The organism is Mesorhizobium sp. M1342 (genome assembly GCF_040317955.1).
In the GTDB taxonomy this organism is placed as follows: Bacteria; Pseudomonadota; Alphaproteobacteria; order Rhizobiales; family Rhizobiaceae; genus Mesorhizobium.
In genome coordinates, this window is the sequence record NZ_JAMYLI010000021.1 from 1 (window position 1) to 55,899 (window position 55,899).

Annotated in this window: 54 protein-coding genes and 1 pseudogene (1 of these 55 only partly in view); 31 read left to right on the forward strand and 24 right to left on the reverse strand. The window is 61.5% G+C overall.

From position 1 onward, the window contains the following. Positions 1-138 precede the first annotated feature (138 nt). From NKH06_RS21435 to rpsF, 4 genes are all read right to left on the reverse strand, one after another. Positions 139-1,443, reverse strand: coding sequence for a cyclopropane fatty acid synthase (locus NKH06_RS21435; protein WP_128305695.1), 1,305 nt, complete (start codon positions 1,441-1,443; stop codon positions 139-141). A gap of 301 nt (positions 1,444-1,744) precedes the next feature. Then, positions 1,745-2,329, reverse strand: coding sequence for a 50S ribosomal protein L9 (gene rplI, locus NKH06_RS21440; RefSeq protein WP_127289263.1), 585 nt, complete (start codon positions 2,327-2,329; stop codon positions 1,745-1,747). Positions 2,330-2,549: 220 nt separating this feature from the next. After that, positions 2,550-2,798, reverse strand: coding sequence for a 30S ribosomal protein S18 (rpsR, locus tag NKH06_RS21445; RefSeq protein ID WP_006203718.1), 249 nt, complete (start codon positions 2,796-2,798; stop codon positions 2,550-2,552). Then, entirely contained in the window at positions 2,798-3,298 is a 501-nt protein-coding gene (rpsF, locus tag NKH06_RS21450) for a 30S ribosomal protein S6 (RefSeq protein WP_013532520.1), read from the reverse strand. Before rpsF ends, rpsR begins: the two co-directional genes overlap by 1 nt. Before the next feature lie 455 nt (positions 3,299-3,753). Here rpsF and NKH06_RS21455 point away from each other — a divergent pair, with 455 nt between their 5' ends. Then, positions 3,754-5,412, forward strand: a complete 1,659-nt coding sequence (locus NKH06_RS21455; RefSeq protein ID WP_352442173.1) for a pilus assembly protein TadG-related protein — start codon at positions 3,754-3,756, stop codon at positions 5,410-5,412. A gap of 8 nt (positions 5,413-5,420) precedes the next feature. Here the strand turns inward: NKH06_RS21455 and NKH06_RS21460 are convergent, their stop codons facing one another. Continuing rightward, positions 5,421-7,352: an LTA synthase family protein gene (locus tag NKH06_RS21460; RefSeq protein ID WP_352893903.1), complete on the reverse strand. Its 1,932-nt coding sequence runs from the start codon at positions 7,350-7,352 to the stop codon at positions 5,421-5,423. 276 nt (positions 7,353-7,628) lie between these two features. Between NKH06_RS21460 and fabD the strand changes: the two genes are divergently transcribed. The 8 genes from fabD (at position 7,629) to gmk (ending at position 14,391) form a co-directional block, all read left to right on the forward strand. After that, positions 7,629-8,570 (forward strand): ACP S-malonyltransferase, encoded by a 942-nt coding sequence (gene fabD / locus NKH06_RS21465; RefSeq protein ID WP_352442175.1) that lies wholly within the window; start codon positions 7,629-7,631, stop codon positions 8,568-8,570. Positions 8,571-8,635: 65 nt separating this feature from the next. Beyond that, the gene (relB, locus tag NKH06_RS21470) at positions 8,636-8,860 is read left to right on the forward strand and encodes a type II toxin-antitoxin system RelB family antitoxin (RefSeq protein ID WP_023813761.1); all 225 of its coding nucleotides are present in this window, start codon (positions 8,636-8,638) and stop codon (positions 8,858-8,860) included. 30 nt (positions 8,861-8,890) lie between these two features. After that, a complete protein-coding gene (gene fabG / locus NKH06_RS21475) occupies positions 8,891-9,628 on the forward strand; it encodes a 3-oxoacyl-[acyl-carrier-protein] reductase (protein WP_023813762.1) in 738 nt (245 codons plus the stop codon). 210 nt (positions 9,629-9,838) lie between these two features. Continuing rightward, positions 9,839-10,075 (forward strand): acyl carrier protein, encoded by a 237-nt coding sequence (locus tag NKH06_RS21480; RefSeq protein WP_006203723.1) that lies wholly within the window; start codon positions 9,839-9,841, stop codon positions 10,073-10,075. A gap of 34 nt (positions 10,076-10,109) precedes the next feature. Beyond that, on the forward strand, positions 10,110-11,372 hold the full coding sequence (gene fabF, locus NKH06_RS21485) for a beta-ketoacyl-ACP synthase II (RefSeq protein ID WP_127273339.1): 1,263 nt from the start codon (positions 10,110-10,112) through the stop codon (positions 11,370-11,372). 102 nt (positions 11,373-11,474) lie between these two features. After that, a complete protein-coding gene (gene mltG / locus NKH06_RS21490) occupies positions 11,475-12,683 on the forward strand; it encodes an endolytic transglycosylase MltG (RefSeq protein WP_352609742.1) in 1,209 nt (402 codons plus the stop codon). A gap of 157 nt (positions 12,684-12,840) precedes the next feature. Continuing rightward, on the forward strand, positions 12,841-13,731 hold the full coding sequence (locus NKH06_RS21495; RefSeq protein WP_023813765.1) for a YicC/YloC family endoribonuclease: 891 nt from the start codon (positions 12,841-12,843) through the stop codon (positions 13,729-13,731). Positions 13,732-13,734: 3 nt separating this feature from the next. Further along, positions 13,735-14,391 (forward strand): guanylate kinase, encoded by a 657-nt coding sequence (gene gmk, locus NKH06_RS21500; protein ID WP_013532512.1) that lies wholly within the window; start codon positions 13,735-13,737, stop codon positions 14,389-14,391. Positions 14,392-14,438: 47 nt separating this feature from the next. On the opposite strand, the gene rsmA is transcribed toward gmk, so the two are convergent. The 7 genes from rsmA to NKH06_RS21535 all read right to left on the reverse strand — a co-directional run bounded on the left by rsmA (position 14,439) and on the right by NKH06_RS21535 (position 22,364). Continuing rightward, entirely contained in the window at positions 14,439-15,272 is an 834-nt protein-coding gene (rsmA, locus tag NKH06_RS21505) for a 16S rRNA (adenine(1518)-N(6)/adenine(1519)-N(6))-dimethyltransferase RsmA (protein ID WP_352893907.1), read from the reverse strand. 10 nt (positions 15,273-15,282) lie between these two features. Beyond that, a complete protein-coding gene (gene pdxA / locus NKH06_RS21510) occupies positions 15,283-16,311 on the reverse strand; it encodes a 4-hydroxythreonine-4-phosphate dehydrogenase PdxA (RefSeq protein WP_352893908.1) in 1,029 nt (342 codons plus the stop codon). Between the two features lies 1 nt (position 16,312). Then, positions 16,313-17,242 (reverse strand): peptidylprolyl isomerase, encoded by a 930-nt coding sequence (locus NKH06_RS21515; protein ID WP_128305687.1) that lies wholly within the window; start codon positions 17,240-17,242, stop codon positions 16,313-16,315. A gap of 99 nt (positions 17,243-17,341) precedes the next feature. Then, positions 17,342-19,780: an LPS-assembly protein LptD gene (locus NKH06_RS21520; RefSeq protein ID WP_352893910.1), complete on the reverse strand. Its 2,439-nt coding sequence runs from the start codon at positions 19,778-19,780 to the stop codon at positions 17,342-17,344. Further along, positions 19,780-20,865 carry an LPS export ABC transporter permease LptG gene (gene lptG, locus NKH06_RS21525; protein ID WP_352893987.1) on the reverse strand — a complete coding sequence of 362 codons (1,086 nt, stop codon included), beginning with the start codon at positions 20,863-20,865 and terminating at the stop codon, positions 19,780-19,782. Before lptG ends, NKH06_RS21520 begins: the two co-directional genes overlap by 1 nt. Continuing rightward, positions 20,862-22,064 carry an LPS export ABC transporter permease LptF gene (gene lptF, locus NKH06_RS21530; RefSeq protein ID WP_352893912.1) on the reverse strand — a complete coding sequence of 401 codons (1,203 nt, stop codon included), beginning with the start codon at positions 22,062-22,064 and terminating at the stop codon, positions 20,862-20,864. The genes lptG and lptF overlap by 4 nt, the downstream gene beginning before the upstream one ends. A gap of 111 nt (positions 22,065-22,175) precedes the next feature. Beyond that, positions 22,176-22,364: a hypothetical protein gene (locus NKH06_RS21535; protein WP_127289235.1), complete on the reverse strand. Its 189-nt coding sequence runs from the start codon at positions 22,362-22,364 to the stop codon at positions 22,176-22,178. A 51-nt stretch (positions 22,365-22,415) separates the two neighbouring features. Between NKH06_RS21535 and NKH06_RS21540 the strand changes: the two genes are divergently transcribed. Next, a complete protein-coding gene (locus NKH06_RS21540; RefSeq protein ID WP_352893988.1) occupies positions 22,416-23,927 on the forward strand; it encodes a leucyl aminopeptidase in 1,512 nt (503 codons plus the stop codon). Positions 23,928-23,955: 28 nt separating this feature from the next. Further along, complete coding sequence (locus tag NKH06_RS21545) at positions 23,956-24,405, forward strand: DNA polymerase III subunit chi (RefSeq protein ID WP_127412341.1); 450 nt, start codon at positions 23,956-23,958, stop codon at positions 24,403-24,405. 91 nt (positions 24,406-24,496) lie between these two features. Here NKH06_RS21545 and NKH06_RS21550 read toward each other — a convergent pair whose 3' ends face one another. Both NKH06_RS21550 and NKH06_RS21555 read right to left on the reverse strand, forming a co-directional pair. Next, a complete protein-coding gene (locus NKH06_RS21550; protein ID WP_031213743.1) occupies positions 24,497-25,015 on the reverse strand; it encodes a DUF995 domain-containing protein in 519 nt (172 codons plus the stop codon). A gap of 174 nt (positions 25,016-25,189) precedes the next feature. Then, on the reverse strand, positions 25,190-26,113 hold the full coding sequence (locus NKH06_RS21555; RefSeq protein WP_128305696.1) for a glycoside hydrolase family 26 protein: 924 nt from the start codon (positions 26,111-26,113) through the stop codon (positions 25,190-25,192). Between the two features lie 625 nt (positions 26,114-26,738). Here NKH06_RS21555 and NKH06_RS21560 point away from each other — a divergent pair. From NKH06_RS21560 to NKH06_RS21570, 3 genes are all read left to right on the forward strand, one after another. Next, positions 26,739-28,625, forward strand: coding sequence for a glycosyltransferase family 2 protein (locus NKH06_RS21560; protein ID WP_128305681.1), 1,887 nt, complete (start codon positions 26,739-26,741; stop codon positions 28,623-28,625). Positions 28,626-28,852: 227 nt separating this feature from the next. Beyond that, on the forward strand, positions 28,853-31,294 hold the full coding sequence (locus NKH06_RS21565) for a sulfatase-like hydrolase/transferase (RefSeq protein ID WP_352893913.1): 2,442 nt from the start codon (positions 28,853-28,855) through the stop codon (positions 31,292-31,294). 351 nt (positions 31,295-31,645) lie between these two features. Next, positions 31,646-32,152 (forward strand): hypothetical protein, encoded by a 507-nt coding sequence (locus NKH06_RS21570; RefSeq protein ID WP_352893915.1) that lies wholly within the window; start codon positions 31,646-31,648, stop codon positions 32,150-32,152. 258 nt (positions 32,153-32,410) lie between these two features. Here the strand turns inward: NKH06_RS21570 and NKH06_RS21575 are convergent, their stop codons facing one another. Both NKH06_RS21575 and NKH06_RS21580 read right to left on the reverse strand, forming a co-directional pair. Beyond that, on the reverse strand, positions 32,411-33,412 hold the full coding sequence (locus NKH06_RS21575) for a glycosyltransferase family 2 protein (protein ID WP_352442209.1): 1,002 nt from the start codon (positions 33,410-33,412) through the stop codon (positions 32,411-32,413). 44 nt (positions 33,413-33,456) lie between these two features. After that, a complete protein-coding gene (locus NKH06_RS21580) occupies positions 33,457-34,386 on the reverse strand; it encodes a lysylphosphatidylglycerol synthase domain-containing protein (RefSeq protein WP_502897937.1) in 930 nt (309 codons plus the stop codon). 544 nt (positions 34,387-34,930) lie between these two features. Here NKH06_RS21580 and NKH06_RS21585 point away from each other — a divergent pair. Beyond that, positions 34,931-35,407 carry a DUF995 domain-containing protein gene (locus NKH06_RS21585; RefSeq protein ID WP_352442186.1) on the forward strand — a complete coding sequence of 159 codons (477 nt, stop codon included), beginning with the start codon at positions 34,931-34,933 and terminating at the stop codon, positions 35,405-35,407. A 690-nt stretch (positions 35,408-36,097) separates the two neighbouring features. On the opposite strand, the gene galE is transcribed toward NKH06_RS21585, so the two are convergent. Together galE and NKH06_RS21595 are read right to left on the reverse strand one after the other, a co-directional pair. Further along, positions 36,098-37,177, reverse strand: coding sequence for a UDP-glucose 4-epimerase GalE (galE, locus tag NKH06_RS21590; protein WP_352442187.1), 1,080 nt, complete (start codon positions 37,175-37,177; stop codon positions 36,098-36,100). After that, complete coding sequence (locus tag NKH06_RS21595; RefSeq protein ID WP_352442188.1) at positions 37,174-38,211, reverse strand: UDP-glucuronic acid decarboxylase family protein; 1,038 nt, start codon at positions 38,209-38,211, stop codon at positions 37,174-37,176. Before NKH06_RS21595 ends, galE begins: the two co-directional genes overlap by 4 nt. A gap of 1,052 nt (positions 38,212-39,263) precedes the next feature. Here NKH06_RS21595 and NKH06_RS21600 point away from each other — a divergent pair. The 5 genes from NKH06_RS21600 to NKH06_RS21620 all read left to right on the forward strand — a co-directional run bounded on the left by NKH06_RS21600 (position 39,264) and on the right by NKH06_RS21620 (position 42,979). Further along, positions 39,264-39,869 (forward strand): hypothetical protein, encoded by a 606-nt coding sequence (locus tag NKH06_RS21600; RefSeq protein ID WP_352442189.1) that lies wholly within the window; start codon positions 39,264-39,266, stop codon positions 39,867-39,869. A 61-nt stretch (positions 39,870-39,930) separates the two neighbouring features. After that, entirely contained in the window at positions 39,931-40,785 is an 855-nt protein-coding gene (locus NKH06_RS21605) for a 23S rRNA (adenine(2030)-N(6))-methyltransferase RlmJ (RefSeq protein ID WP_128305672.1), read from the forward strand. A gap of 193 nt (positions 40,786-40,978) precedes the next feature. Continuing rightward, complete coding sequence (locus NKH06_RS21610; protein ID WP_023813788.1) at positions 40,979-41,431, forward strand: hypothetical protein; 453 nt, start codon at positions 40,979-40,981, stop codon at positions 41,429-41,431. Between the two features lie 133 nt (positions 41,432-41,564). Then, complete coding sequence (locus tag NKH06_RS21615; protein WP_352442190.1) at positions 41,565-42,146, forward strand: TetR/AcrR family transcriptional regulator; 582 nt, start codon at positions 41,565-41,567, stop codon at positions 42,144-42,146. Next, positions 42,143-42,979, forward strand: a complete 837-nt coding sequence (locus tag NKH06_RS21620) for an EamA family transporter (RefSeq protein WP_023813790.1) — start codon at positions 42,143-42,145, stop codon at positions 42,977-42,979. Before NKH06_RS21615 ends, NKH06_RS21620 begins: the two co-directional genes overlap by 4 nt. Before the next feature lie 38 nt (positions 42,980-43,017). Here NKH06_RS21620 and NKH06_RS21625 read toward each other — a convergent pair whose 3' ends face one another. After that, positions 43,018-43,329 (reverse strand): transcriptional regulator, encoded by a 312-nt coding sequence (locus NKH06_RS21625; protein ID WP_023813791.1) that lies wholly within the window; start codon positions 43,327-43,329, stop codon positions 43,018-43,020. A 573-nt stretch (positions 43,330-43,902) separates the two neighbouring features. Between NKH06_RS21625 and NKH06_RS21630 the strand changes: the two genes are divergently transcribed. Together NKH06_RS21630 and NKH06_RS21635 are read left to right on the forward strand one after the other, a co-directional pair. Then, positions 43,903-44,382 carry a histone gene (locus NKH06_RS21630; RefSeq protein ID WP_081734982.1) on the forward strand — a complete coding sequence of 160 codons (480 nt, stop codon included), beginning with the start codon at positions 43,903-43,905 and terminating at the stop codon, positions 44,380-44,382. Positions 44,383-44,794: 412 nt separating this feature from the next. Beyond that, on the forward strand, positions 44,795-45,391 hold the full coding sequence (locus NKH06_RS21635; RefSeq protein ID WP_031213750.1) for a glutathione S-transferase family protein: 597 nt from the start codon (positions 44,795-44,797) through the stop codon (positions 45,389-45,391). 106 nt (positions 45,392-45,497) lie between these two features. Here NKH06_RS21635 and NKH06_RS21640 read toward each other — a convergent pair whose 3' ends face one another. Then, entirely contained in the window at positions 45,498-46,154 is a 657-nt protein-coding gene (locus NKH06_RS21640; RefSeq protein WP_023812630.1) for an outer membrane protein, read from the reverse strand. Between the two features lie 413 nt (positions 46,155-46,567). Between NKH06_RS21640 and NKH06_RS21645 the strand changes: the two are divergent. From NKH06_RS21645 to NKH06_RS21670, 6 genes and pseudogenes are all read left to right on the forward strand, one after another. Beyond that, a pseudogene (locus NKH06_RS21645) lies at positions 46,568-47,331 on the forward strand (SDR family oxidoreductase). Further along, positions 47,328-49,391, forward strand: coding sequence for an excinuclease ABC subunit UvrC (gene uvrC, locus NKH06_RS21650; RefSeq protein WP_023812628.1), 2,064 nt, complete (start codon positions 47,328-47,330; stop codon positions 49,389-49,391). The pseudogene NKH06_RS21645 and the gene uvrC overlap by 4 nt, the downstream one beginning before the upstream one ends. A gap of 100 nt (positions 49,392-49,491) precedes the next feature. After that, positions 49,492-50,088 (forward strand): CDP-diacylglycerol--glycerol-3-phosphate 3-phosphatidyltransferase, encoded by a 597-nt coding sequence (gene pgsA / locus NKH06_RS21655; protein ID WP_023673449.1) that lies wholly within the window; start codon positions 49,492-49,494, stop codon positions 50,086-50,088. A 1-nt stretch (position 50,089) separates the two neighbouring features. After that, positions 50,090-50,347: a molybdopterin converting factor subunit 1 gene (gene moaD, locus NKH06_RS21660; protein WP_023812627.1), complete on the forward strand. Its 258-nt coding sequence runs from the start codon at positions 50,090-50,092 to the stop codon at positions 50,345-50,347. 1 nt (position 50,348) lies between these two features. Further along, positions 50,349-50,825 carry a molybdenum cofactor biosynthesis protein MoaE gene (locus NKH06_RS21665; RefSeq protein ID WP_023812626.1) on the forward strand — a complete coding sequence of 159 codons (477 nt, stop codon included), beginning with the start codon at positions 50,349-50,351 and terminating at the stop codon, positions 50,823-50,825. A 111-nt stretch (positions 50,826-50,936) separates the two neighbouring features. Then, entirely contained in the window at positions 50,937-51,701 is a 765-nt protein-coding gene (locus tag NKH06_RS21670) for a YbaY family lipoprotein (RefSeq protein ID WP_023812625.1), read from the forward strand. Between the two features lie 69 nt (positions 51,702-51,770). On the opposite strand, the gene ndk is transcribed toward NKH06_RS21670, so the two are convergent. Then, positions 51,771-52,193 (reverse strand): nucleoside-diphosphate kinase, encoded by a 423-nt coding sequence (ndk, locus tag NKH06_RS21675; RefSeq protein ID WP_013532476.1) that lies wholly within the window; start codon positions 52,191-52,193, stop codon positions 51,771-51,773. Between the two features lie 345 nt (positions 52,194-52,538). On the opposite strand from ndk, the gene NKH06_RS21680 reads away from it, so the two are divergent. Continuing rightward, the gene (locus NKH06_RS21680; protein WP_352893918.1) at positions 52,539-52,796 is read left to right on the forward strand and encodes a DUF2934 domain-containing protein; all 258 of its coding nucleotides are present in this window, start codon (positions 52,539-52,541) and stop codon (positions 52,794-52,796) included. A gap of 17 nt (positions 52,797-52,813) precedes the next feature. Here the strand turns inward: NKH06_RS21680 and NKH06_RS21685 are convergent, their stop codons facing one another. After that, positions 52,814-53,506 (reverse strand): glutathione S-transferase family protein, encoded by a 693-nt coding sequence (locus tag NKH06_RS21685; RefSeq protein ID WP_128305352.1) that lies wholly within the window; start codon positions 53,504-53,506, stop codon positions 52,814-52,816. A gap of 60 nt (positions 53,507-53,566) precedes the next feature. On the opposite strand from NKH06_RS21685, the gene NKH06_RS21690 reads away from it, so the two are divergent. Then, the gene (locus NKH06_RS21690; protein ID WP_023812622.1) at positions 53,567-54,079 is read left to right on the forward strand and encodes a DinB family protein; all 513 of its coding nucleotides are present in this window, start codon (positions 53,567-53,569) and stop codon (positions 54,077-54,079) included. Between the two features lie 48 nt (positions 54,080-54,127). On the opposite strand, the gene NKH06_RS21695 is transcribed toward NKH06_RS21690, so the two are convergent. Both NKH06_RS21695 and NKH06_RS21700 read right to left on the reverse strand, forming a co-directional pair. Then, positions 54,128-54,718: a GNAT family N-acetyltransferase gene (locus NKH06_RS21695; protein ID WP_206535255.1), complete on the reverse strand. Its 591-nt coding sequence runs from the start codon at positions 54,716-54,718 to the stop codon at positions 54,128-54,130. Position 54,719: 1 nt separating this feature from the next. Continuing rightward, the gene (locus NKH06_RS21700) at positions 54,720-55,679 is read right to left on the reverse strand and encodes a LysR substrate-binding domain-containing protein (RefSeq protein ID WP_023812620.1); all 960 of its coding nucleotides are present in this window, start codon (positions 55,677-55,679) and stop codon (positions 54,720-54,722) included. Between the two features lie 110 nt (positions 55,680-55,789). On the opposite strand from NKH06_RS21700, the gene NKH06_RS21705 reads away from it, so the two are divergent. After that, on the forward strand, positions 55,790-55,899 hold the 5' portion of the coding sequence (locus tag NKH06_RS21705) for a hypothetical protein (protein ID WP_352893920.1). Its footprint extends 46 nt past the window's final position; 110 of the gene's 156 nt are visible here — the first part of the coding sequence; its start codon is at positions 55,790-55,792; its stop codon lies beyond the right edge, outside the window.

A 55,899-nucleotide genomic window follows, 5' to 3' on the forward strand; every position in this document is an offset into this window, starting at 1 on the left:
TATCGACAACCGAGCGCTTGAAACTCTCGCTGTATTTGGACATGCAAAACCCCCGAAGGTTGTGTCCAACTTTCGGGGGTCAGTTAACGGTCACGGGACCTTTTTCAGTGCAGGCGCCGGCAATGGCAAGCGGCAATGCTATTCCTGGTCCGCAACCTTGCGGCGACGAGCTGGCTTGGCGGTCGGGCTCTTTTTGACGGGAGCCGTTTCACGATGCCCCATATCGCGTATCTCGAGCGCCTTTTCGCATTTGGCCATGTAGTCGCGCGACATAGGCAGCGTATCGTTCTTCTTGGTGATCTGGATCTGGAAGATGACCAGGTCCTGCCAGCGGAAGGCGGCTTCCGAGGCCGCCAGATAGAATTCCCACATGCGGCAGAAGCGCTCGTCATAGATCGCCTTGGCCTTGTCGCGGTTGGCAGCGAAGCGCTCGCCCCAGTGCTTCAGCGTATCGGCATAGTGGAGCCGCAGGATCTCGACGTCGGTGACGACCAGGCCCGACTTTTCGATCGCCGGCATGACTTCCGAGAGCGAAGGGATATAGCCGCCCGGGAAGATGTATTTGCGGATGAATGCGCTGGTCGCCCACGGCACGCCGGAACGACCGATCGTGTGCAACAGCATCACGCCATCGGGCTTGAGCAGCGTCGCGCTCTTGTCGAAGAACGTACGGTAGTGGTTGACGCCGACATGCTCGAACATGCCGACCGAGACGATGCGATCGAAACGCTCGTTGAGTTCGCGGTAGTCCTTGAGCTCGAAATGCACGCGGCTTTCCAGCCCTTGCGCGTGCGCCCGGTCGGTGGCGACGCCATGCTGCTCGGTCGACAGCGTCACGCCCTGCACGTCGACGTCGAACGCCTTGGCGAGGTAGAGGCCAAGCCCGCCCCAGCCGGAGCCGATGTCGAGCACCGTCTGGCCGGCTTTCAGCCGGAGCTTGGCGGCGATGTGGCGCTTCTTGGCGGCCTGCGCTTCGTCCAGCGTCATGTCCGGCTGCTCGAAATAGGCGCAGGAATACTGCATGTCCTGGTCGAGGAAGAGCCGGTAGAGGTCGCCCGACAAATCGTAGTGGCGCTGCACGTTGCGGCGCGAGCGCGAGGCGGTGTTGATCTGCTGCAGGCGGCGGAAGGCGTGGCGCAGCCCTTCGATGGCCTTCGACCAGGTGGCGTCGATGCCGCCGCTGCCCATGTTCTGGAAAGCGATGCGCATCACGCCCAGCACCCCGCCTTCGAGGATGTCGAGTTCGCCGTCCATGTAGGATTCCGGAACCGCCAACATTGGATCGAAGGTGATGGCGCGCTCGGCATGCGCCGTCTTGATATGCATGTGCACCGGTTCGCCGCTGCCGTCGCCGAAAACCACAGCCGAGCCCTTGGGGCCGGTCACCTTGAGATTGCCGGTGCGCACCAGGCGGTCGAGAACGCGCTTCAACAGAATATTCATGACCAAATGTCCCCTCTCGGCCAGACAGGCTGCCTTGGCGCGTGACCGCGAAAATCGGGATCGATTTCGCCGGGGGTCTTGCGCCGAACCAAAGTTGCACAGCGTGCTTTGCGCGGCCAAAGGACGCGCTACGCCATAGTCTGCAACAATATATAGGGGTTCGAAAAGTTCCATTTGGCACAAAAATGCCCGGGCGAGAGACCCGGGCATTGGTCCAGCATGGCTGGATGACGGCAAAGTGATCGGAGCTTGGCTTTAAGTCGTGATCAGCCCATGGCTCCAATCGTCTTGCGAAGTGTGATCAGGCGTTGTCTTCGCCGCCCTCGAACTCGGTGTTCGGATCGAAGAAGTTCTCCGGCCGGGCGTTGTCGTTGATGTCGTCGCCATAGATGGCTTCGGCGGTGGTCAGTGTCTCGCCTTTGGCCTGGCGCTCGGCTTCGTCGGCCGTGCGGGCGATGTTGAGCGTGACGGTGACCTCGACTTCCGGATGCAGCGCGATCGCCACATTGGTGACACCGATGGTCTTGATCGGCTGGTTGAGCAGGATCTGGTTGCGGTTGATCGAGAAACCTTCCGCCGTCAGCAGATCGGCGATGTCGCGGGTCGAAACGGAACCGTAAAGCTGCCCGGTTTCGCCGGCGGAGCGGACGGCGATGAAGCTCTTGCCGTCGAGCTTTTCGGCGATCTGGGCCGCTTCCGACTTGCGCTCGAGGTTACGGGCTTCGAGTTGGGCGCGCTGGCCTTCGAACTTCTTCTTGTTGGCTTCGTTGGCGCGCAGCGCCTTGCCCTGCGGCAGCAGGAAGTTACGGGCAAAGCCGTCCTTGACCTTGACGGTGTCGCCCATCTGGCCGAGGCGGGAAACGCGTTCGAGAAGAATGACGTCCATGGTTTTGTTCCTTCGGTTGGGCGCCAATCGATCGATGAGATCGACGCCGAATGTCTTGGAACAGGTCAGGAAGCTTGAGCGCCCGGGGGCGCTGGTGACGCTGTCCTGCCTGTCGCGGCAGTTAGAGGTCTTTGACCTCAACCCGGGATTTGATGTTCGACCCTGCGGCGCCCGTCGCCGTGGGAGAAGAGCGGGCGGCGAGCCGCCCGCATTGGCGCTATTAACGAACCACGTAGGGCAGCAGGCCGAGGAAGCGGGCGCGCTTGATCGCCTTGGCGAGTTCGCGCTGCTTCTTCTGGCTGACGGCGGTGATGCGCGACGGCACGATCTTGCCGCGCTCCGAAATGTAGCGCTGCAGCAGACGCACGTCCTTGTAGTCGATCTTGGGCGCGTTGGCGCCGGAGAACGGGCAGGTCTTGCGGCGGCGATGGAACGGGCGCCGGGTCGGGATCTGATTGATGTCGACCATTATTCTGCACCCCCTTCAAAGCCTTCGCGCGGACGGCGCGGGCCACGATCGGCACCAGCGTCGCCGAACGAGCGCGGCGGACGATCGCCACGGTCGCCGCGATCACGATCGCCGAACGAGCGCGGACCACGATCGCCACGGTCGCGGTCGCCGAAGCCGCCGCGTTCCGAGCGCTCTTCGCGCTTCTGCATCATGGCCGACGGGCCTTCCTCATGCGCCTCGACCTTGATGGTCAGGAAACGCAGCACGTCTTCGGACAGGCCCATCTGGCGCTCCATCTCGTTGAGCGCGGCCGCCGGGCAATTCAGGTCCATCAGCGTGTAGTAAGCCTTCCGGTTCTTGTTGACCCGGTAGGTGAGGGACTTCAGTCCCCAGTTCTCGACCCGGCCGACGGACCCGCCATTCGCGGAGATGACACCCTTGTACTGTTCGACAAGCGCATCGACCTGCTGCTGCGAGAGGTCCTGCCGGGCAAGAAACACATGTTCGTAAAGAGCCATTATGTCTTATGCCTTTCTTCGTTTCTCTCCCGGTTCCCGGCGGCAAAAGCCTCTGCAACTTCTCGGACCCGCAAACCCTCGAAGGGGCAGGGGGAAGAAAGGAGCATGACGAGACGGTCGAGAGCGGAGACACGGGAGGCGGAAGCACTTCCGGCTTCACACGAAGGTTTTCGAAAAGACCTCCGGCCCTCCGTTCAGCCCCCAGCAAGGACCGGCAGATTGCGGGCGTCTATACAGCAATCCGACCGTAAAGCAAGGGCAAGCGGCATTCCCGTGTGTCCCACGTGACGATCGGGGAGCAGCAACGGCGGAAGTTGTGGTTTCCGGGAACCACGTCTTAACCACACTAGAAGGTTGTGTGGAGTTGAAGCCCAGCCGTCAACGGTCGATTCATCATGGAAGGCGCAAAAGCCCGGACGACCGCACAAAAGCGGCAAGCATTTCCGGGGGTAAGGATGCTTCTCGACAAATTCTGGCGCTCGAAGAGCGGCAATTTCACGCTTGTGCTGGCACTGGGTTTGCCGGTCATCCTGACAGCAGTCGCTTTCGCAACCGATGTTTCGACCCTTATGCGGGCCAAGAGCAATTTGCAAAACGCTCTCGATTCGGCAAACCTTGCTTCCTCGCACCTTGGCGATCTCGACATCACCCGCAATGACGCTTTCAACCGCTATTTCCAGGCCAACATCGTCGGTCATGGCGAGCTCGGCAATGCGCAGGCGACGTTGACTGTCGACAAGGGCGTCAACTTCGTCAAGACAAAGGCGGTTGCCTCGGCGGACGTCAATCTCAACTTCGCCTTCCTGTTCGGCGACAGCAAGCGCATCGTCGTCGATGCCTCGGCGGTCGAATCGAACAACCAGCTCGAAGTCGTGCTGGTGCTGGACAACACCGGCTCGATGGCCGGCGCGCGCATGACGGCGTTGAGGACGGCGACAAAATCGTTGCTCGACACGCTCGAAGCGGCGAAATCGCCGACGCGCAAGATCCGCGCCTCGCTGGTTCCTTTCGTAACCGCTGTCAACGTCAATGGCGACGGCTTCGATCCGTCCTGGATCGACATGGACGGCAAGTCCTCGACCAACGGCGTCAATTTTCCCGTCATCGACGGCAAGCGACCGAACCACATGGCGCTTTTCAAACAGCTCAAGAAGACCGGATGGACCGATGCCGGATGGAATGGCACCGGATGGAAGGGTTGTGTCGAGGCGCGGCCAGGCGCTTACAATATCTCCGACACGCCACCCGACACGGCCAAGCCCGACACGCTGTTCGTGCCGTACTTTGCGCCGGACGATCCCGAAGACGCCCAAAAGCCGTCTGGCGCCTATGGCAATTCGGACAAATACTACAACAACTCCTACCTCAACGATGTCAGCGACAAAACCAGGCTTGCCCAGTCGGGCATCAACATTCTGGGCATCGATCTCAGCAACCTGCTCGGCAACCTCATCGACCTTTTGTCACCCGATGACAGGGCTGCCAGGGAAAAGATCGCCAAATATGTTGCGCCCGCCAAGGAACTCATCACCGAGACCGGCTCTCCCATCACTATCGGCCCGAACCGTGCGTGTCCGACCCCGGTGGTCGCCCTGACCGACGATTTCGACAAGCTGCGCAAGGCAGCCAGTCAGATGACCGAGTGGAACGGTTCGGGCACCAATGTCTCCGAGGGCCTGTCATGGGGTATGCGGGTGCTGTCGCCCGCCGCGCCCTACACCGATGGAGCGCCGTGGAAGACGCCCGGCATCAGCAAGATCGTGCTGTTGCTCACCGACGGTGAGAACGTCGTCTATGGCGCCAGCCAACAGCCGACGAAGTCTGACTACACATCATATGGCTATCTGGCCGGCGGTCGTTTCGGATCGGATAACCAGACGACGGCGGCACGCAACGTCGATGGCTGGACCAAAAGCGTCTGCACCCAATTGAAGGACCAGGGCGTGCAGATCTACACCATGGTGCTGCAGTCCGACACCGCAGCCAACCGTGCGCTTTACAGCGCCTGCGCCTCTGATCCGAGCGGCTATTATGCAGTCAACGATCCGACCAAATTGCCGGACGTCTTCCAGCAGATTGCCAACAAGTTCTCAAAGCTGCAATTGACGAACTAAAGGCGGTCTCAACTCGTATGGGCGGCGACAATCTTGTCGACCGTTTCGGGGAAGAAGTCGGGTGCCGCGTGGCGTTTGCCGAACATCATATCGTACTGCAGCAGGCGGAAATCGCGGATCGCCGGATCGATCTCCTTTTGTCGCGCCCAATCGGGCGTGGCCTCGCCAGCCGGCGTCAGCAGCAGATTGCGGTCGACGACACGGTAGCGTTCGCTCATCGCACCCAGGAAACCGGTGTAGTAGGGATGAGTGATGCCCGCCGTCTTCAGGATATGATAGGGTAGGAAGGCCGGGCTGACGGCGCCCACGTCTTCAACCGGCCCGGTGCGGTTCGACCAGATGACCAGCGGCGTCTCGTGGTGTTCGAGGGCGGCCTCGGGCGACGCTTCCTTGCGCGGCGCGACATTGTCCTTGAGGAAGCCGGTTTCGACGTAGACCGGCCCCAGCGGCGGCAGATGATCGCCGAAGAAGGCGATCACGGTGGGACGGGAGCGTTTCTTCGCCCATTCGACCAGGCGTTCAAGGCCGCGATCCGCATCGGCTGAACCCTCGGCATAGCTAAGCAGCGATTCGCGCGCCCATTGGCTGATCGGCGCCTTCACCGTGTGCGTCGGATTGTAATAGCGGTTCGGCTCGTAAGGACCGTGGTTTTGCAGGCTGACGGCAAAGAAGAACACTGGCTCGTCGCTGGCGTCGGCCTCGCTGATGATCTCGTCGGTCATCGCCGCGTCCGATGCCAGCGGCCCGCGCTTTTGCATGGGCGGCAGCGTCTCTTCCGACTTGAAGTCGTTGAAGCCGAAATCGGCGTAGACCGCGCCACGGTTCCAGAACCAGTTGGTGCCGGGATGGATGGCGCGCGCCCGGTAACCCTGGCTCTTGAGGAAGGTTGCCAGCGAAGGCGTCGGCGTGCGCACATATTGCTGATAGGGGATGCTGCCGGCCGGCAGGAAGGCGTTGGAAAAGCCGGTCAGGGCCTCGAACTCGATGTTGGCGGTCATGCCGCCGAATTCCGGCGAGAACATCGAGCCCGAGCGCAGCGCCCGCACGTTGGGGATCGGATCGGGCGTGATGGTGACGCCGGGCAGCTTGGTCGGATCCCAGAAGGATTCGCTCATGACGATGATGATGTCGGGCTTCTCGGCCGGCACCGAGGCGGTTACATCAGGTCTGCCGATCGCCGCGATCGCTTTGTCGGTATAGCCTGGCGGCGCCGAGACATGCGCCATCGGCACATTGAGAGCGAAGGCCAGCGCAAAACCGTTGGAGGCATAGTTTTCCTTCTGGTCCCACATGATCGGGATGATCTGCAGCCGGTCCCTGGTCCAGGAGAAGGTGGCGTAGTCCATGATCGAAACGAAGAAGGCGAGCAGCGGCACGGCCAGCGTCAGCCGGGCAAGGCGGCCCTTGCGGCTGAGCGCGGGAACCTTGCGGCGCCACAGCCGCCAGCCGTAGACGAGCAGTGACAGGCCGGCGACGATGCCGACGACCATGGCGAGCGCGGTCATCGGCCGGTCGCGCACCAAAAGCGGCAGCAGCGCGAAGATCTGGCGGGCATAGAGGAAATCGGTGGGATAGAGCGGATCGCCGAGATAATGCGACTTCTGGTGGCCGACGAAGGCAAGGGATAGCGTCAGCGGCGCGACGATCATCAGGCTCTGATGGCTGCGGCCGAGCACCGCATCGAGGCCGATCAGGATCAGCGCGAAGACGACGATGGTGGTCCAGCCGGGCTTCAGCGGCTGCAGGAAGAAGGAGACGGTGCCAGCAAAATCGCCGCGCACGATCAGTTCGATCGCAAACACCAGGACGGCCGCGATCGCCAGGCTGACAAGCCCATAGCGCACGACCGGCCATCTCCTGCCCGGCAGATAGCCGGTGGAGGGGTCGTCTTCCAGGAACTGTGGCGCGGGCTTGCCGGCGCGTTTGTAACTCTTTGCCACTTAAACTTCCCCACCCAGCGACAAACACGTCACTCGATTGTCATGGAATTGTCACGCAAAGCTAGCGCCTGTGGCCAAAATAAGAAGAGCCAGCAAACGAATCGTGAGCGGTTTTCATCAGGAGTGATCGCCAAAAAGCCTTTCGGAACAGGCACTCGGCGGATGAGGCGGCCGTCGGGCAGGGTCGAACCGGGCTTGACTTGGCGCCCCGCCATGCCTCACAGGCAAGAAAAACCCGTCTTCAGGCAAGCAAAACCAGCCCTTGGGAGCCCTCGCATGGCCGTCGCATTCACCTTTCCCGGACAAGGCAGCCAGGCGGTCGGCATGGGCAAGGATCTCGCCGACGCCTTCCCCGAAGCGCGCAGGGTCTTCCAGGAAGTCGACGACGCACTTGGTGAGAACTTGTCGAAGCTGATCTGGGAAGGGCCGGAAGAGGCGTTGACGCTGACCGCAAACGCGCAGCCGGCACTGATGGCGGTGTCCCTGGCCGTGGTCCGGGCGCTGGAATCGCGCGGCTTCTCGCTGAAAGGCAAGGTCACCTATGTCGCCGGTCATTCGCTGGGCGAATATTCGGCGTTGGCCGCTGCTGGCTTCGTTTCGGTTGCCGATGCCGCCCGGTTGCTGCGCATACGCGGCAATGCCATGCAGGCGGCGGTGCCGGCCGGCGAGGGCGCCATGGCGGCGATCATCGGATTGGAACAGGCCGATGTCGAAGCAGCCTGCACCGAGGCATCCAAAGGGTCGGTCTGTCAGATCGCCAACGACAATGGCGGCGGTCAGCTGGTTATTTCCGGAACCAAGGCTGCGGTCGAACTGGCGGCGAAACTGTGCACGGAAAAGGGCGCCAAGCGAGCGCTGATGCTGCAGGTTTCCGCGCCTTTCCACTCCGCGCTGATGGCGCCCGCGGCCGACGTCATGCGGGAAGCCCTGGCCGGCGTGACAAAGAATTCGCCGGTGGTTCCCGTCCTATCCAATGTCACGGTTAGCCCGACCAGCGATCCGGACGAGATCGCCCGCCGCCTGGTCGAACAGATAACCGGCCGCGTGCGTTGGCGCGAGACGGTGGAGTGGTTCGGCGCGAACGGCATCACCACGCTTTACGAAATCGGCGCCGGCAAGGTGCTTTCAGGATTGGCGCGGCGCATCAACCGCGACATTGCCACCGCGTCGGTCGGCTCCGCGGCTGAGGTCGAGGCGGCGTTGGCGGCGCTTGGTTGAACGGCTTGACTTGAATTCGCTGATGCGCGGCCACATGAATACGTGCATCGCAACTAAGGTGCGGCATGTCCACATCGATCCGTCTTTCTCCTGAGATCAGGCTGCGCCTGGATGTTCTCGCGTCCAAGACTGGGCGCAGCAAAGCCTATCATATGCGTGAGTTCATTGAGCGCGGCCTTGAGGACGTAGAAGACTACTACCTTGCCGCCGAGGTGCTGGCACGGATCAGGAGCGGCGAGGAAGGTATTATGAAAGGCGACGACTTCTGGGGCTGTGATGTCTACAGATAACCGTTATCCGGTTTGAGAGAAGGAAAAGACATGTTCGAATTGACTGGCCGCAAGGCGCTCGTCACCGGCGCATCGGGAGGCATCGGTGAGGCGATCGCCAGGATGCTGCATGCGCAGGGCGCGATCGTCGGCCTGCATGGCACCCGCGTCGAGAAACTGGAAGCGCTGGCTAGCGAGCTTGGCGACCGGGTCAAGCTGTTCCCGGCCAACCTGTCGAACCGTGACGAGGTCAAGGCGCTCGGCCAGAAAGCCGAGGCCGATCTCGAAGGCGTCGACATCCTGGTCAACAATGCCGGCATCACCAAGGACGGGCTGTTCGTGCGCATGTCGGATGCCGACTGGGACACCGTGCTCGAAGTCAACCTGACCGCCGTGTTCAGGCTGACCCGCGAACTCACCCATCCGATGATGCGCCGCCGCCATGGCCGCATCATCAACATCACCTCGGTGGTCGGCGTCACCGGCAATCCCGGCCAGACCAATTATTGCGCCTCAAAGGCCGGCATGATCGGCTTTTCCAAATCGCTGGCACAGGAGATCGCCACCCGCAACATCACCGTCAACTGCGTCGCCCCGGGCTTCATCGAATCGGCGATGACCGACAAGCTCAACGACAAGCAGAAAGAGGCGATCATGGCGGCGATCCCCACGCGGCGCATGGGCACCAGCGTTGAAGTCGCGTCCGCCGTCGCTTATCTCGCCTCCAACGAAGCCGCCTACGTCACCGGCCAGACCATCCACGTGAATGGCGGCATGGCGATGATCTAACGAGGTTCGGCAGCAACGCCGGCGGGTTGTGAAAAGAGACCATTTCGGCTTGGACCTCAGCTATTTTTCGTGTAATGCGGCCCGCAACCCGGCGGTTCGGGCAAAAACCGGTCCGTAGTCGTTGCGTTTCCGGCAGGACCATCTTTCAGCTTGATTAGCGGCATTCTGCCCGCTAACGAAGACAGACAAACAAAAGACGAGGATGCCCAAATGAGTGACACCGCAGAGCGCGTCAAGAAGATCGTCATCGAGCACCTTGGCGTCGATGCCGACAAAGTGACGGAGCAGGCGAGCTTCATCGATGATCTGGGCGCCGACAGCCTCGACACGGTCGAACTCGTCATGGCGTTCGAAGAAGAATTCGGCGTCGAGATTCCCGACGATGCGGCTGAGACCATCCTGACCGTTGGCGATGCCGTGAAGTACATCGACAAGGCTTCGGCCTGACGCTTTCCGCAGTCATCACCGGGGAGGACCTGCGATGAGGCGTGTCGTCGTCACGGGCCTTGGGTTGCTGTCGCCGTTCGGCATGGGCTTCGAGCACAGCTGGAAGGAACTTCTGACCGGCCGCAGCGCTGCCAAGCGCATCACTGAGTTCGAGGTGGAGGATCTTGCCTGCAAGATCGCCCACGTCATTCCGCGTGGTGACGGCAGCAATGCCACCTTCAATCCGGAGGCCGTGCTCGAGCCGAAGGAACTGCGCAAGATCGGCGACTTCATCCTGTATGGGATTGCCGCCGCCGACGAGGCGCTGAAGGATTCCGGCTGGGAACCCAAGACGCATGAAGAGCGGTGTGCCACCGGCGTCCTGATCGGCTCCGGCATCGGCGGCATCGAGGGCATCGCCGAGAACGCGATGATCCTCAAGGAGCGCGGCCCTCGCCGCATCAGCCCTTTCTTCATCCCGGGCCAGATCATCAATCTCGTCTCCGGGCAGGTTTCGATCCGGCACGGGCTGAAAGGCCCGAACCATGCCGTCGTCACGGCCTGTTCGACCGGCGCGCACGCTATTGGCGATGCTGCCCGGTTGATCATGTGGGGCGATGCCGACGTGATGGTCGCCGGTGGCGCCGAAGCGCCGGTGACGCGGCTGTCGATCGCCGGCTTTGCCGCATGCCGGGCACTGTCGACGGAACGCAATGATTCGCCGCAAACGGCGTCGCGACCCTATGATCGCGACCGCGACGGCTTCGTCATGGGCGAGGGCGCCGGCGTTGTCGTGCTCGAGGAGCTCGAACATGCCAGGGCGCGCGGCGCCAAGATCTATGCCGAGGTGACGGGTTATGGTCTCACCGGCGATGCGCATCACATCACCGCGCCCGCCGAGGATGGCGATGGCGCCTTCCGTTGCATGACGGCGGCACTGAACCGGGCCAAGTTGACGCCGGCCGATGTCGACTACATCAACGCGCACGGCACCTCGACCATGGCCGACACGATTGAGCTCGGTGCCGTCGAGCGGCTTGTCGGCAATGCCGCATCGAAGATTTCGATGTCGTCAACCAAGTCGTCGATCGGCCATCTGCTTGGAGCGGCGGGTGCCGCCGAAGCGATCTTCTCTATCCTTGCCATCAGAGACAATGTCGCGCCGCCGACCATCAACCTCGATAACCCGGAACGCGAAACCGCGATCGATCTGGTGCCGAACAAGCCGCGTGCCCGCCAGATCGACGTGGCGCTGTCCAATTCCTTCGGCTTTGGCGGGACCAACGCGTCGCTGGTCTTCCAGCGCTACAATGGCTGATCGTCAGGCTGCCGGGCGGCGCTTTGGCGTGCCGTCAATTTTGCCATATTCGCCCCTACTCTGCCGCTGGGGATTCGTTGGGCGATCAAACGGTAGGGCGAAATGAACACAAATCCGGCAGGCAACGGAGAATTCGGGCAACGGCCGCCGACATCCGGCCCGATCGTGCCGAAAACGGCCAGCGAGGCGTTGCGGCCGGAGGCTGGCACGCCGCCGCCGAAGCGCTCGCGTGCGTCACGCAGCCAGGTCGTCGTGTTCATGAACTTCGTCATCTCCTCGGTGATGCTGGTGGTTCTGGCGGCTGGCGTCGCGGTCTATTTCGGCAAGCAGGAATTCACCGAACCCGGACCTTCGGCTAATGGCGACACCTTCCTGGTCAAGCCGAACACCGGCGTCCAGGATATCGCCGACCAGCTCGAACGCCGCGGACTGATCAGCGACGCCCGGGTATTCCGTCTTGGCGTGCGGGCCTTCGGCAATGATTCCGCGCTGAAAGCCGGCGAGTACGAGATCAAGCCCAGGGCTTCCATGCGCGATATCATGGAGCTTTTGAAGAGCGGCAAGTCGGTGATGTATTCGCTGACCATTCCTGAGGGACTGACGGTCGACCAGGCATTGCAGCGCATCGCCGAGGAGACTGCGTTGAGCGGCGACATGCCGGCAACCACGCCGCCGGAGGGCAGCCTCGCCACCGACACGCTGCGCTTCACGCGCGGCGCGACACGCCAGCAGATGGTCGACAAGCTGCTGGCGGATCAGAAGAAGCTGGTCGACGATGTCTGGGAGCGGCGCGCGCCTGACCTGCCGCTGGCCAACGTCGAGGAGTTCGTCACGCTGGCCTCGATCGTCGAGAAGGAGACGGGCAAGGGTGACGAGCGTTCGCGAGTTGCCGCCGTCTTCCTGAACCGGCTTGCCAAGGGCATGCGCCTGCAATCCGATCCGACCATCATCTATGGGCTGTTCGGCGGCAAGGGAAAGCCGGCGGACCGGCCGATCTACCAGTCGGATATCCAGAAACAGACTCCCTACAACACCTATGTGATCAATGGCTTGCCGCCGACGCCGATCGCCAATCCGGGTCGTGCAGCGCTGGAGGCGGTGGCCAATCCGTCGAAGACCGCCGACCTCTATTTCGTTGCCGACGGCACCGGCGGGCACGTCTTTGCCGCGACGCTGGACGAGCACAACGAGAATGTCGCCCGCTATCGCGCGTTGCTGAAGAAGCAGGCCGATGATGCCGCCAAAGCCGCCAAGACGACTGGCACCGGCGACAGCGATGCCAGCGGCGGTGACGCGGGCGCTGCCCAGTAAATGAAGAAAGGCGTTGCCCGACAGGCAGCGCCCTGACATTTGGAAGAGCGCCGCGCGTCCGATTTCGACGCCTGCGGCGCAGTCTTTTTTTCAAGCCGCACTCGTTCCTGTCCGGAAAGCCGGTTCAGGGGCGATGTGCCAGGGACGTGTGGGCGATATGAATTTGCAGAGCATGACCGGTTTTGCACGTGCCGTCGCCGAGCACGAAGGCACCTCGATCGCCTGGGAGGTCAAGTCCGTCAACGGCAAGAGCGTCGAGGTACGGCTGCGGCTGCCGCAAGGCTTCGAACGGTTGGAACCTGCTGTCCGGCAGATACTTCAGAAACGTTTTGCACGCGGCAATTTCCAGGCGACGCTGACCATCGGCCGTGCCGTTGGCGCGCAGGCGCAGCCGGTCGTCAACGAAGCCTTCCTGAAGGACCTTGCTGGGCTCGCCAAACGGCTGCAGGAGCAATTCGGCGTTGCTGCGGCGACGTCAGATGGATTGCTTTCGCTGCGCGGCGTGCTCGACATTCCTGAAACCGTCGAAACCGAGGAGGCGAGGGCCGCGCTCGATGCCGCGATCATGGTCGCGCTCGAAGTGGCCTTGAACGGGCTCGAACAGGCACGTCAGGGCGAAGGAGCCGCGCTGGCTTTGCTGTTGTCGGGTCATATCGACACGATCGAGGTGCTGACGCTGCGGGCAGAAGTGGATCCATCCCGCGAGACGACGGTGATTCGCGAACGCATCGCCGAGCAGGTCAGGCTGCTGATGGACGCTTCCGCCAATCTGGATGCCACCCGACTGCACATGGAGGCGGCGTTCCTGGCCACCAAAGCCGATATTCGCGAAGAGATCGACCGGCTGAAAACGCATGTCGCGTCCGGCCGGGCTCTGCTGCTGGGCGGCGGTGCGGTCGGTCGCAAGCTCGATTTTCTGGCACAGGAATTTAACCGCGAATCGAATACGCTGTGTTCCAAATCGAATGCCGCAGCCGTCACCGCGATCGGCCTGGACCTGAAGGCGGTGGTCGACCAATTTCGTGAACAGATCCAGAATCTGGAGTAGCCGATGGTTGCCAAGGATTTGGGGTCCCGCATTCGCCGCCGGGGCCTGATGCTCGTCCTGTCGTCGCCATCCGGCGCCGGCAAGTCGACGATCGCGCGCAATCTTCTGGAAAGCGATTCCAGCCTCGAACTGTCGGTCTCGGTCACCACCAGGCCGCGCCGCGGAAGCGAGATCGAAGGCGTCCACTATCATTTTCGGACGATGCGCGAATTCGAGCGGCTTCGTGATTCCGACGCACTGCTGGAGTGGGCCGAGGTGCATGGCAATTGCTATGCGACACCGCGCGAACCGGCCGAACTGGCGCTGTCCGAGGGGCGCGACATGCTGTTCGACATCGACTGGCAAGGTGCCCAGCAGCTCAAGGAGAAGATGCGCGCCGACATTGTCTCGATCTTCATCCTGCCGCCATCGATGAAGGAGTTGAAGGCGCGGCTGAAACGTCGCGCTGAAGACCAGGAGGCGGTGATCGAGACGCGGCTGAAAAACGCCCGCAACGAGATCGAGCACTGGAAGGAATATGATTTCGTCATCGTCAATGACGACCTTGACCGCGCCTTCGCCGAAGTGCGCGGTATTGTCGTCGCCGAGCGGCTAAGACGCGACCGCCGGCCAGGCCTGTTCGATTTCGTCTCTGGACTGTTGGACGAGAAGACTGGCTGAGGCGGTGAAGCGCCAATCTCCCCCACGAGGGGGAGATCGGCAGCTTCTTACACCGCATTGGTCAGCCGCACGAACTCCTCGACGCTGAGCGTTTCGGCGCGGCGTGTCGGATCGATGCCGGCGCGTTCGAGCAGGGTCTCGCCGCCGAGGCTTTTCACGCTCTGCCGCAGCATCTTGCGACGTTGGCCGAAGGCGGCTTCTGTGACGCGGCCGAGTTTCTTCACCTCGGCGGACAGAGGAGTCGGGCGCGGCACCAGATGCACCACCGAGGAGGTGACCTTTGGCGGCGGCGTGAATGCCTGTGGCGGTACGTCGAAGGCGATCCTCGCCTCCGTCCGCCAGCCGGCAAGAACCCCCAGCCGGCCATAGCTGTCGCTGCCGGCGGGCGCGACGATGCGCTCGGCCACCTCGCGCTGGAACATCAAAGTCATCGAGGTGTAGAAAGGCGGCCAGTCGCTGACCGTCAGCCAGCGCACCAGCAGCTCCGTGCCGATGTTGTAGGGCAGGTTGGCCACGATCTTTACCGAGCCCCCGGTCGCTCGACGGGCAAGGCCTGCGAAATCCGTCTTCAGCGCGTCGCCGGAAACAACCTCCAGCCGGCCGGGATAATGATCGGACACTTCGGCAAGAGCAGCCAGGCAACGTTCGTCGCGCTCTATGGCGATCACATGGCGCGCTCCATTGGCAAGCAAGGCGCGGGTCAGCCCGCCGGGGCCAGGACCGACCTCGATCACTGTTGCATCGGACAAGTCGCCGGCGGTGCGCGCGATCTTGCCGGTGAGGTTGAGGTCGAGCAGAAAATTCTGGCCGAGCGCCTTCTTCGCCTGCAACCCATGACGCTCGATCACCTCGCGAAGCGGCGGCAGCCCGTCGATGCTCATGCCCGAGGTCTCATACGGCGATTGCCTTCGTGTTCGTGTCGGCCAGCCGCCGGGCAAGCTTCAGCGCCGCTATCAAGCTGTCGGGCCGCGCCACACCCTTGCCGGAGATGTCGAAGGCCGTGCCGTGGTCGGGCGAGGTGCGGATGAAGGGCAGGCCGAGCGTGACATTGACCGCCTCGTCGAAAGCCAGCGCCTTGGCCGGGATCAGCGCCTGGTCGTGATACATGCAAAGGGCCGCGTCGTAGCCCGCCCGCGCCCGGACATGGAACAACGTGTCGGCCGGCAAAGGGCCGAAAGCGTCGATGCCTTCGGCACGCAGGATGTCGACCGCCGGGCGCACGATCAGCTCGTCCTCGAGGCCCATGGCGCCGCCTTCGCCGGCATGCGGGTTGAGCCCGGCAATGGCCAGCCTCGGCTTGGCGATGCCGAAGCGGCCGGTGAGGTCGGCAGCGGTGATGCGCGCGGTGGCGACGATCAGTTCGGTGGTCAGTGCCTTCGGCACCTCGGCCAGCGCGATGTGGATGGTGACGGGAACGGTGCGCAGGTCGGGTCCTGCCAGCATCATCACAGGCATCGCCTCGACGCCGCTGTGCCGGGCCGCCAGATGCGCCAGATATTCGGTGTGGCCGGGAAAGCGAAAGCCCGCATCGTAGAGCGGCTTCTTGGCGATGGGGCAGGTGACCACGGCCGAGGCTTCGCCGGCAAGGCAATCGGCGACGGCGCGGTCGATGGCCTCGATGGTGGCGGCCGCATTGGCCGGATCCGGCCGGCCGGGGCTGTCGATGCAGCCGGCGGCTAGCGGAACGATCGGCAAGGCGCGGGCAAAGACCTGCGCCGCTTGCGCTGATGTCGTTTCGACGACCGGCAGCGAAATGCCGAGCAGGCGCGCCCGGGAGGCGATCAGCGCCGGATCGGCGAGCAGGTAGAAGGGGGGCAGGGCGGCAGCTTCGCGCGCCATAAAGGCGGCGATGGCGATCTCCGGCCCAATGCCGGACGGATCGCCGGCGCTCAACGCGAGCGCAGTCACTGCGTTGCTCACGTCAGCGCTTAACGATGCGGGCTTTTGCCTTCAGCTCGTCGACATATTTTTTGCTGAGCGCGTCGGCATCCTTGTCGCCGCCGGAGCCTTCGGCCTGGAACGCCATCTGCGCGACCTTGTCGTCGGACACTTCGCGCGACGAGCAGATGCCGATGAATTCGACGCCGCGCTCGGTTTCGCGCGTGGCGGTGGCACCGCCGACTTTGGTAGCCTTGATCTGCTCGGCCCAGTCCGGCGGCAGCTGCGGCGCGAGCACCCGGCCCAGATCGCGAACGGTGACGTCGATCAAGCCCTTGGCGAATTCGCGCGTCGTTTTGCAGCCGTTGAAGCGGGCGCGCATGGCGTCGGCCTCGCGCTTGCGTTTGCCCAGCGTCGCGCTGCGTTCAGTCGCCGGCACCACGAAGATGACCTGCTGCAGCATGTATTCGGTGGCGCTCGGTTTGGCGCCGCCTTTTTCGAGCATCTTCCTTACCAGATCCTGCTCGCTGACGGCACCTGTGCCGTCGCCGGAACGGTAGCGCGCGCTCAAGGCCTGGTTCCAAGCCATCTGGGCGCGGATGAATTCCTTGAAGTGGCTCTTGGTGACGCCTGACTTCTCCATGACGCCGTCAAGCTGGCTGAGCTGCATCTTGTTGCTTGAGGCAAAGCGCTGATACGCCGCCTCGACCTGTGCGTCGCTGATGCGGATGCCAAGCCGCTTGGCCTCGGCCATACGCAGCGTCTGGTCGATCATTTCCTGGCCGGCATCGCCCTTCTTGCGCTGCAGCTTCAGGAAGGCGGCGCGATGGGCGATGTCGCCGCTGGTGACCGGAACGTCGTTGACGACGTATTTGATCTCGCTGGCGAAAGCCGGCGGCGTCATTGCGGTGATCGACACGGACGTCGCCGCCACGAGCAACGCTAAACCTGCTGAAAAGAGGTATTTCCTCATCGTTGGTATCCCAATTCTATCCCGGTCCCGCCCAATTTCATCTTTCCAGGTGCGCGAAATCCGTGCCAGCCCTATGCGGCGAAACGATGTCGCCGATTGTTACTGGATCGTGTCGATGGCACTGGTCGACGAGCCGAATTCGCCGAGGGTGCGGAACGACAGATTGAAGCCGATGGTCTGCGACACCTCCCTGGTGTTCAGATCGCGCGACTGCGAGTAGGTCATCAGATAAGTGAAGCAGGAATCGTTGTAGGCGAAGCCGACGCCGTCCTTGACCAGCAGGCTTTGCTGCAGGTCGTAGGTTCCTGTGCCGAAGACGCGCCAGTTTTCGGCCAGATGCGTGGATGCACCAAGTGTGACTTCGTGACGGTCTTCCGTGAAACCGTACAGCGGCTGGGCCTGGATGAAGGCGTATTTGGCGCTCAGCGACACAGGCAGGCCGGAATAGGCGGCCTTCACCTCGGCACGGCGGACCTCGAAACTCTGTTCGTCGAAACGGCCGCTGACCGAGGCCGCGAAGCCGTTGGGGCTGTTGATGCCGAACAGGCCGACATAGTCGGACTTGGTCGTGCCGAGGCCGGAATTGGCGCCGACATTGACCAGATCCGGCGCGGCAAAGGAGTTCTCGCCGCCGATCTGATAGGATTGGCCGAAAATCGCATTGGTGCCCCAGCCATTGTTGTACGAGCCGGAATAGCGGAAGCCGACATTGGCGCGCGAACCGCCTTCGACGCGGTCGTAACCGGAGAACTTGTCGCGCTCGAACAAGGTGGTCGCGTCGAAGACCATGCTTTGGGCGTCTTCGTTGGGCACTGAGAGGCCGCCGACATATTGCTCGTTCGGACGCATGAAGACCTGCGCCATTGGCTCGATGACATGGCTGGACCCGCTGGCCATGGAAAACAGCACCGGCCAACGCATCTCGAGGCCCGCGGTTGCCATGTAACGGGCAAATGACGAGCGCATATCGTCCTGCTCGCCCAAATGCGTTGCCATTCGGTCGATGGCGTCTAGCGAAGCCGACGATGCGTTGAGGTAGTCCACATCGCCCTGCAGCGCGAGCAACGGCGTTAGCACCAGTCCGTCATCTGTGACGAAACTCCGCTTCCACTCGGCCTCGGCGGTGAGACGGCCCGATTCGCCTTCGATGCCGCGGACGCGCTGCGTCGGAGTGAGGGCATTGTAGGGCTGGACGAAGGTCTCATCGACATCGTCGCGGCGGATGACACGCGCGTTGACATTGAGGGACAGCTGGCCGCCGGCCACCGAGGCATCAGGAATATAGGCGTAATCGAGCGACGGCAGCACCCACGGCTGTTGTCCGCTTCGCGCAGAGATATTGTCGTCAGGCGTATCTTCCTGCACATCGAAATGCATGGCGCGCACGTCGAAATAGTTGCGGCCGTTGAGACCCGTCAAGTAGACCGACGACTGGTGGACGCTGCTATTGTACTTGTCGATGCCGTAGGTGTTCGAGAAGTTCTTGTCGGTCTGCAGCAGCACGTCCCAGCCGAAGTTCCAGCGTGAGTTGATGGCGAACTGCCCCTGGGTACCCATCATGCCGCGGAATTTGTTGGGATCGCCGGCGCTGCCCGAATTGACGTTGTGGCCAGAGCTGGATGGGAAGGCAGTGGTGTCGAGGAAGGCGTCGGGATTCTGCTGGTGTATCCCGGCGATCTTCAAGCTGTACTCGCCATTGTCGAAGCGCTGACGCCACTCGGCCTCACCGAGGAAACCCTGCCTGGTATAGCCGGTGCCGGTGACGGTCAGGTCGTAGGTCGGCGCCAATGCGAGATAATAGGGGACTTTCACGCCGACGCCGAGATCGCTCTTGTAGATGATGCTCGGGATCAGGAAGCCGCTCTTGCGCTTCACCGTCGGGTCGGCAATCTCGAATGCAGGCAGATAGGCAAGCGGAAAACCGAAGAACTCGAAATTCGCATTCTCGAAGCGAACCGTCTTCTTCTCGCCGTTCCAGATGATCTTCTTGGCCTTGACGCGCCAGGTCGGCGCTTTGTCCGGCTTATCCTCGCACGGCTCGCAGGCGGTGTAGACGCCATTGTGGAAGGTGGTCAGCACGCCGCCCATGCGTTCGGCGCTTTCGGCGGCGAAATAGGCCTTGTCGATGGTCTCGACCCGCAACGCGTTGACGAAGCCGTCGGCGAAGTCATCGGTGATGTCGATATGTTGCGAATTGATCTTGGTGCCGTCGCTGTTGATGACTTCGACGTTGCCGCTCGCGACCATCCGCTTGGTGTTGCGGTTGTATTCGACGCGCTGGGCGACAAGGCGATTGCCACCATAGTCGATCTGCACACCGCCGACGGCGGTCACGGTCTGGTTGTCGTTGTTGTAGACCAGCGTATCGGCCGCCAGCAGCATTTGCGAGCCGGCCGGAACCGATGTCGCCATGTCGCCGACGTCCTGCGCAAGCGCCGGTGCCGGAACGGCGTAGGCAAGCACGCACGCCAAGGCGGTCGCCGCATAGAGGCGCGCCAAACCGGCCTGCCTGTTGCTGGGCAAAAACGCCTCCCTCACTAGCCGTCTTCCTTGTATAGCAGGAAAGTCACCCCGAAGAACATAGCCACCATGACCGGTACCCAGGCGGCTACGACAGTCGGCACGAATCCCGCCACGCCGAATGCCTTCACCAGCACCGAAACGACATAAAGCAGAAAGCCAGCGATGATGCCACCCAGAATCATCGTCGCCGACTGTCCCATCCTAGCAAATTGCATTGAAACCGTTGCCGCGATCAGCGTCATGGCGACGAGAAGGAACGGCAACGCCACGAGCGAATCAAACTGCATGGCAAAGGCATTTGCCTTGAGGCCGAAGGAGCGGGCAACCTCGACCTTTCCGGGCAGGTCGTAGAACGGGATGGTTTCGGGGCGCGCCAGCCGCTCTTGCACGAATTCGGGCTTCAGATTGGTCGGTACGCGATCGGTTGCCGATGCCTGGATCGTGCCGTTCTGGAACGTCTTGACGTCCTGCAATTCCCAATAGCCGTCGCGCAGGAAGGCACGGGCGGCGTCCTTGCGCTCGACGATGTTGCCTTGCGGGTCGAGAATGAAAAATACGACATCGGCCATTTCCAGGCCCTGGTTCAGGATGGCCCGCGCACCGATGATGGTGTCCCCCGAACTGGTTTTCTGCCGGATCCAGGGCGCGGCATCGGCCGAGACCGTATTCGATTTGCCGGAACGCAGCTGGGTTTCGATCTGCTCGGACCAGGAGAATGCGTGCGCGGCGAGCGGATTGATGACGCCAACCGACAGGACGCCGAACAGCAAGGCTCCGACACAGCAGGGCAAGAGGAACTGCCAGGCGGAAACACCGGCGGAACGCGCGATGACCAGCTCGTAGCGCCGGTTCAGCGATACCAGCGTCGCCATCGCCGAGAAGAGACCGACGAACGGCACCGTCTGCAGCATGATCATCGGCATACGGAGGCCTGAAATGGCTACCGCCGTGCCGTAGGTGAAGCCGGGCAGGCCGGTGGTGCGTCCGGACAGCTCGGTGAAATCGATCAGGAACACCAATGCCAGGAGGCCGATGAAGAACCAGATGGTGATCGTCACATAGCGGAAAAAGAAATAGCGGCCCAGTGTCCAGCCCATCAGCCGACCCCTTGGCCTGATGCGCAGCGCCTGGACAAACGCAATTTGAAAGCATTCCAGCTGTCAGCGATGCGCGTGGCGAAGTTTGTCATCCAGTCCGCCCAGGTCACAGGCAGTTCCAGTGTCCGGTTGGAGACGATGAACCAGATCGCCACCGCAGAAGCCACGATCGGCACGCCATAGACCATATACGCATATTGCGGGACCTCATCCGCTTTGCTGGCGGCAAAAAAGCCCAGCCAACGCACGAACAGCGATATCGTGATCGCCGTGATCAGCGGATTGACGCGCGCCTCGCGGTGCGAGCGCGCATCCCCGGCGACCGCAAGCGCGATCAGCGCGAAAACCATGGAATAGGTCCATTCCGAGAACCGCTGGTTGACTTCGGCCCGGTATTCGTAGGGGTTCTGCTGATAATACTTGTCGTTGGCGCCCGGGTTGAGCAGGTACTGCGTCGTCTGGTCCTTGGGCAGGAGCGTCACCGCCGAAGCCGCCGCCATGAAGGCCGACATGTCGAAGGCATAGGAGGTGAAGCGGATGACGGAGAGATCGCCGGTCAGCGTTTTGCGATGGATGACGCCGTCATTCATCATCAGCACCTTTTCACCGCCGCGTTCGATGATGCTTCCGGTCTTGGCGTAGTAGACGAGGTTGACGCCTTCTTCGCGCGAATCGGCGACGAAAATGCCACCCAGCCGATTGTTGGGAAGGCGCTCGCCGATCTGCAGGAACAACCCGTCGTCAATCTTGCGGAAGGTGCCTTCCTGGATGATCAGCGACAACAGATCCGCGCGCGACGACGCCACCAGGGCCCGGTTCTTCTGCCGTGCGTAAGGGTCGATGCCGTTGTCGACGGCAAAGGAAAAAACGGCGGCGGCGAGCGCCAGCAACATGATCGGCCGCACGATCGTCCAGCGCGAGGCCCCCGCGGCGTTGACGACGGCGAGTTCGGAATCCGAATTCATGACACTGAGTGTCTGTGCGACCGCTACCACCAGCGCGAAAGGCACCACGATCGGGATGATGGACGGAAGGATGAGGGCGGCGACTTCGAAGAAGGTGAGCGCCGACTGGCCGCTGTCGGTGACCAGGTCGATCTTTGCCAGCACCTGCGTCGTCCATACGATCGCCAGCGTCCACACAAGTGCGGCCATGAAGACCACGAAAGCGCGGCGCATGATGTAGCGTTCAACGACCTTCATGAAGGCTTTTCTCGATTTTTTCGAACGGCATCATGCCACCGAACAAGGTAGCTGTCCGGCAGCGCCTGCACAACTGGCTCATCAGATGGTCTATCCGGGTTCTGTCCCACATCACGCCCCCCGGCTGGGCGGAGTGTCGGCGGGAATGGATAAGAAAGGGCGAACATCGATGGTTAACAACAGGTTGCGGCAAAAAGCGGGGCCGTGCCGCGACGAATCGTCATCGATTCCATAGGTCATATGGGATGCCAATTCGGCAAAGTCTTGCCAAATGCCGGAAAACGACCAAATGTCGCGCATCGTTTCGAACCGCTTCCCCAAAAGTCGCGCATTCCCTGAAAGCAGGACATGATGAATCAAAGACCGTCGATCGCCTTCGCCAAATTTTCCGGGTCCCAGAGCGCGGTGAACAAGAAGGGCACGGTCTTCGTGCTCGCGGCGGATGAGGGCGGCCTGAGCGACGTCGCCAAGGCCGGTGATCCCGGCAAGACACTGGAGCGGGCCTTTCCCGTGGCTGAGTTCACGGGCAAGTTCGCCAGCACGGTGGAAGTTCTGGCGCCGCAGGGAGCGTCGCTCGACAGACTGGTGGCGATAGGCGCCGGCAAGATATCGGGACTGGACGAATATGCGTGGCTGAAGCTTGGCGGCACCGTTGCCGCGTCGCTGCGCAAGGCGACCGAAGTAGCGGTGGTCCTCGATGTGGCCGGCGCCTCGCCGAGTGGGAAGGACGCGGCAAACCTTGCCGCGGGCATTCTCCTGCGCAGCTATTCCTTCGATAAGTACAAGACCAAGAAGGACAAGGACGACAGCAAGGCAGAGCCGAAGAAGCCAGTCAAGGTGACCATCCACACCGCCGATCCGGCCGCTGCGAAGAAGGCCTTCGCCGATGCCGAAGCGGTGATCGACGGCGTCCTACTGGCGCGCGACCTTGTCAACGAACCGGCAAACGTGCTTGGGCCGGTCGAGTTCGCTGCCCGCGCCAAGGAACTCGAGGCGCTAGGCGTCAAGGTCGAGATATTGGCTGAGAAGGAAATGAAGAAGCTCGGCATGGGCTCGCTGCTTGGTGTCGCGCAAGGCTCGCCGCGCGGCGCCCGCATGGCGATCATGCAGTGGAACGGCGGCAAGCCGAAGGACAGCCCGATCGCCTTCGTCGGCAAGGGCGTCACTTTCGACACCGGCGGCAATTCCATAAAGCCGGCATCGGGCATGGAGGATATGAAGGGCGACATGGGCGGCGCCGCCGCCGTTACCGGCCTGATGCATGCGCTGGCGGCCCGCAAGGCGAAAGCCAATGTCGTCGGTATCATCGGACTGGTCGAAAATGCCGTCGACGGTCATGCCCAGCGTCCCGGTGATATCGTCACTTCGATGTCGGGCCAGACCATCGAGGTGCTCAATACCGACGCCGAGGGCCGCCTCGTGCTGGCCGATGCGTTGTGGTACTGCAACGACCGCTTCCAGCCGAAATTCATGGTCAATCTGGCGACGCTGACCGGCGCCATCATGGTGGCGCTCGGCCAACATTATGCCGGCCTGTTTTCCAACAATGACGAACTGGCCGAAAAGTTGGCGGCGGCGGGGCAGGCGACGCAGGAACGGCTGTGGCGCATGCCGCTGGGGGCCGAATACGACAAGCTGATCGATTCCAAGAACGCCGACATGAAGAACATCGGCGGCCGTTTTGGCGGCGCCACCATCGCGGCGCAGTTTCTGCAGCGGTTCGTCAAGGACACGCCATGGGCCCATCTCGACATTGCCGGCACGGCGATGGGGGCGCCGTCGAACGAGATCAACCAGTCCTGGGGTTCCGGTTTCGGCGTCAGGCTGCTCGACCGGCTGGTGCGCGACAATTATGAGCAGTGAACGGGTTCAATCACTATAGGCTGAAGCGATGGCCGACGTCCTGTTCTACCACCTGACCGAATCGACGCTGGAGGATGCGCTGCCAGGCCTCCTGGAGCGCAGCATCGACCGTGGCTGGCGCGCCGTGGTGCAGACAGGCACCGAGGAACGCCGCGATGCGCTCGACCAGCATCTTTGGACCTTCCGGGACGATTCGTTCCTGGCGCACGCGACCGATCGTGAGGCTCATCCCGGCGAACAGCCGATTCTGTTGACCACCGGCGACAGCAATCCCAACGACGCAAAGATAAGGTTCCTGGTCGACGGCGCGGTGCCGCCTGACCTTGGCGGCTACGAGCGCGCCGTGTTCCTGTTCGATGGCCACGATGCCGCCCAGCTCGAGGCGGCGCGAGGGCACTGGAAGGTGATGAAGAGCGCTGGCCACGCCGTCACCTATTGGCAACAGACGCCAGATCGCCGCTGGGAGCGCAAGGCTTAAGGCAGGTCGCCTGAACGTGACTGAGGCAGGTCGCTGACCGTTCAGTCGACCCGCTTTTGGACCAGTGCCCTGTCCCGGATGAAAGTCTCTACTACTTTGCCTTGATCCGGCTCTGTTTGCGGCTGACGTAGTCGCCGTGTTTCAATTTCATGAACGCGTCCGCAAGGTTGCGGTGCGAACTCCTGAATACGTACCATTCTCCATCTGGAACCCGGCGCTGGTAGAGAATCCTGCCTGCCTGGCGATGTTCGAAACAGGAAAGAGCGTTGGAGTCGCCTCCGGCTCCGTGCCATTTTGCGCGGAAGCACAGCTTGCCTCCTCCGGGAATGAACCAGATGCCGTCACCGTAGCCCAGCTTGCGCGCCTTGTCCGAGGTCCAGGCACTGAACTGACGGCGCTGGACGGCAAAATATCCGGCACCCTCCCGACCCCAGAGCCACGAGCGGTTCTGGTACATCTGGTAGATGCCTTTGTCCGGCACCACCTCTGCCCGCATGGCCTGTTCGGCGATTTTCGTCGCCGTCTTGGCTGTTGCGGGAATCTGGAAAGCAAACAGACCAATGGAACAGGCAAGTGCCGTTCCGATACAATTGCCCAGTACTCGTTTCACAACCCCTACCCCTACTGTTACGCCACGCCCAGTTTATGAGAACGCTTGAGATGATTTCAGGTGAATCCTGAAATCTGAATCCGCCACTAAATCAAAGAGATGGAGCATGGTGCCTGGACAGATGGTGCCCCGTTTGTCCGAAAAGCCGCTTTCTCACTTTTTCAGTATCATGCTCTAGGGCAAGACATGCTGGGTCACCCTCCAGTCGGGCAGACCATAGCCGCCCAGCCACGGCCACACTTCCTTCTGGTTGAAGTAGACGACCGAAGTCAGAGCCGGGAACTCCGCGTAGGATTTGCGGGAATCTTCCTGCCATTTCGAGACATAGTCCTGCTTTCCGACATAGCCGAGTTCCGCAACGACGATCGGCTTGTTGAACACCGCAACGCGGTCATAGCCGGGCTTCAGCAGTTCAGCGAAGGTGCGGTCACGACCGGTCTCGTCACCGTCTTTTTTCTGCAGACCGAACACCGACAGGCCGATGACGTCGACATAGTCGTCGCCGGGGTAGTATTTTTCCAAACCCTCTTCGCCTTTGGGCGACCACATGTACTTGGCGGCGGGGGCAGCCTTGCGGCAGATGTCGACTTCGCGCTTGTAAGCGGAGATCCAGTCCTTGGGAGCCCAGTTGGCCCAGGTGAAGCGGCCGTTCTTGTCTTCCATTTCCTGAGCCCAGCGAATGGTCACCGGGCTCTTCATCTGTCCCACCAGGCCGCAGATTGCCTGCATGTTGGCATCATATTTGCCGCTCAAAATGCCGTCGCGCAATTCGGGCGGGGTGATGCGCCAGTCCTTGGACCATGTCCACGGCTCAATCGTGATCAGAAGCGAACGGCCGCGCTGCAGCGCATAAGCGTCGGCAAGCGGCAGCGTCGACAGATCGACGTCTTCCCAGGGCAGGAACAGCTCTTCGATGCTGGCGCTCTTGTCGGTGCTGAAGTCCCCGTAGGGATCATAGGAACCGAACGCCGACGCAGCGCTGCTCGTCTGAACGGGGTCGGTCGCGGTTACGGAGCCGGCCCCTCCTGCAGTAGGGAAGGCGGCGCTTCCGCCCAATACCAGCGCGATTGCAAGTGCCTTTGCCGCGGAGTGTGTCATCATAGATTCTCCCATGGCCTCGACTTCTCGCGGAAGTTAAGGCTTCGCCCGTGCGCATCGATGCCTGATCGATACGGCTACCCAAAAAACCTATCGGCTCCATTGGCGGAATCTGCGGGATTTCGGAGCGATCATTGGCGGTTGTGCGAACCTTCGCACGAAGCCCACCCAAAATTACTTCTCAAGGCGCCAACACAGAAGGAGCCGTCGAGAGAGTTTCGCCGCGATACTCACAAATTCGCGTCAATATTCCGATATATCATCCCTGTCTAATTTAAGAGCCGGGCGGACCAAAGAGTCAAGCGCAATTAATGGTTGCTTAACCATGATGTTCGCAACATGGTTAACGCTGCCTTGGGCGCTTCTTCCTGCGGACAGCCTCGGCCCCTTCGACGGATTCTCCGACGCTGAAACTTTTGCCGGCTGTGATTGCAGTGCTGGTCGGGGGAGGCGTCCACGGAATTACCCTCCCGATTCAAGATGTTAAGTTAACCAATTCGCAAGAAGTATAGTTAACCAACACTTAATTTAGTTGACTCTAAGACACCCAAGTGGATTCTAAGGGCGGGTTTTCAAGGCGCGTCTGCCGTCGTTCGGCTGATGCTCGGGTGGCGGCGGTACGTGTATGAGTGTTTCCGCGGACGTGGGGATCATCAGCGGCAAGACCATGCCGAAACGGGGGCGTGGGGCGGCTCCGGGGAAGGCGGCGGAGAAGCCTCCTTTTCTGGTGCCGGTGCTGTCGGCCACCCAGCGGCGGATCTGGAGGCTGGGACTTGCCTGCTGGTCGGTAACGTTCGGATTTTTCTGGTTCTGGTGGCTGCAGCCCGGGCACATCGAACATGTCATTCCATACATGCTGGCGACATTGACGCTCGTATGGCTGACGTTCATGCCGATGTATTTTCTCTTGAACGTGCATGCGATGAAAAAGCCGTCCAGTCTTCACACGATCCCGGAACGTTCGCGGGTCGCGATGGTGGTGACCAAGGCTCCGTCCGAACCGTTTTCGGTGGTTGCGCGAACGCTCGAAGCGATGCTGGCGCAGGACTGTCCGCATGATACCTGGCTGGCCGACGAGGACCCGTCAGAGGAAACGATTGCCTGGTGCGATGCCCATAACGTCATGATTTCGACGCGGCGCGGGCGGGAAGATTATCACCGCAAGGTGTGGCCCCGCCGGACGCGCTGCAAAGAGGGAAACCTGGCGTTCTTCTACGACCACTATGGTTATGAGCGCTACCACTTCGTCGCTCAGATGGATGCGGACCACGTCCCGACACCAACCTATCTCAGGGAAATCCTGGTCGCCTTTGCCGACCCGGCGGTTGGCTATGTATCGGCGCCGAGCATATGCGACAACAATGCCGCTGAAAGCTGGTCGGCACGCGGCCGGCTGTTCCCGGAAGGGATGTTCCACGGACCCTTGCAGTCCGGCCATACGGGCGACGGAACGCCGCTCTGCATCGGCTCGCACTATGCCGTGAGAACCGCAGCGCTCAAGCAGGTCGGCGGCCTTGGCCCGGAACTGGCCGAAGATCACTCGACGTCCATGCTGTTCATTGCGGCTGGTTGGCGCGGTGTGCATGCCATAGACGCCATTGCCCATGGCGATGGCCCGCAGACCTTTGCCGATCTTGTCACGCAGGAGTTCCAGTGGTCGCGGAGCCTGATGACGATCATGCTCGAATACTCGCCGATATACCTTTCCAAGCTATCGCCACGGCTGAAATTCCAGTTCCTGTTTCGCCAGCTCTGGTATCCGCTTTTCGCCGTGTTTTCGCTTGTCATGTACGTCATGCCTATGTACGCGCTTCTGACGGGGAAGAGCTTCGCCAATGTGACGTATGTTGATTTCCTTTTATACTATGCTCCGAACTCTATTTCCCTGATTATGCTGGTGATGTTGCTGAAGGCATTCGACCTGTCGCGCCCGCTCACTGCCAGGACGATCAGTTGGGAGGGAATGTTGTTCTCATTCTTCGCGCGTTGGCCGTGGGTGCTGGCGGGCACGCTGTCGTCGATCCGTGATTATGTGACCAAGTCGTTCGTGGATTTTCGTGTTACCCCCAAGGGCAGTGGCCCGAAAAATCTGCTGCCTGCCCGCGTCATCGTTCCGTATGTGGCACTTGCAATCGGAGCTTCGCTGCCGGTCCTTCTAGTGGACCGCGCGTCGGATGCCACCGGCTTCTACTGGTTCGCTGCCTTCAATGCGTTCGTCTACGGGCTGCTTGTGGTCGTAATCATCACCAGGCACCTGGCGGAGAACAGAATTTCGTTGCGGCGCAATGTTGCGAAACTCGCCTTGCAGGCCTCGCTCGCTGGCATTGCGCTCTTCGTCCCGGGCGCTGCGTTTTATGACCGCGGCCTGGAAGGCATATATGGGCTCCAGCAGGGAGCAGGCAGTGTGCGCATCGTCAGCGTGGCCTACCCGGTTTCCGGAGCCGGGCGTGGTGGGAGCGGAACCCGCACATTCCATCTTGACCCCGCCTGGGATCGGCCAATCGTCAGATAGTCTGGAAGAGCCTGGCGCCCGCCAACTCAGGAATTGCCATGACAAAACACCCAAGGCACAGGCATTTCTCGACCCCAGGGGTGGAAGCGGTGGCTAATTCGAGATCTGTCGGTTCGCCGGGCGAGTGAACCTGGCACTTGGAAAATGGCAGCGGCTTTGAGATTGCAACGTAGCATCAGGCCCTTTGCTCTTTCGGTTGTCATCGCGGTTATGCACGGAACGGTCAGATGGAATTGAAGACACAGCCCGGTTCACAAGGTTCCAAGCGCTTCCTCCGCGCAGGCCTGCTGATCGCTTGCACCGGGTTTTTCTCCTGGGTGCTTCTGGGTGTCTACCGCGGCTTCATCATCGATCCCCAATCGACGCTCCAGGGTCGCTTGGCCTCTATCCCCAGCGGGATAGCGTCAAGCTACCACGATCTGATTTTCATTTCGTCGCTGACCGCAGCAGCCCTGCTCCTGCTTTTCCTGGCAAAGGCCAGCCGCCTCTTCGGCGTCGTCGTGGTCATCACTTTCTATCTCGCCATCCTGATTTCGCTATGTTGGGGGTTTGCCAACATCAATCTCGTCAAAATGCTGAGCGAGCCGTTTACTTTCCAGTGGTTGATCTATGGCGACTTCCTGCAGAATGCCGACGCCAAGAACGCCATAGGTGACGCGCTCAACCCAAGGGATTTCGCATTCTCGTCGTTGTCCATAGTTCTGGCGCTGGTCTTGGGTTATGCGACAGCAGGGCTGTGCGTGCGGCTGGCGGGAACTGCTCGAGCGGTATTGCTGGGGACGCTTTTCCTGTGCGTCGGTGCTGGACTGGTCGGCACCGGGTACCATGTTCGGGCGACGGCCTTGCCAGAGGCAAAGGTTGCCAACCCTATCGTGTACTTTGTTGAATCGGCTCTGTTCAGTCCGACCCCCGTCGTTTTCGCCGTGAATACCGGGGTGGACGTTGACGTCGCCAGCGTTGGGGAACGTCCGGCGGAGACGTCCAGCTTCAAGGTGCAATCACCAAATCCGATAAAGAACGTGCTGGTTTTCATGATGGAATCGGTGCCATCCCGATACGTCGAGACGTTTGGTGGAAAGTATCCTGTTACACCAAACATAAAGAGCTACTCAAGTGACTCGATACGCTTCGACAATATATATGCGCACACTCCCTCTACAAACTATTCGATATTTTCGCTGTTCAGCTCGATGTACAATGACATATCTTACTATGGAATGACCGCGAGCCATCCGGATCTGCCGCTGAGTTCAATATCCAACACTCTGACCGCAAGCGGCTTTCGCACCGGATTTTTCTGGAGTGCGGATTCACGGTTCCAGCGCGTGGATGAGTTTCTGCTCAACAAGGGGCTTGATGTCATTCAGGACTACCGCGGGCAGAAATGCGATATTCCCACATTCAAGCTCAGTTCCAAGGAATGGAAGAATTTCGACTACAACAGCGATCTCTGTACCGCTCAATCCGTCATCAACTGGGTGAATGAGGATGCCGAAAATCCCTTCTTCGCGGTGATGTTTACGGCGATGACCCATTACCCGTATCTCATCGACAGCCCGCTGTTTACGGCGATGAAAGAGACCCCCGACCTCTCTGACGGCTCGAAAGTTCACTATTCCGATGACGAGAAGTTCAACGCCTACCTCAACGCGCTGAAGGTCGGCGACCAGGCGCTGGGACAGATCCTCGATTCACTCAAGCGGTCCGGCAAACTCGATTCGACGCTTGTGGTCATACTCGGCGACCACGGTGAAGCGTTTGGAGAGCATGGGAACTACGTTCATGCCAGTGCTCTCTACGAAGAAAATATCCATATCCCGCTTATCATGATCAACAAGCAGCTTTTCCATGATGACGTCGCACATGCTGTCGGTGGGATTATCGACATAGCCCCGACCATCCTCGATATACTCGGCCTTCCGCTTCCAAAATCCTGGCAGGGTCACAGCTTGTTCAGCGAGCAGCGGCCGAACAAGACATTCTTCTTCATTCCCTGGAGCGGTTTCCAATTCGGCTACCGCGAAGATGATCGAAAGGTCATCTTCAACGCGACCACCGGCAGCATCGAGGCGTATGACCTCAAGACGGATCCTACGGAAAAGGTCAACCTCATCAAGGCCGGCACCGGCGATCGCACCGCCATCCTGCAGCCGATCGCGGGATGGGTACAGTCGCAGAAGCGCCGCGTTGCCGATATGATCGCCGATGCGACGAAAGACGCGGCGCGTTGCAGCATTGCCAGCCTCGAGATCGACGCGGCCGGTACCAGCTTCGAGGGTTCCCCTCGGCTCGACGTGCTTGTCGACGGAAAGCCGGTTGGACAGGCGGACGTCCTGGGGACGGAAAGCACGGCGATCACAGCAGAATCGATCGTCGCGGAGTTGAAGGCAGCGTCCGCTCATACCGTACCATTTCGCTTCAATCTAAGCGCCGTGCCCAATCCGCGGAAAATCGAACTCCGCTATGCCAACGACTTGTGGGCGGGGCAGGGCAAGGCTGGCGATCGCAACCTGTTCGTCAAGAATATCAAGATAGACGGCCGAGTGGTGCCGAAGAGCAAGCTGCATGTCGACAACAAGACTGTAGGGTTCATCGATGACAGCGGGACCAGCATGTTCAACAGCGGCTCGCTGTGGGTCAGCGGTCCATTTGTCGAGGGGTGCATATAGCGGCATAGGCACTCTGGAGCGGGCCGCCACATCCAGCCACTTCCGGCGATAAGGATCGCCAGCCCTTTTTGTCGGCTGGAGAGAGCCTGGGGCAGTCGGCCCTGCCAGCGCCGGTTGCGGCGCTGAGCGTTTTATACATCGCAACATCCCTGACAGCCCGAGCGCCGGCTTCTGTTTGCCGCGGGCGCGAGTCCGTCGCGTATGCCGGTGTGCCGTTTGGCAAGGCTCCGTCTGCCAGCCGATCCGACAATCGAATTTCCTTCAAATTCGAGCGAAGAGTGAAAGGCTGCGTTCATTATGACGTTTGCACGAATTTTAATAAGTCTCTTCTAATATGACGGAACGATGTGGATGGAAAACGACCACTCACGAGCGATTAGAAAACGACGGATTCGAAGTATATTCTTTGCTTTCAATCACGTTGCATTACAGGGCAGGGAGCAGATGATGAGACAATTTATGGAAAATCTGACCGGCAGAAAATATGCCTATGCTGTTGCTGCAATCGCATTGGCCTCGATGGTGTCAGGCTGCCAGACGACGGACACGACCAAGACCAGCTCAATCAACGGACGGATCGTTGATCAAGGTTTTGGCACGAAGGTCCAGCACGTCAAGAAGCTCGATCGCGTCGGAAAGAAGGTTCTCTACCGCAAGCCGCTCGCACAGACGACCATGGTGACGCGTACGAGGGAGGAGACCTATGCGGCCTTCGTGCGGCCGCAGCGGGTCGGCAGGCCGGCGATGGTGAAGGTCTCCTACAGCCCGGGCAATGGCGGCCCGTTCCTCGGTCATTCGCCTTGGATTTGTGGCCCGAGCGGTTTCGGCCAGCGCGCCAGCTGCCGTTCGCGCTACTAGACCATCGGACCCAAAAGTGGCGGCGCGATTTGAATGAAGGATCCGCCGCTCTTGTCTTCGCCGGGGGCGCGAGTCGAGGGCGAGGGGTTGGCGCAGGATTGCGCCTTGCCTCGCCCTCAGGCCGCCATTCCCGGCGTCGACGAACCCTGCCGGTCCACTGTCGGCCTTGAAACCAAAATCCCACCCAGCAAGCTGTTGATGAAGCCACCGCTCCGGTCAGCGCTGTGGGCGCGGAGCTTCCATGGCGTTCCGATCAAGTCACGATGGCCGGCTGGGGCGGAGCCAGCCGTCATTGTCACCGGGCGCCGGCTGTGGCCGCGCGACATAGGCCGATGCTCCATTCGCTTCGTGATAGACTCGTGCCAGCATTTCAGCCAGCACGCCCGACGTCACCATCTGCACCCCGGCGATGAGCAGGAAGAAGCCGGTGAACAGCATCGGGCGTGTTCCGATGTCCTCGGCGAAAAGCAGCTTCAGGCAAAGCAGGTAGGCAAGGATCAGCGAACCCAGCGCGCCAAGCACGATGCCGATGCCGCCGAAGAAGTGCCCGGGCCGTGTGCGATAGCGCATGAAGAAATACATGAACACCAGATCGAGCACGACCCTGAAGGTGCGCGAAATGCCGTATTTGGACTGGCCGTGGATGCGGGCATGGTGCGTCACCACCTCCTGCGCGATGCGTCTGGGTGTCGTCACCGTGGCCAGCCATGCCGGGATGAAGCGGTGCATCTCGCCATAGAGCTTGACGCTGCGGATGACGTTGCCGCGATAGACCTTCAGGCTGCAGCCATAGTCCTTGAGGCGCACCCCGGTGACGCGCGCGATCAGCGCGTTGGCAATGCGCGAGGGCAGCCTGCGCATGAAAAACCCTTCCTGGCGATCCTTGCGCCAGCCGACCACCAGGTCGAGATCCTCGCTCAACAGGCGGTAGACCATACGCGGAATGTCGAAGGGATCATTTTGCAGGTCGCCGTCGATCGTGGCGATGACGTCGCCGCGCGCCGCGTCGATGCCGGCCTGCATCGCGGCGGTCTGCTTGTAGTTGCGCACCAGCTCGACCGCATGCACATGCGGGCCGTAATGCGCCGCCAGGCGCCTGATCTCGCTCACCGTCGCGTCGGTACTGCCGTCATCGACCAGCACGACCTCCCATGGCTGCTCGTAGCGTTCCATAGCCTGGTGAATCCGTGCCAGCAGTGGCTCGACGTTTTCGGCTTCGTTGTACATGGGTACGACGATGGACAGTGTATGGTCCGGCATCACCGTGCCGTCAGGCAGTCCCGAAGCAGGGATGGGCAATACGCTCATAGGGATGGTTTCCTTGCAGGGCCGACGGCCGGGTTCCCCGGCAGCGTCGATTTCGAGGGAAACAGCCAGGCGATCGCACCCGTGGCGATTGCCGAGCAGAAGATGAACAGATGCAGTGCCAGCGCTGCCTGAAGGCCGCTCTTCATGGCAATGCCGGAGGTGAGCAGCGCCGCCGCTGCACCCGCCTCGTAGGTGCCGAAGCCGGCAACGCCTTGCACCGGCAGTATGGCGGCGCCTTCGGCCCCGACGACGCCTGGAAAGGCGGTCGAAAAGGATGTCCCCAGCAGCATTGCCAGCAACCATCCCTGTACGGTGAGCTTCAGCGACCAATTGGCGATCGTCCACCACCAGCCATAGCGCGATCGGCCGGTCGCCTCGGTGAAGACATCGCGCAGCCTGCCGAGTTTCGCCACGATCTTGCCGCGGCCTGCCCAGTCATGCGGCGCCCGCGCCCAGCGCGGCAGATACCAGGCGGCAGCGACCACCGCCGCCACGCCCGCGATCCTTGTCGCCGGATGCAGGCCCGGCCACACCACCAGGGCCAGCACGCCGACGACGAAGGCATCCTGCAGTCTGAACCACAGAAGCGAGGCGCTGGCGCGCATGATAGGTATGCCGAAGACCTGGCGCAGGAGCAGGGGAAAGGCCGTCTCGCCGCCGCGAAAGGGCACGACGTTGATCATTGCATTGTGGATCAGGATGATCCGCAGGCAGGCACCGAAACGGCCATGCACCTCGTCGCGGAACTCGTCGCAGACGCGCAGCGCGCGCAGCACGTAGGTGACGAACAGCGCAAGCGCCACCGCCGCGAAAGCGCCGGGCGTGATGCTCGCGAAAGCATCGCCCACCATCTTCCAGCGCGAGTCGCTGACGACCCACGCCAGCAGGGCCAGGCTCACGATTATTGAGGCAGCTCGTTTCAACAATTCAACAATTCCTGCGCAGGCTTGCGCTATCGGATTCCGTCGGCCGCGGCGTGCTGTATCTCAAAATCCACAGCATTGGTAGCGGCCCAAGCCTTTCCGATCGATCGCATTGCCTGGCTTGCGAGCGCGCATCCGCGCAACTTCAGGCGGCCGCTGAACCTCCGGCATCGGCCTGCTTTCCGACCCGACTATGGCCTCGGTTTCATCGATGGCTGCTGATTAGGTCGGCCGGCTGTCCGGATCCATAAGCCCGATGCGCAATCGCGATGTTGCCGTCTTGATGGACAATGCGCGTGTCGCGAATAGTTGTTGCCCGCGTGCTTTGCGGCGGTTGACACCGCCTTTCTCACGACTGTTAAATGGTTCGCGTGGCCGTCAAAGTGCTGACGCAGCCGCCTTGGACCGAATAGACATGCGAGTGCCAACTATGCCGACAGCTTTGATCAGATCGCTGCCGCTTGATGTCGGCCGTCGGCATCGCAAGGGGCCTCGGCGGTGTGCAAGTCTCAAGCAACTTGTGCTGCTCCTAGCTCTTTGCGGTCAGGTGGCTGTTTCGGGAGCGGCGCACGCGGCCGCCGCCAACGACAAAAGCACGGCGGAAGCCGGTACCGCCGCTGTTCCGACTGCTTACGAACTACAGCTTCTGTATGCCGGCCGCACATGGATATGGAAGGACGGAGCAGCTTATTTCGCGCGGGACAATCGACACCTCAGGGCCTGGACGTCCGGGCAGGGCACGGCAACCGTCGCGGAGGGCAGATGGCTGGTGACCAAGGACGGCAAGATGTGCATGGAGCTCGCCTGGCGATCGAAGAGCTACACCGGCGAGCCGCACCGCACCTGCTACAGCCATCGCATTCAGGGCCGGAACATCGAGCAACGCAAGGATCCGGACGGGGAATGGTACGGTTTCAAGCGATCTCCCGAGGATCCTTCCGACGAATACAAGAAATTCGAAGCAGGCGACACCAAGGGCGCGCAGTTCGAAGAGACCCGCAAGCTGGTCGATGCCAAGAAGTAGGCCATGCTTCCAGCCACGCTGAGCCAGTGGCCTGGCTGTTCTTGCCGTGCGCCTGTCGCGGAACCCGCGAATCGCCTATGGTTAAGCCTTAAGCGGCTCGGCAGGCGCGGTCGGCGCGCCGATCGCATCTAGTCGCATTCAATTGCATCAGCCAGACGACGAGACGATGGCCTGCCATACGGTTTTGATGAAATTTAATAATTAGTGATATCTAATATAACGTGTGATGTGCGAGTGGTCACTCATGCGGCGTGAAAGCGGCCCAAGTATAGTATGTCGCAACGCGCCCTTGGCTTATACTTGATAGCAAGGGACAGAGGATGAGAAATTCCGCGAGCGTATTTTGCTCAAGCAAAAATGTCGTATCTATTGCCGCGGCCGTAGCGTTGAGCTCTATGGTTGCAGGTTGTCAAGGTATGGACGCAACTGAAACCGGTTCGGTCCTTATCAGGCCCATAGTCCACCCGGTCCGCAGTCAGTCCGCGGTCCAGCCCGTGCAGGCCACATTTCTCGTGCGCTCGCTCCGTGCCGACCATCCGATCCAGATGACAAGCACAATAGCAACTGAAAGTGCCTACGCCTTTGCACCACCGCAACGGATCAAAGCCAGCACGCCGGCGCCGGTGAAAATCTCGTTCAATCCGGGCGATGGCAGCACGTTCTCGGGCGGCTCGCCTTATATCTGCAGCCCTAGCGGATTTGGCCAGCGCGCGAGCTGTCACCCCCGCTATCTCTGACTCGTCGAGCGACGACCGACGCTGCCACCCTGGCTGGCGGCAGTTTCATTGGCTTGGTCTTCAGTCCGAAAAAGGGAGCGGCCGTCCTGACAATGGTGTCGATGTCTGAAAGCTCCGGCACAAAGCCAAGATGTTCGCGTGCGCTTCCCGGATCGGCGTAGAGCTCCGCCGGATCCCCAGGGCGTCGGCTCCTGAGCACTGCCGGAACCGGCCTCGACGTCATTCGGCCGACCGCCTTGACGATCTCCTTGATGGAGATGCCCCGCCCGGTGCCGAGATTGACCGCAAGACTTCGCCCGCCACCCTCGAGATAGATGAGCGCTTTCAGGTGAGCGCGGGCCAGATCGGTGACGTGGATATAATCCCTTACGCAGGTGCCGTCCGACGTGTCGTAGTCGGTGCCGAAAACCTCGATCGCGTCGATGATGCCCGATGCGGCCATGAGCACTCTGGGAACCAGATGGGTTTCCGGCGAATGCCACTCACCGAGCTCGCCGTCGGGATCGGCGCCACAAGCGTTGAAATAGCGCAGGATCGCAAATTTCATTCCATACGCCGATGCATAGTCGCCGATGATCTGTTCACCCATCAGCTTGGAGCGCCCGTAGGGGCTGATCGGATTTTGCGAGGAGGTCTCGCGAACGGGCAACGCTTCCGGCACGCCGTAGGTCGCACAACTGCTGGAGAAGATGATGTTTTCGATCGAACTCGCGCGTGCGGCATCGAGCACCGCGATGGTGCCTGTCACATTGGTCGAATAATATTCGGCCGGCTCGCGAACGGACTCTCCGACATAGGCCAGCGCCGCAAAATGGATCACGGCCGTCGGCCGGTACGTTTCCATAGCCCGCCGCAGTGCATCCTGATCCCGGATATCGCCGACGACAAGCGGACCCCAGCCGACGGATCTCTCATTGCCGCGGCTCAGATTGTCGAAAACCACCGGCATGTAGCCGGCGGCGGCCAGCTGCTTGCAGGTGTGACTGCCGATGAAACCGGCTCCACCCGTCACCAGGACTGCCGGCCGGCTCATGAAGCGGCAGCTCCTCTGGCGATGTGGCTTCCGTAAAGCAGGGCATCAAAATACTCGACGGTACGCGCGAGCCCCTGGCTCAAGCTGATTTTCGGCTCCCAGCCGAGATTGGCCTTGGCAAAGGAGATGTCCGGCTTGCGCTGCCTGGGATCGTCGACGGGCAGCGGCCGATGCACGATCTTCGATCGGGCGTTGGTGTAATCGACGACCAGCGTCGCCAGTTCCATGATGGTGAATTCGGCAGGGTTGCCGAGATTGACCGGGTGGGCGGGCGCGCTCGGCGCGTTCATCAGTCGGATAAAGCCCTCGATCAGATCGTCGGCATAGCAGAAAGAGCGCGTCTGTTGGCCGCTGCCATAGACGGTCAGGTCCTCGCCGCGCAGCGCCTGGACGATGAAGTTCGAAACCACACGCCCATCGTCGGGCTGCATGCGGCGACCATAGGTGTTGAAAATGCGGGCGACACGGATATCGAGGCCATAGGTCCTCGAATAATCGAAGAACAGGGTTTCGGCCGAGCGCTTGCCTTCATCGTAGCAGGAACGCGGTCCGTGCGTGTTGACGTTGCCGAAGTAGCTCTCGGGCTGTGGGTGCACGAAGGGATCGCCATAGACTTCGGATGTAGAGGCCTGGAATATCTTGGCCTTGTTCTGTCGCGCGAGTTCCAGAAGGTTCAGCGATCCAAGCACGCTTGTCTTGAAGGTGTGGATCGGGTCTGCCTGGTAGTGCGGCGGAGAGGCGGGGCAGGCGAGATTGTAGATCTCGTCGCATTGAAGATCCGAAGGCAATGCATCGACGATGTCGTGCTCGATGCAACTGAAGCGCGGATTATGCAGAAGGGTATTGAGATTGTATCTTTTGCCGGTGTGGAAATTGTCCAGCGCGACAACGTCGTATCCGTCCCGCAAAAGACGTTCGCACAGATGCGATCCTAAAAATCCCGCTCCTCCGGCGACAAGGGCGCGTGGTCGGCTTTGGTTGGCGCCCCTTTGGCTGCCGGATTCCAGTTTCAGAACCTTGACAAGCTTACTCATGCTTTCCTCATACGCACCGCACACGCTACCGCCGGGCCGGGACAAAGCATCGCCCGGCCACGTTCCTCAGAACGTGGCAAACCTCCGCATCTGCGGAACCGCCATCACTGATGTGCGTCAATTGTTCTTTGGCTTTCGCGAAGCTGGTGCGACTACACAACCTCCGTGCTGCCACTCAGCATTCTCTGCGCCCCGAAATCGCGATTACACGCTCGGTGTCACCATCGTCGATTGCTCGCCCAAATTGCACATCCCAACGCATCGAAAATATACCTGTGGAAATCATAGTCAACTAAATTAGATGTTTCTTAACCATATCTGTTTGCGAATGGTTAATCACGGGCCGGCATCGGCCCCGAGCTGAACCGGGAGATGTCCAGAGCAGTTCCTCATTTTGAATCAGCGTATTGGGTCGGTCGCTGGCCGTCGGCGCCACACGCTGTTTGTTATGTCGAATCAGCGCTTGGCAGCCAAGATCGCCATGAATGAGGGGTTGCGCAATTCAGGGCGAGGTCGGGATGGATCCAGCCGAAAGTGGATTTAACGACCCAAGCGACGGGAAAATTTCAGATAGCAACGAGATTGCTGCCCGAAACCGCTCGGAGTGCAAATATAAATTCCAGGGCGCGAATATTCATACCATAGGGCTTGAACTATCGGAGGCACGCCGCAGCTGGCTATAGTGGGAAGAAGGGCAAGGGCTAAAGCTTTGTAAGCAAATTCATTCACAGGAACGAATTTTGACTTCATCCTCTTTTGGTGCCGCTGTTCATGATCTTTGCGCATCAAAGCCTCTGGTTCGCAAGGCGCGCCGATGGCCCATTTCGCCGAAAAGCGCATGCGCGTGTTCATTTCATAGTGGAGGAGAGGCCACTTCGGCAACGAATTTTAAGCGCATAGGTAGAACTCCGCACTGGCGCGCGGCCACGCCGCCACCGGGTTGTTACTTGCGCACGTCTAACTCGATCGCCTGGGGTGGCGACCCGGCTGGCCATCGCCTTTTGATCGTTGGGGCGCTATTGGCAAGGTCACGATGGAATGTGGTGATGTGAATGCGCTTTCTGTTTGTCCTGATCCTGCTCGTCGGCGCCGGCATCGGTGTCGTCTATCCCTGGGCGATGAGCAACTTCTCCGGCCATCAGATCGGCACCTGGCGGGTCTATGAGCAGGGCCGCTTCAAGCCGCTGACGGTGCCGCTCTCCGGCCGCGACGCGCCGGTGCGGGTGCTGGTCGACCTGACCGCAAGAGCAGAGCGCATCGTCTCGCAGCAGCGCACCGTGCTGACGCTGACCGCTGCAAGCAATGGCCGCACGGTGCTCGCCTCGACGCTGCAGTTCAACCATTCCGACAATCCTCGCCAGGCCAGCCCGCAACTGCCCGACAAGATCTTTCGCGACGAGGCCGGCGTGATCGCGACCGTCAGCCCGGGTCCCTACATCTTCACCGTCGGACCGGGTGATGCCGACGACATACCGATGCGGGCGGTCGATCTCATCCTGCGCTCCGGCGCCGGCGAGATCGACAGCCGTGCACGGCCGGTCGGCTTCGCGCTGATGGCGATCGGCCTGATCGGGTTCTTGCTGACTTTGCGCACTCGTGGCGGCCGGCCGGAAAATCCCAACTCGCAGCCGCCACCGCCGCGCTGGGGCAGGGGCTGATGCATGTCGCCCAAAAGTGTGCAGCGGTTTGGGACAACGACGTGCATAACGGTACAAAACCATGAACTACCGCCACGCCTATCATGCCGGGAATTTCGCTGACGTCGTCAAGCATGTCGTGCTGACACGCTTGCTCGAGTATCTGAAGCAGAAGGACAAGGCGTTTCGGGTCGTCGACACCCATGCCGGTATTGGCCGCTACGACCTGTCGTCCGTCGAAGCGCAGAAGACGGGTGAATGGCAAGGCGGCATCGGCAGGCTGATCGATGCCTCGTTTGCCGCGCCGGTGGCGGTGCTGCTCGCGCCTTATCTGGAGACAATACGGTCGCTCAACCCCGAGGGTGGCATCCAGAAGTACCCGGGCTCGCCGTTGATTGCGCGCCATCTCATGCGCAAGCAGGATCGGCTGACGGCGATCGAGCTGCACCCCAAGGATGCCGCGAGGCTGAGGACGTTCTTTGCCGGCGATTTCCAGGCCCGGATCATCGAGCTCGATGGCTGGCTGGCGCTCGGCGCCCATCTGCCGCCGAAGGAAAAGCGCGGCCTTGTCCTCATCGATCCGCCATTCGAGGAAGCGGGTGAGTTCGAACGCCTTGTCGACGGGCTTATAAGGGCGCACAAGCGGTGGCCCGGCGGCATCTACGCGCTCTGGTATCCGATCAAGGACCGCAAGGCGATCATCGCCTTCCGCAAGGCGCTGAAGCAATCCGGCATTCCGAAGCTGCTCGACATCGAATTCGAGATCAGGCCGGCCTCTTCGGAACCCAGCCTCGACGGCAGCGGTCTGCTGGTGGTCAACCCGCCGTTCACGCTGGAGGGCGAGCTGCGGACGCTGCTGCCGGCCCTGCACAGGCTGCTTGCGGTGGGGCGGCCGGCGCACTGGTCGTTGGAATGGCTGGCCGGCGAGCAGGCTTGAGGCGGGCTCATCGATGACCCAGGGACCGTGCTCTCTTGGGTCTGGACATGAACGTGCCAGAGCCATTCCGGTGCGTGCAAACTCGGCTTTGGTCAAAAAGCGGTTTCAAACTGGGAAACCATTGTCAACGCAACCGCTTGACCGCCGCCGAGCGAATCCGCACAGTGCGCGCAATCGACCTTGAGAGGCTGCCATGACTCGCTTCGCCAAATCCGCCCTTGCCGCCCTGATTTCGCTCTGCACCCCGCTTGCCGCGCCTCTCGGTATCACCCAGACCGTGCAGGCCGCCGATCTTACGGTCTATTCCGATGAAGACAGCGGGGTCTGCGGTCAGCCCTGGGTACTGAACAAGATCACCAGCCGCTTTTCCTATCAGGTGCATCACGTGCCGCATCTGCCTGACGTGCAGATCACCGATTTCCGGCGCATCCACCAGCATCGCTATCTGGCGGCCAACGATACCTGGCCGATCGGTCGCCGTTATTGCGGCGCCACCGTCAGTCTGTCCGACGGCCGCGATCGCACCATCTGGTACCTGATCGAGGAAGGCCAGGGCTTTGCCTCGATCGGCGACAATGTCGAATTTTGCGTCTCGGGCTTCGACCGCTGGATGGTCTACAACGGCCGCTGCCGCATTCTGCGCTAAACCCGGTCTCCCCTTCCAATCTCTTTCGCGCCTGTGGCTTGATGGCTGCAGGCGTTTTTCGTGCCGCGTTGACAGCAGGTGCGATCCGTCGCATAGGTATGAGACAGACCTGTCTCACTACTAGGTAGCCTCCATGACGCCATCGTCCGCTTCCGGCAAGCGCCAGCACGTCGTTGAAACGGCCTACGTGCTGTTCAAGCGCGCCGGCTTCCATGCCACGGGTATCGACCGGATTATCGCCGAAGCGGATGTGGCCAAGATGACGATGTATCGCCACTTTCCCAGCAAGGATGAACTGATCGTCGAGGTGCTCGACTATCGCGCTATGCGTTTCGACCGCCAACTCGCCCGGCTCACCCAAGAGGACGTTCCGCCGGAGCAGAAAATCGGAAGAATCTTCGACTGGCATGGGCGCTGGTTCCGCAGCCCGGATTTCCATGGCTGTCTGTTCGCACATGCGCTGGCCGAGTTCGGCGATCCCGGGCATCCGGTTTTCAAGGCCGTTGTCAGGCAGAAGAACGGCCTCAAGCGGCGCATGCGGTCTATCCTCGAAGATATGATGCCGCGCGGCCGCGCCGAGAGCGTGGCGGCGACGCTGCTTATGCTGATCGAAGGTGCGACCTTGCTGGCGCAGATGGGGCAGGCCGACGCCGCCATTCGCGACGCCCGCAAGGCGGCCATGGGCATCGTCGCTGCTTCGCGCAGGCCGCAATGAGCCCGCTGGTCATCGGGCTCGCATTGTTTGCGGCGATCCTGCACGCAAGCTGGAACGCGTTCCTGCGCACGGGGGCCGACAGGCTGTGGACCGTCACCGTCATGAGCTTTTCAAGCACGGCGCTCGCCATCCCCTTCGCCTTCTTCCACGACCTTCCGGCCGCGCCGGCCTGGTCCTATATCGTGCTCTCGGCCTGCCTGCAGGTTGGCTACAGCTTGTTTCTCGTGGCCGCCTACAGATATGGCGAACTGGGGCAGGTCTATCCGATCGTTCGCGGCAGCGTGCCGCTGCTTGTCACGCTCGGCGGGTTCTTCCTGGCCAACCAGCAGCTCACTCTGCCGCAGACCGTCGGCGTCGCGCTGGTCGCTGGCGGCATCATGGGCCTTTCACTCGGACGGGGCAGGGCCGCCACGACATCGATATTCTATGCATTGGCAACGGGAGCGATCATCGCCGCCTATGCGACGGTCGATGCGCTCGGCGTTCGGGCGGCGGGAAACGCCGGCGCCTACACTGCATGGGTCCTGCTGATCTACGGCGCGTTGCTGCCGGCGGCCTTCGTCGCCTGCCGTGGCCGGCTCATAGTCGACCTGCGGGCGCCGGAAACCTGGAAGGCGCTGGGCGGGGGCCTGTTTGCACTTCTGGCCTACGGTGTCGTGGTCGCGGCCTTCGCGCTCGGACCAGCAGGTCCGATCACCGCGATCCGCGAAACCAGCGTCGTCTTCGCGGCCTTCATCGGACGCCTGTTCCTCGGCGAGGTGCTGACGCCGCGGCGGGTCGGCGCCTGCGCCATCGTCGCGCTCGGCGCCATCTGCCTCGGCTATCAGCCGTGACGGAACTGCGGATCGCGCAGGATTGCCCGGTCACCACGCTATTTCCTGCGCGGCGCCGCCTCGGCCTGGTCGAGGATCTTGCGCAGGAATGCGGCGTGGCCGCGGAACGCGCGCCGTCCACTCATCGTCGCCCTGACGCGCGTCTGCGGCCGGCGGCCGACGAACAGCTTTTCGATGTCGACATAACCGGCCCTGGCCAGCGTATCGAGGTGCGCGCCGAGATTGCCGTCGGTGACGTCCACGATGGCCTTCAGCCCGGTGAAGTCCAGCGTTTGACGTCTTTCCAGCATGCTCAGCGCGGCCATGATCCTGAGCCGAGTGCTCTGGTGGATGATTTCGTCGGCACTCATCGATTGGCTCCGGCGCAGCCAAGCCGGAGGCCACGGACAACCATGCTGCCGCCGTGGCGGACCGTCTTGGCAATCTGGAACGGCGGCAGCGCCGTTTGCCTCTGTGCGATCGACATCGAAGTACTCCCCATGCTGTGCAGAATACTCTGTTACGTAGAGTTATCTGTCAATTCACGAGCAAGCCGGTCTGCGATCGTGCTTGACAAGACGATGCATCGACCGGCTGTCGCGTTGCAGTATAGATCGTCCGCCTGCACGAGATGATCGCACCGATGAGGCGGCGGTCATGATATCGGCGGCCGACGATCGACACGCAAAGCTGTTCACTGATCTTGGGAGCTTCACGAGAGGAGCGGTCCCGCGGAGTGCGGAGAATGTCGGCGACACATTCTAGCCATTGGTCGAAGATCAGCAGTGAATTTCTGCGACGATCAGCACGACCATGTGCCGATCGTAACCGAAATTTAAGCTGCGAAAATCAGTCTATTGCTTCGCTGGCTAGCAAGCCGCGAGTCAGATATGCATGAGCGCGCCGGGTCATTACGGCCGTCGGCACAAAGGAAGGGGCATCGCATGGCTAAGCAGTCATCCAAAGCGCCGGCGTCCAAGGCACCGGCAAAGAAAGCACCCGCAAAAGCAGCGACGGCAAAGGTCGCAGCTGCAGTGAAGAAAGCAGCACCCGCTGCCAAGCCGAAGGCCGCGGCGGCCAAGGCAAAAGCAGCACCGGCCAAGAAGCCGGCAGCGAAAGCTGCTGCGAAACCGGCAGTGAAGAAGGCAGCACCCGCCAAGGCAGCGGCAAAGCCGGCGGCGAAGGCGGCACCAGCCAAGAAGCCTGCAGCGAAGGCCGCCGCGAAACCCGCAGCGAAGAAGGCAGCGCCTGCAAAGAAACCGGCTGCCAAGGCTGCACCTGCCAAGGCTGCACCTGCCAAGAAGCCGGCTGCGAAGGCTGCACCGGCAAAGAAGGCAGCGGCAGCGAAATCTTCAGCACCGGTGAAGAAAGCGGCACCTGCGGCCAAGCCGAAGGCAGCGCCCGCGAAGGCCGGCAAGAAGTAGTCGCGTCTTCCCTCGCCGGGGCGGTGCCAAAACAGTCAAGGGCGGGTGCCTGACAGGCGCCCCGCTCGCTGTTTAGGCAGTCGGAAGGCGAGAACAGAGGCGGACGGAGGATATCTTTTCGCAGCTCCCAGGACTTCGCCATAGGGCGAAGTCCGGTGGGGCTTTTTTTGTGTCATTCATGCGGGTGATGAAATATCGGCGCGAGGCTCTTCGGTCTTGCCTGTCGGCTGAGCGATCCCTGCGATTCCGGCAACTCGGCGACCATGGTGATGAAGCGCCGTCTTCACGGAGCGCTCGCTAAACGGCCCTGGCCGATGCGCCGCTCGCTGGCGGCTGGGTTTTCCGCTTCTGGCCATTGCTCGATCGCGCCTGATCGGTCAACACTGCCGGCCTGCAAAACAGGAAACCGATCATGCCCAGACTGCTCTATGCGTCCACCTCTCCCTACAGTTCCAAAGTGCGCATGGCCGCAGCCTATGCCGGCATCGACATCGAAACGGTGGCGGTCAAAACCGAGGACAAACCGGCCGAACTGGTCGACGCCAACCCGCTCGGCAAGATCCCGGTTCTGGTGCTCGACGACGGTCGCTCCATCCATGACAGTCGCGCCATCACCCAGCATCTCAACCGTTTGTCGAAGAACGCGCTTTTTCCACGCAATCCCGACAAGCGGCTCGAGGCGGAAGTGCTGGAGGCATTGGCCGACGGCATTTGCGACTGCGCGCTGTCGATGGTCTATGAACGGCGCACGCGGCCCGAGGAGATGGTCTATCAGCCTTGGCTCGATCGCCAGTGGGCGAAGATCACGGCGGCACTCGACCTGCTCAACGCCAACCCGCCGAAGCTGCCGAAGAAGATCACCGCCGGCCAGATGGCGCTGCGCGCCTGCCTTGGCTATCTCTCGCTGCGCTTTGCCGGAAAATGGGAAAAGGGCCGCGCCCGGCTGACACGGTGGGCTGCGCGCTTCGACGAGAAGTTTCCAGAGCTGAAGCCCTGCATTCCCGGTTGATAGCCGATTGCCCCGGGATTGATTTCCCGATCACCCGGGAAAATCACTCAGACACAAAAAAAGCCGGGCGCGAGGCCCGGCTTTTTCGTGTCGTGGCTTGAACGACTTAGAACTTCATACCGACGCCGAAGGTGACGCGGTTGTCGGTGGCCTTGACCTTGCCGATGCCGTCGAAGCTCTTGCTGCCGAAGTCGGTGTAGCGGTACTCGACGCGGCCGAAGACATTGTCGGTCAACTTGATGTCGGTGCCAACACCGGCGGTCCAGCCGAGCATCGTTGCGCGATCGCTGGCCCCAAGGACGGTGTCTTCCACCTTCAGGCTTCTGCCGGCGAGACCGCCGGTGCCATAGAGCAGGATTTCTGGGCTGACCGCGTAGCCGAGACGGGCACGCAGCGAACCTTCAAAGCCGGCCTTGGAGTCGATGCCGTTGTCGTCGCCCTTGACGCCGTTGTAGCCGAGTTCGGCTTCAGCGCCGTAGACGAAGTTCTCCTGCTGCCACTGATAGCCGCCGAAGACACTGCCGACGAAACCCTTGGTATCGGTTTCAACGTCGAAATCCTTTTCCTTGGTCCGGCCGCTGAAGCCATAGCCGACGTTGAGACCGGCGTAGGGGCCGGCCCACGAAGCGACCGGAAGTTCAGCGATCGGCGCAGGTGCCGGCGGCTCTTCCGAAACCACGTCAGCAGCATAGGCGGTTCCGCTGAGGGCGAAGAGGCCGAGCGCAACGGCCAGCGGCCGTGCGAATTTGAGATTGGCTTGCATTGTTCTTTACTCCTTAAGCCACAGGACACAGGCTTGTTTCTCACGATCGCCATCTACCCGTCCGGGGGGTGAAACGGATCTGGCGTTCGTCGGTTCCAAATGTCGTGTCAAAATGCGGCTGAAGCGAACCTGAACTTGGGTCATTCCCCGGCACGAATGAGGCAGAACCTTGACGTTGCATCTTCGCAACAGCGAAATGGCAGGAACCATCCCGTGCTGCGCTGCACACCGCTTGGTGCAAGGACTCCAGCACCCTATATTGCGGTCGGGCGCGCCCGAGTCCAGGGCGGGCCGGGATGTCCAAACGGCCGTTTCGCCACAATGCTGCCCAAGGTGCGAACACCATTTAACGCATGCCGGGCCATATTTCGCCGGCACCGCTTTTTCGGGCCGAAATTGAGGATTGACACCATATGAGCAAAGCCACTGTCACGGCGCTGGTGACGGGCGGGGCCAGGCGGATCGGCAGGGCGATCGTCGAGGATCTCGCCGCGCACGGTTTTGCCGTCGCCATCCATTGCAACCGCTCGCGCATCGAGGCCGATGCGTTGGCTGCCAAAATCATCGCCGGAGGTGGCCGCGCCGCCGTGGTCGCCGCCGACCTGACCGATATGGACGCCGTCGACGATCTCGTCGGCCAGGCGCAAGCAGCGCTCGGACCGATCCCGTTGCTGGTCAACAATGCGTCGCTGTTCGAGGACGATTCGGTTCTGGATTTCGACTGGCGGGCCTGGGACCGGCACTTTGCCGTCCATGTGAAAGCGCCCGCGCTCCTGGCGCAGAATTTCGCCCGGGCGTTGCCGGCAGGGCAGGAGGGCCTGATCGTCAACATGATCGACCAGCGCGTCTGGCGTCCGACGCCGCGCTACTTCTCCTATGCGCTGTCCAAGTCGACGCTGTGGACGGCCACGCAGATGATGGCGCAAGCGCTCGGCCCCAGCATCCGCGTCAATGCCATCGGCCCGGGGCCGACCCTGAAGAACGCGCGTCAGGATGACAGCGATTTTGCAGCCCAAGTCGATGGCTTGGTCCTGAAGCGCGGCCCGGATTTGCCGGAATTCGGCGCCACGATCCGCTATCTCTGGGAAGCGCGCTCGGTCACCGGCCAGATGATCGCGCTTGATGGCGGCAGCATCTTGCGTGGCAGACGCCCGATGTGACAGGCATGACGGAATGAGTCCCGTAGACCACAAAAGCAAGCCGCGCGGCGGCGCCGACGATCTGCCCCCCGATATCGACGTCGAGGACGAGGCAGTCGAGGAGATCGTTGAAACCGTCGGTCCCGATGTCGCCTTCACCGCCATCGACTGGACGCCGCATGCCGGCGACGCGGAAGGCATGATCGGCGCCGAGGTGATCCAGACGCTGGTCAAGCGGCTGCCCAACGCGCCCGGCGTCTACCGCATGATGAACGCTGCCGGCGATGTGCTCTATGTCGGCAAGGCGCGCAGCCTGAAGAAGCGCGTCACCAACTACGCGCAAGGCCGCTTCCACACCACCCGCATCGGCCGCATGGTGCGCGAAACGTCGACGATGGAGTTCGTCGTCACCCGCACCGAGATCGAAGCGCTGCTGCTCGAAGCCAACCTTATCAAGCGCTTGCGGCCGCGCTTCAACGTCCTGATGCGCGACGACAAGTCGTTTCCCTATATCCTCTTGACCGGCGACCATGTCTCGCCCGGCATCTACAAGCATCGCGGCGCGCGCTCGCGCAAAGGCGATTATTTCGGGCCCTTCGCCTCGGCCGGTGCCGTTGGCCGCACCATCAACTCCCTGCAGCGCGCCTTCCTGCTCAGGAGTTGCACCAACTCGTTCTACGAGAACCGCACGCGGCCATGCCTGCTTTATCAGATCAAGCGCTGCGCCGGCCCCTGCACCGGAGAGGTTTCGCACCAGGACTATGCCGAACTGGTCAATGAGGCGAAGGACTTCTTGTCCGGCCGCAGCCAAAAGGTGAAGACGGAAATCTCGGCCGCCATGCAGCAGGCGTCGGAAGCTCTCGATTTCGAGCGCGCCGCGATCTATCGCGATCGACTTGCGGCCCTGTCGCATGTGCAGAGCCACCAGGGCATCAATCCGGCTACCGTCGACGAAGCCGATGTCTTCGCCATCCATCAGGAAGGCGGCCAGGTCTGCATCCAGGTGTTCTTCTTCCGCACCGGCCAGAACTGGGGCAACCGCGCCTATTTCCCCAAGGCCGATCCGGCGTTGGAAGCAGCCGAGGTGTTGGGTTCGTTCCTGGCGCAGTTCTATGACGACAAGCCGACGCCGCGGAACATTCTTCTGTCGCATGGCGTCGAGGATCAGGAACTATTGGCCGAGGCGCTCTCCACCCGCGCCGGCCGCAAGGTCGCGATCTCCGTGCCGCAGCGTGGCGAGAAGAAGGACCTGACCGACAACGCCCTGCAGAATGCCCGCGAGGCGCTCGGACGCCGGCTGGCTGAAACCTCCACCCAGGGACGCCTGCTTGCGGGTTTCGCCGAGACATTCGGCCTGCCGAAGCCGCCGGTGCGCATCGAGGTCTACGACAATTCGCACATCATGGGCACCAATGCCGTTGGCGCCATGGTCGTCGCCGGGCCGGAAGGTTTTGTGAAGAATCAGTACCGGAAATTCAACATCCGCTCGACCGAGATCACGCCTGGTGACGATTTCGGCATGATGCGCGAGGTGATGGAGCGACGGTTTTCGCGGTTGCTCAAGGAGCATGGCGATGTCCCGGCTGGCGATGCAGTTGATGGTTCGGCAGACGATATGGAGGACGATATCTCCGGCAGCTTCCCGGCCTGGCCCGATGTCATCCTGATTGACGGTGGCCAGGGCCAGATGACCGCGGTGCGCAAGATCCTTTCGGATCTCGGCATCGAGGACCGCGTGGTTGCCATCGGCATCGCCAAGGGCCAGGACCGCGACGCCGGCCGCGAACGGTTCTTCGTCAAAGGCAGGGACTCGTTTTCGCTGCCGGTTCGCGATCCCGTGCTCTATTTCGTCCAGCGGCTGCGCGATGAGGTCCATCGTTTCGCGATCGGTTCGCATCGGGCGCGCCGCAAGAAGGAGATGGTCAAGAGCCCGCTCGACGAGATCAGCGGTATCGGTCCAGGCCGCAAACGCGCCTTGTTGTTGGCCTTCGGCACCGCCAAGGCGGTCAGCCGCGCCGCCATCGAGGATTTGAGGAAAGTCGACGGTATTTCCGAGCAGGTGGCGAAACTGGTCTACAATCATTTCCATGAGAGCTGACAGCAAGGATGCTATTTTCGTCTGGTCAATCGATTCTCGCCTGTTGACCCCCTACATTCGCTTCTGATTTGAGTAGGCAGGCAGAAAGAGTTTCCCAGATATGGCCAAGCGCGCGTTCAACCTGCCCAATATGCTCACCTACGCCCGCATCGTCGCGGTGCCGCTGGTGGTGCTATGCTTTTTTCTCGAAGGACATCTGAAGTCGAGCGACTTTGCCCGCTGGTCGGCGCTGATCATCTTCCTGCTCGCCTCGATCACCGATTATCTGGATGGCTATTTGGCGCGCGCCTGGCAGCAGACCTCCAACATCGGCAAGATGCTCGACCCGATCGCCGACAAGCTGCTGGTCGCCACCTGCCTGCTGCTGCTGGCCGCCGACACCGATCGCCATGCGGGCATTGCCGGCTGGTCGTTGTGGGCCGCGATCATCATCCTGTGCCGCGAAATCCTCGTCTCGGGTCTGCGCGAATATTTGGCGGCGCTGAAAGTTTCGGTGCCGGTGACGCAGCTGGCAAAATGGAAGACCGCCATCCAGATGGTCGCCATAGCGTTCCTCTTGGCCGGACCGGCCGGCGACAAGATTTTTCCGCTGACCACCCAGACCGGGCTGGTGCTGCTGTGGATCGCGGCGCTGGTTACGCTCTATACGGGCTACGACTATTTCCGCGCCGGCCTCAAGCACATCATGGACGAGTGAGATGACGACCCGGCTCATTTATTTTGCCTGGGTGCGCGAACGCATCGGCCTGCCTGAGGAGGATGTCGACCTGCCTGCCGGCATCGAGACGGTCGCCGATCTCCTGCGCTGGCTGAAATCGCGCGGCGAGGGCTACGAGCACGCGCTGCGATATCCCGACGTGATCCGCGTCGCCATCAACCAGGAACATGTCGAGCACCGCGAGAAGATCGCGGGCGCCCGCGAAATCGCGCTGTTCCCGCCGATGACCGGGGGCTGACATGAGCGGCGGGGTCTTACCTGTCGTGCGCATTCAGCGCCAGGATTTTGACGTCGCCGCCGAGATCGCCAGACTGACGCAAGGCCGCGCCGATATCGGCGCCGTGGTGACCTTCTCAGGCCTTTGCCGCGACGAGCAGGGCGCGCTCTCAGCGCTCGAGCTCGAACACTATCCCGGCATGGCCGAAGCGGAAATCGCCCGCATCGCTGCTGAAGCGGTCGAGCGTTGGCCATTGCAGGGGCTCACCGCCATCCACCGCCACGGGAAGATCGCGCCCGGCGAGAACATCGTGCTGGTCGTGGCAGCCTCGGCGCATCGCCATGCGGCGTTCGAGGCGGCGAATTTTCTGATGGACTATTTGAAATCGCGCGCGCCCTTCTGGAAGAAGGAGCATCGGGCTGACGGCTCGGAGGGTGGCTGGGTCGAGGCCAAGGAGGCCGATGCAACGGCCGCGCAACGCTGGTCTCAGTCCGAATAAGATCCGCCGCAGCCATGCATTGACCGCAATCCTTTGGCCAATTGGCAGGATTGGTCAGCCTGGGGCATTGGCAGCCCGGGGCATTGGCAGCCAGGGGTGAGGGAGATGGTCATGCTGGACAGGATCGCGGAGTTCTTCATCTTCGGTTTCGTGCCTCTGGTCGTCGGCATATTGGCCGTTCCGGACCAGTCTGTTGCCGCCGAACAGGCCGTGAGGGGCGAGGTCATCTATCGCGAGCGCATTGCCTTGCCGCCCAGTGCCGTGCTGTCCGTACAACTTGCCGATGTGTCGCTGGCCGATGCGCCTGCCACCATCATCGGCGAGCAGAAAGTGCAGCCGGCCGGCCAGGTGCCGATCAGCTTCGAGATCAAATTCGACCCTTCCGTCATCCGGTCGCAGATGACCTACGCGTTGCAAGCCCGCATCACCGTCGATGACAAGCTGCTGTTCATCTCCGATATGCGCCATCAGGTCGATCCGCTGGCCGACGTGCCGCAGACCATCATGCTGAAGATGGTCACCCCGAGCGCCGAGCCCATGGTTTCGGTCTTCGATCAGCTCTGGCTGGTCGACTATGTCGACGGCATCGGCGCCATTGCTGCCCCGCAAGCGACATTCAGGGTCAGCGAGGCCGGCAAGGCGGGCGGCAGCGGCCCCTGCAACACCTATTTCGCCACTGCCAAACTCGATGGCCAAACGATCGTGATCAGAGACATCGGTTCTACCTACAAGGCCTGTGCGCCCGAGGTGATGGCCGAGGAAAAGGCGCTGTTCGATGCGCTGGCCAAGGCGGCGTCATACCGTGTCGATGCCGGCAAGCTCATCATATCGGACAAGGACGGCCGCGAGATCCTGCGCTTTAGCGCGGCGAGCTGACCCCCCAACGAAGAAGGCCGGCGAAACGCCGGCCTTCTTTTTACGGGATCCAAGGTCTGGACTATCGGCTCAGCCGACGATCTCGGTGTCCGAGAACCAGTACTTGATCTCTTCTGCCGCGGTCTCCGGTGCGTCGGAGCCGTGCACGGAGTTTTCGCCGATCGACAGCGCATGAACCTTGCGGATGGTGCCTTCGGCGGCGTTAGCCGGGTTCGTGGCGCCCATCACTTCGCGGTTCCTGGCAATGGCGTTCTCGCCTTCCAGCACCTGGACGACCGTCGGTGCCGACGACATGAATTCCACCAATTCGCCGAAGAAAGGGCGGTCCTTGTGGACGGCATAGAAGCCTTCCGCTTCGCGGCGGCTCATCCAGACCCGGCGCGAGGCGATGACGCGCAGGCCTGCCTCTTCCAGCATCCTGGTGATGGCGCCGGTGAGATTGCGCCGGGTTGCGTCCGGCTTGATCATGGAAAATGTGCGTTCGAGCGCCATGGGTCGTCCTTGTCTGAGAATGGAATTGAGAGTGGCGGGCTCTATACAAGCCGCCCGGCCCATTGCCAAGGGGTGAGGAACGGTCCGCGCGGCGGACGGAAAGCCAACTGCTTGGCTTTCCGAGTGACGAACGGTGAAAGCCCGGTCCGCCTTCGGGCGGATTGAAAGGTCCAGTGGACCTTTCAAAGGGTTTGAACGCCCGAAGGGCAGGGAGCGAGAGCGAAGGGCCGGACGGCTGCGCGTTTCTGCGGCAAGCCGGCCCCGTTCAGACGGCTGCACAGCAACGCTTTGCTTGCTATAGTCGCGTGTCGGCGCCGCGCTGAGGTCGGGCCGTATGGAGACACCATGACCATGACAGACGATCGTCAGGAACGCATTCGCAACCGCGCACACCAGATTTGGGTGCAGGAGGGCCAGCCGGCTGGCCATCATGAGCGCCATTGGCATCAGGCGGCCACCGATGTCGACCAGGATGACGCCGCAGGCAAGTCGGCAGCCAAAAAGCCAACCAGGAAGGCAGCTGGCGCAGGCAAGGCAAAGGCCGCCCCCAAGGAGGCAAAGGCTGCCACGAAGGCCGGCAAGCCAAAGAAGGCGGCCAAGTAAGTTACTGCTTTACGGCGTCAAGCCGCGGCGGCGACCTTTCGTCCCAGCCCGCCATGCAGGTCGAGGCAGCGAACGAACCACTGCGCCACCACGTCGCCATCGTCGAGCAGTTGGTAGGGAGAGGCTATGCGCGCCCATTGCAAGGCGCCGAAGACGATATAGTCGCTAAACAGCGGCGACGCGCCGCCGATGAATGGCTGATAGCCGAGCATTGAACGCAGCGGCTCCAGCGCGGCGCGGAATGTCGCCAGCCCGGCGTCGCGCGCGGTGACGACGTCCTCCAGCGTCTTGCCAAAGCGTTGCTCGCGGCTCCGGCGGAAATAAGCGGCGTTCTCCTCGTCCTGCATGGTGTGGAGGTCGATGATCGCGGCGGTGGTCACGTAGGGATGGATGGTCAGTTGCGACCAGCGCTCGACGAAACGAGCCATCGCCTTGCCGCCTTCACCGCCAAACAGCGTCGGCCGGTCCGGATAGGCTTCATCGAGATAGAGGGCGATGGCGAAGGAATCCGCGAGGACCGTCTCGCCGTCGCGGATCACCGGGACGGTTTTCGAAACGCCGCCCTCGACAGCGGGCACCTCGAGAAAGCGCGTCGGCACGGTCGATATGTCGAGCCCCTTGTGGGCGACCGCCATCGCCACCTTCCAGCAATGCGGGCTGAACGGACGTGTGCTGTCGCGTCCGACGAGATCATAGAGCAGAATGGTCATTGGCGGCAGGCCCTTCAAGCGTTAGGTAGGCCCCGCATCGACGCGAGCCGAGGGGAAGCCATGAGACAGCATTTCATGATGTTTGCGGCCTATAATCAATGGGCCAATGGCCGCATCTATGAGGCCGCCGCCGAGCTCGATGATGAGGAATTCAACCGCGATGTCGGTGCCTTCTTCGGCTCGATGATGGGCACGCTCAACCACCTTTTGACTGCCGACCGCATCTGGATGAAGCGCTTCACCGGCGAGGGCGACGCGCCGACGACACTGGATGCCATCCTGCATCGGGGGTTGACCGGCCTGCGGGCGGCGCGTGAAGCCGAGGACAGGAGGATCATCGATTGGGTCGGCGGCCTCAATGACAAGGCGTTGACGGGCCGCTTCACCTACATGACCGTCTCGGATATGCGCACCGTCTCGCAAAGGCTGGCGCCGGCGCTGGACCACGTCTTCAACCACCAGACCCATCATCGCGGCCAGGCGCATACGATCCTGACCATCCTGGGACGGCCAAGCCTGGGGTTGGACCTGATGCTTTTCCAGCGGACCGAGGAGGGCAGGGCTTTCGCCTGATCCGGTGGCGTTTTGCGTAGTCGGTCCGGGGTTGAAGAGCTTGCGCCACTATCGCTGCATTTTGTGCTGCAGCATCGTCTTTACCTCGGGCCACTCGGAATCGATGATGCTGAACCGGACGGAATTGCGCTTCCGACCGTCCGGCATGATCCGCTCGTTGCGAACGATCCCTTCCTGCTTGGCGCCAATTCGCAGGATGGCTGCCCTTGACGCGTCGTTCAGTTCGTCTGTGGTGAATTGCACACGGACACATCCCATGAACTCGAATGCATGGGCCAGGAGAAGATACTTCGCCTCGGTATTGACCCCGGACCGCTGAACCGAACTGCTGAGCCAGCTATGCCCGATCTCCAGCTTTCTATTCGTGCGATCGATCTTCCAAAACCGCGTACTTCCGCAGATCACTCCCGTGCTGCGCATGACGATTGCATAAGGCATGACAGTGCCGGCCCGTCGTCCAGCCAGGGCATTGGCAATATATCCATCGATCGTGTCTGGCCCGGGGACCACGGTGGCCCTCAGGTTCCACAACGCACCATCCGCTGCCGCGCTCAGAAGCCCCGACGAATGTGCCTGCTGAAGTGGCGTGAGCTCAACAATCTTTCCGACCAAGGCGGGCTGTACGGATTGCACGTCCATTTCAGGCAGCCGTCGAAGCTTCGCCCCTGATTTCGCTGTCCAGCTGGCACTGCGTCAGAGCCGCTTCCGCCATCACCCACTGCTTGAACAACTGGACCTTGCGTGCGGCAAGGCCTTTCTGCGGAGAGACAAAATACCAGCCAGCCGTGTTGGGATGGTGGACGGCGAAGGGAGCCACCAGCCTTTCGGCGCGGATGTCGCTGGCCATATAGGCACGGTTGGCCACCGCAAATCCCATCCCGGAATTGGCTGCCTCGTAGGACATCATGCACGAGTCGAAATAGATGCTCTTGGTCTCGCTGAGCACGAAGCTGGCGCCGGCGAAACCAAGCCAGGATTGCCAATTCTGGGTGCAGGTGTCGGAATGCAGCAGGGTGAAGTGCTTGAGGTCGTCCGGTGTCACCTTCGACAGCCGCTTATCGCCGAGGACTTCGTGGAACAGCTTGCGGCTGCACACCGGTGTCAGGTCTTCGCGAAACAGCAGATCGGATTGCAGCCCGTGAAAGTGACCGTCGCCATAACGGATTTCGAGATCGAATTCCGAGGCCGTGAACTCATGCGTCGCGTAGGAGGTCGAGACCCGCATCACGATATCGGGATATTGCTGCTGGAACAGCGGCAGGCGTGGAAATAGCCAGCGTGCGGCAAAGGTCGGCAGCACCGATATTTTTAGCACATGCTCCTGCGATTGCCCGGTCGCTTCCATGCTGGCGGCGACGATTCGCTCCAGCGCCTCGCGAACGCGCGAGACATAGGTCTCACCCTCCGGCGTCAACGAGACCGCATTGCCGCCGCGCTGGAAAATCTTGAAACGAAGCTGATCCTCCAGGCTTTTCACCCGCTGGCTGACCGCTGAAGCGGTAATGAACTGTTCTTCGCCGGCACGCGTGAAATTACCGTGCCTTGCAGCACTTTCCACGATTTTAAGCGAATTGAGGTTGACCTGACTGAGCAGACGCACGGTTTCGACCTTAAGCTTGGCTTACACTAGCACCAGCATTCCTAATTTTACAGGGGTGGGTGAATTAATCGACTGTTTACCAAGTGTTGCCCCCATCCTGGAGAAGTACAATGAACGCCCATACCATTCCCGAACTGCGTTATGCGATGAGCCGCGAAGCCATTATAGGCCATGAAACCGCCTGGAAAGTGTCGAGTTTCGGTGTCGCGCAATATCTGCA

What these genes read in the sequence shown, in the direction of transcription:
- NKH06_RS21435 (WP_128305695.1), bottom strand. Translation starts at nt 1,443, where the DNA reads ATGAATATTCTGTTGAAGCGCGTTCTCGACCGCCTGGTGCGCACCGGC.
- rplI (WP_127289263.1), bottom strand. Translation starts at nt 2,329, where the DNA reads ATGGACGTCATTCTTCTCGAACGCGTTTCCCGCCTCGGCCAGATGGGC.
- rpsR (WP_006203718.1), bottom strand. Translation starts at nt 2,798, where the DNA reads ATGGTCGACATCAATCAGATCCCGACCCGGCGCCCGTTCCATCGCCGC.
- rpsF (WP_013532520.1), bottom strand. Translation starts at nt 3,298, where the DNA reads ATGGCTCTTTACGAACATGTGTTTCTTGCCCGGCAGGACCTCTCGCAG.
- NKH06_RS21455 (WP_352442173.1), top strand. Translation starts at nt 3,754, where the DNA reads ATGCTTCTCGACAAATTCTGGCGCTCGAAGAGCGGCAATTTCACGCTT.
- fabD (WP_352442175.1), top strand. Translation starts at nt 7,629, where the DNA reads ATGGCCGTCGCATTCACCTTTCCCGGACAAGGCAGCCAGGCGGTCGGC.
- relB (WP_023813761.1), top strand. Translation starts at nt 8,636, where the DNA reads ATGTCCACATCGATCCGTCTTTCTCCTGAGATCAGGCTGCGCCTGGAT.
- fabG (WP_023813762.1), top strand. Translation starts at nt 8,891, where the DNA reads ATGTTCGAATTGACTGGCCGCAAGGCGCTCGTCACCGGCGCATCGGGA.
- NKH06_RS21480 (WP_006203723.1), top strand. Translation starts at nt 9,839, where the DNA reads ATGAGTGACACCGCAGAGCGCGTCAAGAAGATCGTCATCGAGCACCTT.
- fabF (WP_127273339.1), top strand. Translation starts at nt 10,110, where the DNA reads ATGAGGCGTGTCGTCGTCACGGGCCTTGGGTTGCTGTCGCCGTTCGGC.
- mltG (WP_352609742.1), top strand. Translation starts at nt 11,475, where the DNA reads ATGAACACAAATCCGGCAGGCAACGGAGAATTCGGGCAACGGCCGCCG.
- NKH06_RS21495 (WP_023813765.1), top strand. Translation starts at nt 12,841, where the DNA reads ATGAATTTGCAGAGCATGACCGGTTTTGCACGTGCCGTCGCCGAGCAC.
- gmk (WP_013532512.1), top strand. Translation starts at nt 13,735, where the DNA reads ATGGTTGCCAAGGATTTGGGGTCCCGCATTCGCCGCCGGGGCCTGATG.
- rsmA (WP_352893907.1), bottom strand. Translation starts at nt 15,272, where the DNA reads ATGAGCATCGACGGGCTGCCGCCGCTTCGCGAGGTGATCGAGCGTCAT.
- NKH06_RS21515 (WP_128305687.1), bottom strand. Translation starts at nt 17,242, where the DNA reads ATGAGGAAATACCTCTTTTCAGCAGGTTTAGCGTTGCTCGTGGCGGCG.
- lptF (WP_352893912.1), bottom strand. Translation starts at nt 22,064, where the DNA reads ATGAAGGTCGTTGAACGCTACATCATGCGCCGCGCTTTCGTGGTCTTC.
- NKH06_RS21535 (WP_127289235.1), bottom strand. Translation starts at nt 22,364, where the DNA reads ATGCGCGACATTTGGTCGTTTTCCGGCATTTGGCAAGACTTTGCCGAA.
- NKH06_RS21540 (WP_352893988.1), top strand. Translation starts at nt 22,416, where the DNA reads ATGAATCAAAGACCGTCGATCGCCTTCGCCAAATTTTCCGGGTCCCAG.
- NKH06_RS21545 (WP_127412341.1), top strand. Translation starts at nt 23,956, where the DNA reads ATGGCCGACGTCCTGTTCTACCACCTGACCGAATCGACGCTGGAGGAT.
- NKH06_RS21555 (WP_128305696.1), bottom strand. Translation starts at nt 26,113, where the DNA reads ATGACACACTCCGCGGCAAAGGCACTTGCAATCGCGCTGGTATTGGGC.
- NKH06_RS21560 (WP_128305681.1), top strand. Translation starts at nt 26,739, where the DNA reads ATGAGTGTTTCCGCGGACGTGGGGATCATCAGCGGCAAGACCATGCCG.
- NKH06_RS21565 (WP_352893913.1), top strand. Translation starts at nt 28,853, where the DNA reads ATGGAATTGAAGACACAGCCCGGTTCACAAGGTTCCAAGCGCTTCCTC.
- NKH06_RS21570 (WP_352893915.1), top strand. Translation starts at nt 31,646, where the DNA reads ATGGAAAACGACCACTCACGAGCGATTAGAAAACGACGGATTCGAAGT.
- NKH06_RS21575 (WP_352442209.1), bottom strand. Translation starts at nt 33,412, where the DNA reads ATGCCGGACCATACACTGTCCATCGTCGTACCCATGTACAACGAAGCC.
- galE (WP_352442187.1), bottom strand. Translation starts at nt 37,177, where the DNA reads ATGAGCCGGCCGGCAGTCCTGGTGACGGGTGGAGCCGGTTTCATCGGC.
- NKH06_RS21595 (WP_352442188.1), bottom strand. Translation starts at nt 38,211, where the DNA reads ATGAGTAAGCTTGTCAAGGTTCTGAAACTGGAATCCGGCAGCCAAAGG.
- NKH06_RS21600 (WP_352442189.1), top strand. Translation starts at nt 39,264, where the DNA reads ATGCGCTTTCTGTTTGTCCTGATCCTGCTCGTCGGCGCCGGCATCGGT.
- NKH06_RS21605 (WP_128305672.1), top strand. Translation starts at nt 39,931, where the DNA reads ATGAACTACCGCCACGCCTATCATGCCGGGAATTTCGCTGACGTCGTC.
- NKH06_RS21610 (WP_023813788.1), top strand. Translation starts at nt 40,979, where the DNA reads ATGACTCGCTTCGCCAAATCCGCCCTTGCCGCCCTGATTTCGCTCTGC.
- NKH06_RS21615 (WP_352442190.1), top strand. Translation starts at nt 41,565, where the DNA reads ATGACGCCATCGTCCGCTTCCGGCAAGCGCCAGCACGTCGTTGAAACG.
- NKH06_RS21620 (WP_023813790.1), top strand. Translation starts at nt 42,143, where the DNA reads ATGAGCCCGCTGGTCATCGGGCTCGCATTGTTTGCGGCGATCCTGCAC.
- NKH06_RS21625 (WP_023813791.1), bottom strand. Translation starts at nt 43,329, where the DNA reads ATGAGTGCCGACGAAATCATCCACCAGAGCACTCGGCTCAGGATCATG.
- NKH06_RS21630 (WP_081734982.1), top strand. Translation starts at nt 43,903, where the DNA reads ATGGCTAAGCAGTCATCCAAAGCGCCGGCGTCCAAGGCACCGGCAAAG.
- NKH06_RS21635 (WP_031213750.1), top strand. Translation starts at nt 44,795, where the DNA reads ATGCCCAGACTGCTCTATGCGTCCACCTCTCCCTACAGTTCCAAAGTG.
- NKH06_RS21640 (WP_023812630.1), bottom strand. Translation starts at nt 46,154, where the DNA reads ATGCAAGCCAATCTCAAATTCGCACGGCCGCTGGCCGTTGCGCTCGGC.
- uvrC (WP_023812628.1), top strand. Translation starts at nt 47,328, where the DNA reads ATGAGTCCCGTAGACCACAAAAGCAAGCCGCGCGGCGGCGCCGACGAT.
- pgsA (WP_023673449.1), top strand. Translation starts at nt 49,492, where the DNA reads ATGGCCAAGCGCGCGTTCAACCTGCCCAATATGCTCACCTACGCCCGC.
- moaD (WP_023812627.1), top strand. Translation starts at nt 50,090, where the DNA reads ATGACGACCCGGCTCATTTATTTTGCCTGGGTGCGCGAACGCATCGGC.
- NKH06_RS21665 (WP_023812626.1), top strand. Translation starts at nt 50,349, where the DNA reads ATGAGCGGCGGGGTCTTACCTGTCGTGCGCATTCAGCGCCAGGATTTT.
- NKH06_RS21670 (WP_023812625.1), top strand. Translation starts at nt 50,937, where the DNA reads ATGCTGGACAGGATCGCGGAGTTCTTCATCTTCGGTTTCGTGCCTCTG.
- ndk (WP_013532476.1), bottom strand. Translation starts at nt 52,193, where the DNA reads ATGGCGCTCGAACGCACATTTTCCATGATCAAGCCGGACGCAACCCGG.
- NKH06_RS21680 (WP_352893918.1), top strand. Translation starts at nt 52,539, where the DNA reads ATGACCATGACAGACGATCGTCAGGAACGCATTCGCAACCGCGCACAC.
- NKH06_RS21685 (WP_128305352.1), bottom strand. Translation starts at nt 53,506, where the DNA reads ATGACCATTCTGCTCTATGATCTCGTCGGACGCGACAGCACACGTCCG.
- NKH06_RS21690 (WP_023812622.1), top strand. Translation starts at nt 53,567, where the DNA reads ATGAGACAGCATTTCATGATGTTTGCGGCCTATAATCAATGGGCCAAT.
- NKH06_RS21695 (WP_206535255.1), bottom strand. Translation starts at nt 54,718, where the DNA reads ATGGACGTGCAATCCGTACAGCCCGCCTTGGTCGGAAAGATTGTTGAG.